The organism is Hydrogenophaga aromaticivorans, assembly GCF_013387465.1.
Classification (GTDB): Bacteria; Pseudomonadota; Gammaproteobacteria; order Burkholderiales; family Burkholderiaceae_C; genus Hydrogenophaga; species Hydrogenophaga aromaticivorans.
Window position 1 is genome coordinate 110,741 of record NZ_VYGV01000027.1, and the last position, 55,124, is coordinate 165,864.

A 55,124-nucleotide genomic window follows, 5' to 3' on the forward strand; every position below is an offset into this window, starting at 1 on the left:
TGCTCACGCACGACGACCCGGCCACCGACCTCAGCGCCTGGGAAAACGACTGGCGCCAGCGCGCCCGCGGCTGTGCACTGGCCGTGGTGCGCCCTGGCAACACCGGCGAAGTGTCTGAGGTGGTGAAAGCCTGTGCGGCGGCCGGCGCATCGATCGTGCCGCAGGGCGGCAACACCGGTCTGGTGGTGGGCTCGGTGCCCGATGACAGCGGCACGCAGGTCGTGCTGTCGCTCACGCGCATGAACCGCGTGCGCGCCATCGACGGCGCCAACCTCACCATGACGGTCGATGCCGGCTGCGTGCTGCAGGCGCTGCAGGAAGCCGCCGAACAGGCCGGCTTCCTGTTCCCGCTCTCGCTCGCGGCCGAAGGCAGCTGCACCATCGGCGGCAACCTGGCCACCAACGCCGGCGGCACGCAGGTGGTGCGCTACGGCAATGCGCGCGATCTCTGCCTGGGCCTGGAAGTGGTCACCGCGCAGGGCGAGGTGTGGCACGGCCTGACCGGCCTGCGCAAGGACAACACCGGCTACGACCTGCGCGACCTCTTCGTCGGCAGCGAAGGCACGCTCGGCGTCATCACCGCGGCCACGATGAAGCTCTACCCGCTGCCCGCCGCGCAGCTCACCGCCTGGGCCGCTGTGCCCAGCCTGGAATCGGCCGTGGCCTTGCTGGGCCTGGCGCACCAGCACCTGGGCGCGGGCCTGACCGGCTTCGAAGTCATGGGCCAGTTCGCGCTGAGCCTGGTGGCCAAACACTTCCCGCAGCAGCGCGTGCCGCTGTGGGAAGACACGCCCTACTGTGTCTTGCTGGAAAACAGCGACAGCGAGTCCGAAGAACACGCGCGCGCGCAGTTCGAGCGCTTGCTCGAAACCGCTTTCGAGAACGGCGTGGTGAGCGACGCCGTGGTGGCCGAGAGCCTGCAGCAGGCCCACGCGCTCTGGCACATCCGCGAAAGCATCCCGCTGGCGCAGGCCGAAGAAGGCCTGAACATCAAACACGACATCAGCATCCCGGTTTCGCGCATTCCGGCCTTCTGCGCCGAGACCGACGCCCTGCTGGAGCGCGAGATCCCCGGCGTGCGCCTGGTCAACTTCGGCCACCTGGGCGACGGCAACCTGCACTACAACGTGCAGGCGCCCGCCGACGGCGATCCCAAGGCCTTCCTGCGCGAGCAGGAAGCGCGCGTGAACACCCTGGTGTTCGACGCGGTCGCCCGCTTTGACGGCTCCATCAGCGCCGAACACGGCGTGGGCAGCCTCAAGGCCGACAAGCTGCCGCACTACAAGGACCCGGTCGCGCTGGCGCTGATGCGCTCCATCAAGCAGGCGCTGGACCCGCAGAACCTGCTGAATCCCGGGCGCGTGCTGCCGCGCTGACCCTGGCACCGGGTCACGCCGGCCTCTTTGCACACCGGGATCCGCCGCTTGGCCCACCTGCTCCTGCTCGCCATCGTCTACGTGTCGTTCGTCAGCCTGGGGCTGCCCGACGCCGTCATGGGCGTGATCTGGCCCGCGATGCGGGCGGACATGGGCCAGCCCCTGGCGGCCCTGGGCGTGCTGACCCTCACCATGACGGTCTGCGCCGCGCTCAGCGCGGGCTTTGCCGGGCGCATCGTCGCGCGGGTGGGCACCGGCGTGGTGGTCGCGGCCAGTTGCCTGATGACCGCGCTGGCCCTGGTGGGGTTTTCGGTGGCGCCTTCGTTTGCCTGGCTGGTGCTGCTGGGCATCCCGCTGGGCGCGGGCGGCGGCGCGGTCGATGCCAGCCTGAACCACTTCGTTGCCGCGCACTACTCGTCGCGCCACATGAACTGGTTGCACGGCTTCTGGGGCGTGGGCGCCACCACCGGTCCGGCCGTGATGGGTCTGGCGCTGGCCAGTCCGGGCGGCTGGACGCGCGGCATCCTCGCCCTCGGGCTGGCCCAGCTCACACTGGCCGCGCTGCTCTGGGCCACGCTGTCACTCTGGCGGCGTGAACGTTCCCAGCCGGCGGACGCCGCTGCGACACGCGAACCACCGGTGGTCTTCAAACCGGTCGCACGCCGCGCCCTGTGGCTGGCGCCGCTGTGTTTCCTGTTCTACGTCGCCGCCGAAATGGGCACCGGCCTGTGGGCCGCCAGCATCCTGGTGAACGACCGGGGCATCAGCCTTGCGCAGGCGGGCTTCTGGGTCTCCCTGTATTTCGGCGCCATCACCGCGGGGCGTTTCGGCGTGGGCCTGGTTTCGGAACGCCTGGGCAACCGGCGGCTGGTGCGCCTGGGGGCCACACTGGCATTGGCGGGCGCTGCCTTGTTCGCCCTGCCCGGCCTGCCGGCGTTGGTGTCACTGGCCGGTCTGGTGTTGATGGGGCTGGGCTGCGCGCCGGTGTTTCCCTCGCTGATGCACGAGGCCGCGCGGCGCTTTCCGGCCGACGTGGCGCGCACCGTGATCGGTCGGCAGATGATGGCCGCCTACGCGGGCGGCTCGGTCATCCCGGCCGCGTTTGGCCTGCTGGCCACCTGGGTCGGGCTCGGCGCGGTGATGCCGGTGGTGATGCTGCTGCTGATCGCCCTGCTGTGGGCGACCCGCGCCCTCGACCGGCTGACCTGAAACGGCGCGGTATCAGGCGGCTTTCAGGCGCGCCTCGTTGATCTGGGCCGAGCGCTGCCAGGCCGGCCGCGCCTGCATCCGCGCGGCATAGGCCTCGAACACCGGCCGCTTCTCGATGGTGCCGAACATCAGGCCCCACACCACGCTGGCCCCGACGTAAACATCGGCCGCGGTGAACTGTTCACCGCACACATACGGCCCCTTCGACAGCCCGAGCTCCAGCGCGTTCATCGTGTCGGTGTAACAACCGAAGCCGACCATGGCGCTGCGGCCCTCGGGCACTTCCCAGCCGAGCGAGCGCGCCACCACGGCCTGCTCCAGCGGCCCGGCAGCGAAGAACAGCCAGCGAAAGTAGTCGGCCCGGGCTGGCGAACCGGGCGGCGGGATCAGGCCTTTTTCCGGGAACCGGTCACCCAGGTAAGCGCAGATGGCCGCAGCCTCGGTCACCACAGCGTCACCATGGCGCAGCGCCGGCACCTTGCCCATGGGATTGACCGCCAGGTAGTCCGGCGCCTTCATGGTGGTGCCGTAATCGAGCCAGACGGTTTCGTAAGGCTCAGCCAGTTCTTCCATCATCCAGTGCGCGATGCGGCCGCGGGACTGGGGGTTGGTGTAAAGGGTCAGTGAAGGCATGGCGGAGTCTCCGGTTGGCGGATGCGACGAGGCCGCATCGTAGCCCGCAGACGCGTGGCGGTCCACCGTGGCGCAGGGGTGATCCAGAGCGGGCACAATCGTGGTTTCGCCTGCCCGTTGGCCTCTGAAACTGTCCCATGACCGACCATAGCCCCCAGCGCCCTGTGCGCTCGCAATACGAAGATTTCATGCGCCACGTGTTCACCCAGGGCGTGAACAAAGGCGACCGCACCGGCACGGGCACCCAAAGCGTGTTTGGCCACCAGATGCGCTTCGACCTCAACGAAGGCTTCCCGCTGGTGACCACCAAGAAGGTGTTCCTCAAGGCCATCATCGTCGAGCTGCTGTGGTTCCTGCGCGGTGACAGCAACGTGAAATGGCTGCAGGAACGCGGCTGCACCATCTGGGACGAATGGGCGCGCGCCGACGGCGACCTCGGCCCGGTCTACGGCGTGCAGTGGCGCAGCTGGCCGACGCCCGACGGCGGTCACATCGACCAGATCGCCGACGTGATCCAGACCCTGAAAACCAACCCCGATTCGCGCCGCATCATCGTCAGCGCCTGGAACGTGGCCGAACTGAACAAGATGGCGCTCATGCCGTGTCACGCGTTCTTCCAGTTCTACGTGGCCCCCGCCACCGAACCCGGTGGGCGCGGCAAACTCAGCTGCCAGCTCTACCAGCGCAGCGCCGACATCTTCCTCGGCGTGCCCTTCAACATCGCCAGCTACGCCCTGCTCACGCACATGGTGGCACAGCAGTGCGACCTGGACGTGGGCGACTTCATCTGGACCGGCGGCGACTGCCACATCTACGACAACCACCGCGAACAGGTGGAACTGCAGCTGAGCCGCCAGCCCTTCGCCTACCCGACGCTCAACATCAAGCGCCGACCCGATTCCATCTTCGACTACCAGTACGAAGATTTCGAGGTGCAGGGCTACGAGTGCCATCCGGCCATCAAAGCCCCAGTCGCGGTGTGAGGATGGCCCCCACGCTTGCCCACCTCGTGTGGACGCTGCCCCCCGAAGGGTCGCCCGCCGGCTTGGGGCGACCCGGCGCTGGCGAATGATCTCCCGCCGCCAGCTCTGGGCGTTGCTGGCCCTCACGCTCATGTGGGGCGTCAACTGGCCCATGATGAAGCTCTCGCTGCAGCAGCTCTCGCCGCTGTATTTCCGCGCCAGCACCATGCTGCTCGGCGCGGCCTGGCTGTTCGTCTACGTGGCGGCCCAGGGCGAGCGCATGCGCCCGGCCGGACGCGAATGGTGGGCCATCGTCTGGCTCGGCCTGCCCAACGTGCTGGGCTGGCACACGCTGTCGATCTTCGGCGTGCAGGAGCTGGCCTCAGGGCGTGCAGCCATCCTGGGCTTCACCATGCCGATCTTCACCGTGCTGATCGGCGCGGCCTTCTTCGGTGAACGCATCACGCCGCGCGTGCGGCTCGCGGTGCTGTGTGTCAGCATCGCCATCGCCCTGCTGCTGTGGAACGAACTGCAACGCCTTTCAGGTCGCCCGGTGGGCGTGGCCTGGATGCTGGGCGCCGCCGCCTCGTGGGCGCTGGGCACGCTGCTGTTCCGCCGCGCGCACCTCACGCTCTCTCCGCTGGTGGTCACGGTCTGGATGCTGCTGCTGGGGAGCTTTGTCGTCTGGGTACTGGCGCTGTCGCTGGAGCCGCTGCCGCAACCGGCCACCTTCACGCCCCTGATGTGGATCAGCCTGGCCTACGGCGCGCTGATCAACTACGGCATCGCGCAGCTGATCTGGTTCGGCATGGCGCGCGACCTGCCGCCCGCCACCAGCGCCATGAGCGTGATGGCGATCCCGCTGGTGGGCACGCTGAGCGCCACCTTCATCATCGGCGAGGTGCCGCACTGGCAGGACTGGCTGGCCATGGGCTTCGTGATGCTGGCGATCGCCAGCGTGCTGTTGCCGCCGGGCGCCTTGCGACGGCGGCCCGTCGCGGCACAATCGACGGATGCCTGACACCACCGCCCCAACGCCCGCCCGCTTGCACCTGATCTACGCCCGCGCCGCCAACGGCGTGATCGGCAAGGACAACGCCCTGCCCTGGCACCTACCCGAAGACATGGCGCACTTCAAACGCACCACGCTGGGCTGCCCGGTGATCATGGGCCGCAAGACCTGGGATTCGCTGCCGCCGAAGTTCCGGCCGCTGCCCGGGCGCCTCAACATCGTGGTCACGCGCGACACGGGCTGGACGGCCGAAGGCGCGGCCGTCGCCCACTCGCTGGAAGCCGCACGCGACCACTGTCCACCCGGCAGCGACGCTTGGGTGATCGGTGGCGCACAGGTCTACGCGCAGGCGCTGCCCCTGGCCACCAGCGTGGTCGTGACCGAGATCGCGCAGGACTTCGAAGGCGACGCGTGGGCCCCCGAACTCGGCCCCGGGTGGACCGCCGTCGGGCGCGAAGACCAGGTGGCCGCGAACGGTCTGCCCTTCAGCTTCGTGACTTACCAGCGCGCCGCAGTCCTCTGACCTGCGATCACAGGTCCTGGAACCTCACTGGCCCTTGACCTTGGCCAGCAGTGCGCTGACCTCGGCACGGCGGCCTTCGTCGGCGATCTGGCGGCCGGCGCGGCCCGGCGCCTGCAACGCCTTTTCAAGGTAAGGCACGGCCTTCTGCGGCTCGTCGGTCTGCACCAGGAAATCGGCGTAGAAGTAATTGGGGTCGATGCCCTTGGGGTTGATCGTCAGCGCCTTCTGCAGCAGCTCGCGCGCCTTGGCCTTGTCACCAAAGCCCAGCGGCCAGCCCGGCACCTTGTAATACAGCACGCCCAGGCTGTTGTAGGCCGAACCCTCGAGCGCGGCACCGTCGATCTGGATCGCCGATTCGTACAGGCCCTTGGCCTGCTTCACGAGCGGCAGCGCACCGAGGCCGCCTTTTTCACCCGCCCAGGAACTCAGGATGATGCCTTCCCAGACCAGGGGTTCGGCGCGACCGGCGAAGCTCTCGCTCACCTGGTGCGCCCGGGTCGCCAGGGCTTCAAAGCGCTTCTCGCGCTCCTTGGCCGGCGTCTTGTAGTTGACCTGTTCCCAGGCTTGCTGGAGCTCGCGCACCGACTCCTCCACGGTGGCGGCGCTGGCCGCCAGGGGCACCGCCAGCAAGGCCAGGGCCGACAGCGTGGCGCCCAGGAAACGGCGGCGCAGCGCGCCGACCTGGATGGACAGGGTTGGGGAGGTGGTATCAAACATTTTCAGATCCTTCACATCAAATGGGGGAGCTCAGCGAAGTGATCGCCGGAGGGCGATCGGTGGTGGCGGCTGCGGGCAATGCGCGGCTGTTGCGCTTGAAGCCCGCATCGAGCCAGGTGGGTGCGAGCCCGTTGAGGCGCACGGCCAGCGACTCGGGAAAGCCCACGAACCGCTCGGCCGCTTCGCTCTCCAGCAGCGCCAGCAACTCGACCGCCACGGTCTGCGGGCTGTCCATCGCGGTGCCGGTGGCCTGGTTGTAGGCCTCCACCGCCTCGTTGTTGAAATCGGTGCGCGTGCTACGCGGGCCGAGGTACTGCACCTTCACCGGCGTCTCCTGCAGCTCGCGGCGCAAGGCTTCGGCGAAACCGCGCAGGCCGAACTTGCTCGCGCTGTAGGCACTGAAACCGGGCAGACCCAGGCGTCCGAGCACCGAACCGACGCAGATCACCTGGGCCGTTGGCTGGGCCAGCAGGTGCGGCAGCAGCGCCTGCGTCAGCAGCATCGGCGCGATCAGGTTGGTCTGCACGACGGCCTGGATGTCGCGAGCGTCCAGCGACTGCAGGCGACCGAACGACGCAAGACCCGCGTTGTGCACCAGCACGTTGCAGCCCCAGGCGGATGCCAGAACCGACAGGCTCGCCAGGTCCTCCGGGCGCGACAGATCGGCCACCCGGAAGTCGATGCGGGGCGACTTCACCCCGGTCAGCTGGGACAGCTCGCTGGCCTGGGCCGCCAGGCCCGCCGCCGATCGGCCGACCAGCATCACGGCAGCTCCCGCCTTCAGCAGCGCCTGTGCCACGGGCTGACCGATGCCACCGCTGGCGCCCGTGAGCACCACGCGCGCACTGGATGCCTTCATGCCAGGGCCTCTTGCTTGTTGTTGGCCTGCGCCTGGACCACGGGCAGCGGCAGGCCGCGGAAGACGTCACCGTAGAGGCGGAAGAAAGCGCGGGCACCGTGCACGATGTCGCGCTGGTCCTGCGGGTCCTCGATCTGGTCCATCAGCAGCGCGAAATGGGCGGTGTGTTCCTGGTCCAGCGTGCCGTGCGAACGCAGGTAGCTGAAGGCCGCATCCGGCAGACCGAGCGGCTGCTGGATGCTGTCGGCCGCCAGCAGGGCCAGCGACACGCTGGTGCCTTCAAGCACATGCACCATGCCGAAGAAGCCCAGCGGATTGCGCCGGGCGATGGTGTCGTAGGCATAGGCCACCATCACTTCGGTGGCGTGGCTTGGCTGACCGTTGCGCACCGCCTCGGCGTCGGCACCGCAGGCGCGGATGTCGTCGAGGATCCATTCCTCGTGGCCGCGTTCTTCTTCGACGTATTCGTCCATCGCGTCGTTGAGCCAGGCGTGGTGCGCCGGCAGCGCGGCCTTGCAGGCCCGCAGCAGGGGCACGGTGTGCTTGACATGGTGGTAGGCCTCGGTCAGGAAGGCCACATAGCTCGGCAGGGACACCACACCCTGCAGGCAGCCCTGGATGATGGGTGCGGACAGCAGCCCCATGCGGGCCTGCTCGGTCTCTTTCAGCAACTCGGCGTGAAATGGCATGTTGGTCTTTCGGAGAGGGGAAATCGGTTCAGAGGGCGGCGTCGGCCAGCAGGCCGAGCGCTTCGGCATGGCGGGCCAGAATGGCGTCGCGCTGGGGCCGGCCGTTGGCCGTGGCCATGCCGGTGTCGGCCGAAAAAGCAGCGGCGGCGCGGACCCAGTGGCGGATCCGGGCGTAGTCGGGCAGACCGGCGTTGGCCACATGCACGGCAGCGTGCAGCACAGCGTCGCTCAGGTCGGGATGTGACGGCCAGAGCACCGCGCTGAGCGCGGCCTGACCATCACCCAGTACCACGGCCTGGCCGATAGCGTTTTCGCCGCGCAATGCGGTCTCCACCCACTCGGGCGACACGTTGCGGCCAAAGGCTGTGATCAGCACGTTCTTGCGGCGACCGCGGACCTGGACAAAGCCGTCGGCGTCGATGTGCCCGAGATCGCCGGTGGGCCACCAGTCCGGTGGCGCCTTCGGGTCACCCAGGTAGCCCGCAAACAGGCTGCCGCTCACTTCCAGTTCGCCATCGCGGGTGACCCGCACGCTGGCGTGCGGCAGCGGCTTGCCGGCGCTGCCGGGGCGGTCGGCACCGGGCAGGTTCAGCGTCTGCACCGAAGCCCCTTCCGACAGTCCATAGCCCTCATAGGCCGGAATGCCCAGCCGGTGCGCGGCCTCGATCAGGGGCGCTCCGACGGCCGCACCGCCCACGGCGACCATGCGCAGCGAGGCCGGCGCGCGTTGTCCCTGGCGGGCGAGCCAGCCGACCCAGGCCCGCAGCATCTGCGGCAAGAGGATCAGGCTGTTCGGCTGGTGCTGTTGCACGGCCGCGTGGAAGCGGGCCGGGTCGAAGCTGGACGAACCGGTGAGACCCAGATCGCCCAGGGGCAACACGATGATTTCGGCACCGCGCGCCAGGGGCGCCATCACACCCGCAATGTTTTCCAGCAGCACGGCAAACGGCAACGCACACAGGTGGCGGCGGATGCCCAGCGGCTCCAGCGCCTGCACCAGACCATCGGCCACCTGTCGCATGCCCTGCGCGGTCAGGCAGACCCCTTTGGGCTGGCCGGTCGTGCCGGAAGTGAAGGTGATCTTGGCCGTACCGGCCGGAAAGGTCTGTGGCAGCGCGGGCAGGCGCAGGCATTGCAGGGCCTGACCGGCCACGGTGCAGTCCTGGCGCGGCGCATGCGCCCACTGAGCGGCCACGGCTTCGGTGGTCAGCAGGCTGTCCACCCCCGCGGCCATCAGCGCATGACCGATCTGCGCTGGCGTGAAAAACACCGGCAGCGGCACGTGCACCACGCCCGCCAGGCCGGCCGCCAGATCGGCGATCACCCAGGCGGGCGAGTTGTCCATCAGCGTGGCCAGCACGCGTGTGCCCTGGGCCCGCAACACATCGGCCAAGGTTTGCGCGGCCTCGTGCATCGCTGCGTACGTGATGCCGCGCTGGCCGTCGTTCAGCGCGATGGTGGTTGCGTCGGTGTTCAAGAAGCGGCTCCCGCGCTGCGCTGGCGGCGCTCCAGCAGGCGCAAGGCCTGCTGCACCTGGCCGGCCAGGACCACCGGGTGGTGCTCGTAGTAGCTGCCCCACTCGGAAGCCGCATCGCCCAGGGCCTGCGCGTCGGCGCGCCCCAGCGCCAGCGGTGTGACACCCAGGCGCACGAACAGGTGGCGCAGTTCTTCGGTCAGCGTGCTGACCACCCACGAAGCCCCTTCCACCGCGAGGTGGTGCGCCATCAGGAAGATCAGGCGACGGCCTTCACCCGGCCGCTCAGCGGCCAGGTGGCCCACTTCAAAAATGCCTTCCGGCGCCACGGCTGCGCCATTCTGGTGCGCAGCCAGCAACTGCCCGATCGGCGCGTCGAGGTAACGCTGCAGGAACAGCGTGCCCTGGTGCGCCCGCCGGTAGCCGGCAGCGGCAACGATCTGCTGGCTCAGCGGATCGCGCAGGCACACCAGCGTGGGCGCAAAACCCGTCACCCGGGCGCCAAACCGGCGTGCGTACACGCGGCCAATGAAGGCTTCGACTTCGCCACGCCGCGGGTCGTCCACGGTGTGCACGGTCAGGCGGGGTACGGGCGCTGGCGCGATCAGGGTCGGCAGGCGATCATCCGGAAAAGAGGACAGGGCCATCAACATCCAAGCTCCTTGTGTCAGCCCCGGTTTCCAGATGAACCGGGTGACTTCAGGGGCATGGTCGACGGGCAACATTAAATGGCCCTTAACCGTGGCAAGGACCCGCCGCCAGAAGCGGCAAAACCTAGAATGGCGACTCCTTCTTCTCCACCCGCCCGCCCCCATGCAACTAGCCACCTGGAACGTCAACTCCCTCAACGTGCGCCTGCCCCAGGTGCTGGACTGGCTGACGGCCCACCCGGTGGACGTGCTGGCCTTGCAGGAACTCAAACTCAGCGACGACAAGTTCCCGCTGCAGGCGTTCACCGACATCGGCTACCAGGCCCAGTGGTTCGGTCAGAAGACCTACAACGGCGTGGCGCTGCTGAGCAAGTCACCCGCCGAGGACGTGGTCCGCAACATCCCCGGGTTTGCCGACGAACAATCGCGCGTGTTGTGTGGCACGTTTGACGGCGTGCGGGTGATCGGCGCGTATTTCCCCAACGGCCAGGAACCCGGCAGCGACAAGTTCGCCTACAAGATGCGCTGGCTCGACGCCCTGCGCGAGTGGCTGCGCGCCGAGCTGGTGGCGCATCCGCAACTGGTGTTGATGGGCGACTACAACATCACCTTCGACGATGCCGATGTGTGGGACCCGGTGGGCCTGCGCGAGACCATCCACTGCACGACCGAAGAACGCAACCACCTGCAGGCGCTGATCGGTCTCGGTCTGACGGACTCGGTTCGCCTGTTTCCACAGCCCGAAAAAAACTACAGCTGGTGGGACTACCGCGATTTTGCGTTCCGGCGCAACCGCGGCATGCGGATTGACCACATCCTGATCAGCGAAGCGCTGAAGGCCCGCGCCACCGCCTGTGAGGTGGACAAGCTGCCGCGCAAGAACGAGCGCCCCAGCGACCACGCGCCGGTGGTGCTCACTCTAGATTGAGTTCCTGAATCTTTCGGGTGATCGTGTTGCGCCCGATGCCCAGCTTCTGGGCCGCTTCGATGCGGCGCCCGCGGGTGTTCGCCAGCGCCGTCTGGATCAGGCAGGTTTCAAAGCGGTGCGTGAGCACATCCCACACATCGGTGCGCCCCGCTTCCAGCAAGGTCTGCGCCTCGGCCTGCAGACCCGCTTCCCACGCAGTCGTGCCCCCCTCAACGGGCGCCGCCACCACGGGCGCCGCCACCACGGGCGAGGCTACCGCCATCGCTGGCGCAGGGGCGACCATGGCAACGGCTGGCAACGGTACCGGCTGCGGCGGTGGCGTCCACGCCGACCCGACCAGTTCGGGCGCTGCAGCGATCGCAGCCTGAGGGCTGTCCATCGTGGCCGCGCCAGCCATGGCCAGCACTTCGGGGGGCAGATCCTTGAGGTCGACCACCTGCGAGGGCGCCATGACCGTCAGCCAATGGCACACGTTCTCCAGCTGACGCACGTTGCCCGGGAAGTCAAAAGTGCCCAGCAGTTTGAGTGCCGCCTCGGAGATGCGCTTGGGTTCCACGCCCAGCTGCTTGGCACTTTGCTGCAGGAAGAAGCGCGTGAGCATGGGCACGTCTTCACGCCGCTCGCGCAACGCGGGCAGGCGCAGGCGGATCACATTGAGGCGGTGGAACAAGTCCTCGCGGAACACGCCTTCCTTGACCCGCTGCTCCAGGTTCTGGTGCGTGGCGGCGATCACACGCACGTTGGCACGCACCGCGCTGTGGCCACCCACGCGGTAGAAATGGCCGTCGGAGAGCACGCGCAGCAAACGCGTCTGCAGGTCAAACGGCATGTCACCGATTTCGTCGAGAAACAGCGTGCCGCCATCGGCCTGCTCAAAGCGGCCGCGGCGCATGGTCTGTGCACCGGTGAACGCACCACGTTCATGGCCGAAGAGTTCGGACTCCAGCAGGTCTTTGGGGATTGCAGCGGTGTTGATCGCGACAAAGGGCCCCCCCGAACGCGGCGAATGTTTGTGCAATGCGCGCGCGACCAGCTCCTTGCCCGAGCCCGACTCGCCGGTGATCAGCACCGTCACCTGGCTCTGGCTCAGGCGCCCGATGGCGCGGAACACGTCCTGCATGGCGGGCGCCTGACCCAGCATTTCGGGCGCAGCGGTCATTCGCTCTTCGGACACCTCTTCGCGCTGGCTCTCTTCCACCGCGCGACGGATCAGCTCCACCGCTTTGGGCAGGTCGAAGGGCTTGGGCAGGTATTCGAAGGCGCCGCCCTGGAAGGCGGAAACCGCGCTGTCCAGATCGGAGAACGCGGTCATGATGATGACCGGCAGACCGGGCAGTTTTTCCTTGACCTTCTCCAGCAGATCCAGACCCGAGCCACCCGGCATGCGGATGTCGCTCACCAGGATCTGCGGGCCTTCGCTCTCGGGCGTTTCGGCCAGCGCCTTGAGCACTTCCTGCGGGTTGGTGAAACTGCGCGTCGGCAGGTTTTCGCGCAGCAGGGCTTTCTCCAACACAAAGCGGATCGATTGATCGTCATCCACTATCCAGATCGGCTTCATGTATTCGTGTTCCCTTCAGGCGAGGCGTTGTTGTTTCGGTTTCATGGCAACGGAATCAGCAATTTGAAATCCGTGTGACCCGGCACGCTCTCACACTCGATCAGGCCATGGTGCTGCTGGACAAAAGTTTGAGCCAGCGTGAGTCCGAGACCCGAACCACCATCGCGTCCCGACACCAGCGGGAAAAAAATGCGGTCCTTGATCGAGTCTGGAACGCCAGGCCCGTTGTCGATGACATGCAATTCCAGTGCCAGCCGATAGCGCTGCTTGCCGAAGGTCACTTGCCGGCCCACACGCGTCCTCAGAATGATCTGTCCATCACCCGCCGCAATGCGCTCGCCCAGCGCCTGCGCCGCGTTGTGCGCAATGTTGAGCACCGCCTGGATGAGCTGCTCGCGGTCACCGCGAAACTCGGGGATGGAGGTGTCGTAGTCACGCACCACCTTCAGCCCTCTGGGAAACTCTGCCACGATGAGTGAACGCACGCGCTCGCAGACTTCGTGGATGTTCACGTCACCGACCACATGTGGCCGGCGGTGCGGCGCAAGCAGGCGGTCCACCAGCGACTGCAGACGGTCGGCCTCGTGGATGATGACCTGGGTGTATTCGATCAGCTCTTTGGATTCGAGCTCCATCTGCAGCAGCTGCGCAGCGCCCCGGATACCCCCCAGCGGATTCTTGATCTCGTGCGCCAGGTTGCGGATCAGTTCCTTGTTGGCCTGGGCCTGATCGATCAGACGCTCCTCGCGCTCCTGGCGGGTTTGCAGCTCCAGCGGCAACAGCTCCACGATGACTTCGCCCGGCACCTCGGTCTGCGCCACCACCACGTGCACGGGCAACGGCTCGTGGGTGGCTCGCTTGAGCCAGGTGTCGTAGCGCAATGCCGCAAACTCGTTGCCCCGGGCGCCACTCAGGGCGCTCTGCAGCAGCGTGGGCTCGGTGAAACAGTCCTGCAAGCGCGAACCGTTGATGCTGCGCCGGGACATGCCCAGCGCATCTTCGAGAGCGGTGTTCGCGTACAACACGGCGCCATCAGCCGCGACCACGGCCACGAGCGTGGCCAGCAGGTCAAGCGAATGAAACCGGCTCGTGGGTGGGGCTGCACGAACCGCATCGTGCTCTGCAGGTGGGGCCGCTTCGAAGCGGGTCGAGAGGGGGAGTGTGGTGGGCTTTTTCAAGCCACCTATTTTGCGGCATTACCGGCCGGTGTCCCGGCACCACTGTGCCGGTTGAGCTCATTGCGGATGCTGGTCACGTCGCTCTCGGCACGCGCCAGTGCGGCTTTGAGCTCGGCAACGCGGTCCAGATAGCGCTGGTAGTTGCGCGATTCGATACCTTGTTTCTCCGGCTCGCCATCGGCATAGGCTTTTTTGGCTTCGGCCAGACGCTCTTCGGCCCGGCGGAGTTCGGTTTCCAGAATGGCGCGCGCGTCACTGTCGCGGGCGCGTTGCTCGGCCGAGTCGGTGCGGGTGTTGCCGTTGCGCGCCGGTGCGCTGCTGGACCGCGGCGCACTGGGTGCGACCGTGCGCTGTGGCGCGGGACCCTGGATGACGGTGATGTTGCCCCCTTCCATGGGCTTGCAGCCCCGGCTCTTGGCGACTTCGGCGTTGTTGGTGTACTCGTTGCCACAGCGGTAGATGCGCTCCTGCGCCTGCGCTGGAACCAGGCACAGCCCGGCCAGACAGGCAACGAGCCCGCGAATCATGTGGGTGGGATTCAAGGTCGACAAATCGGCTTCTCCGTCTCGGGGACTCTGGTCAGTGCACTTTTTAGTATGACCCAGATTGCCCGCGAAAGTGCCCATACGCGGTGACGGGGTGGCGAAATTGCCGCACTCCATGCAAAAAGGGACGGCTTTGGCCGTCCCTTTTTTTTGGCATCCACATGATCCGTGGACCGCTGAAAACCCGTCCGGTCAAGCCGGGACAAGGATCACAGGCTGTAGTACATGTCGTATTCGACCGGTGCCACTTCGATGCGGCCGCGGTTGACTTCGGCCGTCTTCAGCTCGATGTAGGCGTCGAGCATGGAGTCGGTGAACACACCACCCTTGGTCAGGAAGGCGCGGTCCTTGTCCAGGTACTCCAGCGCCATGTCGAGGCTGTGGCAGACGGTCGGCACCAACTTGTCTTCTTCCGGCGGCAGGTGGTAGAGATCCTTGGTGGCGGCTTCGCCCGGATGGATCTTGTTTTCCACGCCGTCCAGACCGGCCATCAGCAGGGCCGAGAAGCCCAGGTAGGGGTTCATCAGTGGATCGGGGAAGCGTGCTTCCACGCGACGACCCTTGGGGTTCGCAACGTAAGGGATGCGGATCGAGGCCGAGCGGTTCTTGGCCGAGTAGGCCAGCTTCACCGGCGCTTCGAAGTGCGGCACCAGACGGCGGTAGCTGTTGGTACCGGGGTTGGTGATGGCGTTCAGGGCACGGGCGTGCTTGATGATGCCGCCGATGTAATACAGCGCGAATTCGGAGAGACCGGCATAGCCGTCGCCAGCGAACAGGTTCTTGCCGTCTTTCCACACCGACTGGTGCACGTGCATGCCGGAACCGTTATCCCCGGCGTAGGGCTTGGGCATGAAGGTCGCGGTCTTGCCGTAGGCGTTGGCGACGTTGTGCACCACGTACTTCTGCAGGATCGTCCAGTCGGCGCGCTGCACCAGGGTGCTGAAGCGGGTTCCGATTTCGTTCTGGCCAGCGCCCGCCACTTCGTGGTGGAACACCTCGACCGGAATGCCCAGCGATTCGAGGATCAGGGCCATCTCGGCACGCATGTCCTGCGTGCTGTCGACCGGGGGCACGGGGAAGTAGCCGCCCTTGACGGTGGGACGGTGGCCGCGGTTGCCGCCTTCGAGCTTGGCACCCTTGTTCCAGGGGGCTTCGTACTCTTCGATTTCGTAGAAGGTGTGGCCCGGGGCGGTGCTCCAGCGCACGCCGTCGAACAGGAAGAACTCGGGTTCCGGTCCGAAGAAGGCGGTGTCACCCAGACCGGTGGACTTGAGGTAAGCCTCGGCGCGCTTGGCGATGGAACGGGGATCGCGGTCGTAGGCCTTGCCGTCGGCAGGCTCAAGCACGTCGCAGGTCAGGATCAGCGTGGTCTCTTCGTAGAAGGGATCGATGTTGGCCGTGTTCGGATCAGGGATCAGCTGCATGTCCGAAGCTTCGATGCCCTTCCAGCCAGCGATGGACGAACCATCAAACGCGTGGCCCGAAATGAATTTGTCCTCGTCGAAATGCGAGACGGGCACGGTGGTGTGCTGCTGCGCACCGCGGGTGTCGGTGAAACGGAAGTCAACAAATTTGACCTCGTTGTCTTTCACCATTTGCATCACGTCTGCGACGGTCTTGGCCATCAAATACTCCTGTTACTTGGTAGGTGGAAATAGATACGACGCTGGTGTGAAGCAGTTTTTGTGCCATTTATCGCCCCTGGCTGGCGGGCCCACAAACCTGGTTCGCACGCGGCCGGTCATTATGGCGCAGGCGACCCGAACCGCCATGGCCCGCACGGCCTGTCAGCGCCCACCGGCACCCTGATCTAGAGCGGGCGCCAAGAACCCCGACGAAAAGCACCAAACAAGTGCGCTGCAAACAAAGCACCAAAATGGTGTGAATTTTCAACGCACCATCTCGGGGCCCAATTGGGCATCGTGGGCGCGCAGACCGGTCAGCAAGTCGTCGAATGCCGTGGACACCGCCACCGGCTCCCCTTTCACCCCGAGTTCGATGTGGCGGCCAAAGACCGGGTGGTCCACGCTGGGCAGGCTGAACACCTTGACGGGGTGCTGCCGCTCGATCTGCTCCATCAGCGGCGTGAGCGTGGCTTCCATGGCACCCATGACCACCACCGAACGCTCCAGCCAACGACCCGCGCGGTGCAGATGGGCGTAGTTCTGGTCGAGCACCGCTTCGATCATGGGCCAGGCCATCACCGGAAAGCCGGGCACAAAGTGCACGGTGCCCCCGCCCGGACCATCACAGGAAAAACCCGGAATCCGGTTGTACGGGTTGCCGATAATGCGGGCACCCACCGGGAAGACGCCCATGTTGAATCGGTGCACGTTATCGGGGCGTTCCGGGTCGTACACCTCGCCGCGCTCCTGCGCAAGATCGCGCATGCGCTGCTCAATCAGCGCCCGGGCCTGCGGATGCAGGGCCAGATCGCACCCCAGCGCCGCGGCCGCGCACTGGCGCGTGTGGTCGTCGGGCGTTGCGCCGATACCGCCACAGGAAAAAACCACATCGGATGAGGCATAAGCTTCGCGCAAGGCCGCGGTGATGCGGGATCGCTCATCCCCCAGACAGCGCGCCCAGGTCAGAGAAAGGCCCCGCGCCTGCAACAGCTCGATCACCTTGGGCAGGTGTTTGTCGGCCCGCTTGCCCGAGAGGATTTCGTCGCCAATGATGATCAGGCCAAAGGATGGCGCAGCGGGTTCGCTCGAGGACATGGCGGTGTTCAGCTTCCAGATGAGGTGGGGGGCGGCAGGAAAGGCGGTGAGTCAGGCGCATCCGGCAGCGGTTCGATCCGTTCCAGGCCGTCCCGAGGCAGGGCATCAAGCACCTCGACCGCCGACGCAGCGCGCAAGCGCTCCAGCGCCGCCAGGGCGAAATGGGCAAACCAGAGCGAGGCAAAGGCGAAAACCAGCGTGTAGATCCAGATCGCGACCGGAATCAGCAGCGGGGCCAGGGCGATCAGCATGGCACCCGAGGCCCAGATCAGACTGGGGGCGGCGCCCAGATAGCCGCTGAGGATACCCATCAGCAGCAAGGTCCCCCGGTGCTCCCGGATCAGCGCCTTGCGTTCGGGGGCGCTGGCATGCACCGCCAGCGCATCAAAGGCAAACACCCGGTAGGTGAGCCAGCCCCAGATCAGCGGCGGCAAGATCAACACCAGTGGCGGCAACAGCCACAGCGGCATCGACACCACCAGCGCGAAAAGCGCCAGCAGTGTGGAGCCCAGCGACCAGAACACGCTCACGATCAGCGAGCCGCCCTGTTTGCGTTCCATGGCGGGAAAGCGGCGCTTACCCACCAGGTCGACCATGGCGGGCGTCATCAACAAGGCCACCAGCAGCAGGCACAGCACCACGATCGCGGGTATGGCCAACACGAGCACCAGCAAGGGTCCAAAGGCCGCCCGCAACGCGCCCATACCCACGCGCTCCAGCCAGCCCAAGGCGCTCTGAACAAATTCAGAGGCCTCCAGCCAGGCCGTCACGGAGGCAACCGCGGATTCCCAGAAAAAAAACCCCAGGCCAAACGACAGTGCCACCATCAGGATCAGCGGCAGAAACGACAAGGCGATCACCCGCGGATGCATGCAGTACACCGCGGCGCGCCAGAACGCATCGAGCATGGGTTTCATCACGGCAAGAATACAGGCTTTCAACCCGCCAGGCCCTTGCTGGACCTGGCCATCCATGGATCCACGCCGCCATCCCATGAACAGCGCCGCCGTGCGCTTTCTTGCTCCCTGGCCCTGAATCACCCTTCCGGGGGATGTACGTGGACCCCCGCCACGGGCACAATTTCTGGCAGGCACTGCGACGGTTCAATGGCGCCTCGTTCGGGACTGCCCTGGCCATCTGGCAAGGCAACACCCAGTCACCTGTCACCGGCGAGCCCAGCGCGGTGGTCGTGAGCGAAGCCCCGGAGCGCCAGATGGACGCCCAAATGGCGCCCCACCAAAGTTCCGAACCACGATTCAACCTGCAGCCCCCCACAAGGCCCAAGCAAACCGCAAGGAATTCACGGTAAACCCGTGTGATATCACCACAAAAGTGGCTCTCTCTGTATCAAAAATATACATTTGACACACCATTCCAACGTTTCTGATTCGAGCCCTTCTTCACCATGACCTCCTGGAACAACCCATGGCTGCTGGCCGTGCTGGTGCCCGCTCTGCTGGTACTGGGCGCCGTGCTGCACCGCTATTGGGAAGCCAGGCAGGCCAAGGCGCGTCGGCGCATCCCCAAGCACTGGCCCCTGAGCGCCCGAGCCATCGCCAACAGCGAAGAGGCACGCGTCTGGCATTGGTTGGCTCGTGCGTTCTACGACCACCACATCATGATCAAGTTGCCGGTCACGCGCTTTACCTTGCCGCGGGACAAGGAGAAAGGCATGGACTGGTACAAGCTGCTCGGCGGCGTGTACTGCACGTTCACCGTCTGCAAGTCCGATGGGCGTGTGGTGGGCTGCCTGGATGTGCCAGGCCGCAACGCCTTGCCACGCAGCACGCGCCTGCTCAAACACTCGCTGCTCACCCAGTGTGGCCTGCCTTACTGGGTGGTTCGCTCCAGCGCCTTGCCCACGGTTTCAGAGATCCGGGCCGAATTCTTGGGCGAAACGCCCACCGCCCAGTCCATGCGCGAACGCGAGCAGGAAGAGCGCGCCATGATCGCCGCGCAAAACAACCTCCGTTCGGCGCTGACCCGCCAGCGCAGCAACCGCCAGAGCGATTTCAGCCCGCTGTCCACCTGGCCCAGCAGCACCACAGACGACTCCCGGGTCAGCGACCTAGGATCACAGTGGCAGGACAACTCGTTCCTCGTCCCGCTCGACAGCCGCAAGGGCGAACTGCTCTGAGCGCCGCGCTCAGGCCGGCTTCGAAGCGGGCACCTTCAGCGTCAGGGCCGCAACCTCTTCGCCGCTGAGCCAGCGCCATTGGCCCGGAGCCAGTGCGTCGGTGAGCTGCAATCCGCCGATCGCCGACCGGTGCAAACCCTCCACCCGATTGCCCACAGCGGCCACCATGCGCTTGACCTGGTGGTATTTGCCCTCGGTCAGCGTGAGCTGCAAATGGTGTTCGCCCACGGCGCGGCACGCCGCCGCCTTCACCGGCCGGGGATCGTCATCCAGCACCACGCCCGCCAGCAAGCGCGCCACCTGATCCGGTGTGATCGGATGTTTGAGCTGTGCCTCGTACACCTTGGGCACATGGTGCCGCGGTGAAGTCAGACGGTGAATGAACTTGCCGTCGTCCGACAGCAGCAGCAAGCCGGTGGTGTCGTGATCCAGGCGCCCCACCGCTTGCACGCCCGCGGCGGCACCTCCACCGCGCGTGCGCAAGGGGCCAGGCAACAGGGTGTAGATGCTGGGGTAGGTGCTGGGCTTCTGCGAGCACTCCGTTCCCGCCGGCTTGTGAAGCAGCAGATAGGCCAGCGCGTGGTATTCCCAGCGTTCGCCCTGCACCCAAAAAACCAATCCCTGCTCATCCAGCACTTCGGCCGGGTCGTCGCAGACCTGCCGTTGCTCGCCCAGCTGGACCAGACCCTGTTGCACCAGGCCGCAACAAACGCGGCGCGTGCCAAAACCCTGGGAAAAAAGAATGTCCTGCAACTGCATCATGGTGGATCATTCGGCACAGCCAATCCGTACCGCCGGAAAAAGAAAAAGCCACCGGACCGCTAGGCCAGGTGGCTGATTCTGATGAGGTGGTGGAGCTGGGGGGAATTGAACCCCCGTCCGCAAGCCTTCTTCGCGCAGTTCTACATGTGTAGCCATCTGATTTGAGTCTCGCTTCCTGTATCGCGCAGCGGCACGCTATACAGAACGCCAGCAACCTTGAATCTCGCTGTGCGCCAAGTTACCCGACGCCCAGCCAGCCTATTGAATTATCTTTGCAGCCTGGACTCTCGCGGCTTGCGCCGTCTGAACCCTTGCCCAGCCCATAGGCCTGCTGTTGCAAAGCTCACCGGCAATTAAGCGGCGAGTGCGAAACGTTCGTCGTTTGCAGTTAGTTTTTTTCTGCGGTTTTACGAGGTGACAGAACCTCGACATGCCCTGCTGCGTGTCCGAACCCACGTCGAAACCAGTGCAGCCCCTGAGTCACCAAGTTTAAGGCAGTTGGAGCAATTTCAAGACCTGCAGTGGAGAAAGAACTTCCGCATCGGCCCCCCAATGCCCCGTTTCACCGCCAACGCCCAGGTAACCATAGCGCGCGGCCACGGTGAACATGCCCGCCTCGCGCCCGGCCACGATGTCACGTTCGTCATCCCCCACGTAGATGCAGGCGCCCGGGCTCACGCCGAGGCGACGCGCGGCCTCACGCAGGGGCTCGGGGTGGGGCTTGGGCCAGGGCGTGGTGTCTCCGCACACCACCGCACCCGCTCCCAACAAAGTCGGCAGGCCCGCCAGCACCGGATCGGTGAGGCGCTGGGCCTTGTTGGTGACGATGCCCCAGGGCATCTGCCCTTGTGCCAGCGTGTCAACCAACTCGTCAACCCCGTCGAAACACCGGGTGTGCTGCAGCAGGCACTGCTCGTAACGCGACAAAAACTCGCGCTTGAGGGCTTCATAGGCGGGATCGGTAGGAGGAACCCCGAAAGCCACCTGGATCATGCCGCGCGCGCCAGAGCTGGCATGGGGCCGGTAGCCCTCCAGAGACAAGGCAGGCAGCTGCCGGGCCGCACGCATGCGCTCGACAGCCAGCGCCAGGTCGGGTGCACTGTCCACCAGCGTGCCGTCCAGATCGAACAACACCGCCTTCACGGCAAAGGACGGAAGCTTCATGCTTTGCGCGTGGCCAGCAGGTAGTTCACGCTGGTGTCCTGACTCAACCAGTAGCGCTTGGTGAGTGGGTTGTATTCCATGCCGCGGGTCTGGGCCAGATCGAGGTTTGCAGCGCGGCAATAGCCCGCCAGTTCGCTGGGACGGATCATCTTGGCGTATTCGTGCGTGCCTTTGGGCAGCATCTGCAGCAGGTACTCCGCGCCCACGATGGCAAACAGAAACGACTTGGGGTTGCGGTTGATGGTGGAGAAAAACACCCAGCCACCGGGCTTGACCAGTGTGGCGCAAGCACGCACCACCGAAGCCGGATCGGGCACGTGTTCCAGCATTTCCATGCAGGTCACCACATCAAAAGAAGCCGGCTGTTCCTCGGCCAGCGCTTCGGCGCTGACTTCCCGGTAGCTGACGCCGGCCGTGCTGGCCTCCAGCGCATGCAACTGGGCCACCCGGAGCGCTTTGGTGGAAAGATCGATGCCCGTGACCTGAGCGCCTTTGCGGGCCATGGAGTCGGACAGGATGCCGCCGCCGCAACCCACGTCGAGCACGTGTTTGCCCGACAGGCTGGCGAGTTCGTCGATCCACGCCAGTCTTAACGGGTTGATCTGGTGCAGCGGTCGGAACTCGCTCTCGGGGTCCCACCAGCGGTGGGCAAGATCGGAAAATTTGGCCAGCTCGGCCGGATCGGCATTGACGGGATTCATGGTTTGGATTTTCACACGCCTTCAGGGTGCAAGTCCGTGCTGTGTGGCGAAGTGCTGTCGCTCGCGCAGGACATCGGCGGGCGATATGCAGGTTTTTGCCGCTTGCAGACCGAGGCCCTTCAACTGCTGGCGGTAGTCGGGATTCTGGTAGGGATCGGCAACCACGTAGCCGGCCTGCTCGGTGCACACGCCATCGGGTAGGCAATCTTTCCAGGTGGCGCCAAACACAATCCGCCCATCGCGGGTCAAGCCGGGGAAGGCACTGGCCAGCACCTGGGTGCGCCAATCCTCGATGCGAAACACCTGTCCTTTGAGCGCGGGTCGTGGGTCGACGAAATAGACCGACGCGTTGTCGGTGTAGGTGAGCAAGGCGGGCTGGTCGGTGGTGAAGCCAAAAACGGCCTTGCCCGGCGTGGCCTGCAGGTCCCACCGCAAGTCGCAGGGATGCTCCGGATCCAGCGCGCCCTGAGCCAAGCCATAGACGCGCATGCTGGGCATCCCCTGGCGGGGGTTGATCGGGATGGCAGAAAACGCCAGACCATCGACCGACAGCATGGGCAAGGTGTAGACATTGCCGTCGGTGACTTCGCGAGAACGGCAGATGAATTGGGCGCCGGAATCGTGAACGATCTCGACCCCTCGGGCGCTTTCGCGCAAGCCCAACGTTCGCACCTGCAGCGGACCGGTGCCCTGCCCTGCCCGGCTTCCCTGGGGCCAGCTCATGGAGCGAATCCAGACCAGTGAAGGGTCAGGGCCCCGGGCGCCGTTCAGCTCGGAGGCCGCGGCATAAAAGCCCTTCATGCCCCCTTTGAACAGGGGCCGAGCCATCTGCGGCTGGTGCACGATGTCCGAGAAACGGTAGTGGCTGCCATCCACATCGACCAGATAGCGCCAACTGCCCTGCACGGGGAAGGCCTCATTGCTGAGCGGGGTCCTGCGTACCGTCATGCCGCCGCCGGGTTTTGCGGGCAGTTCGATCAGGGCCACCTGGCCCAGTTGCGCCCCCGAAAACGAGCGCAAGACAAAGCGCCCGTCAGGGCTGACGCGCTCGTAGGTCCCCAGCGCCGCCACACCCTGGCTGTCGCGCCCCACCTGAGCTGGATCAAGCGGAAGGTAGCTGACAGCGTCGATGCAGGACGCGTCTCGCGCAGTTTGCGCGGGCTGCGACAGGACGTCAAACCCCGGCAGCGAGCAGGCTGCGCCAGCAAAAACCAGATAGGCGGGTTTGAACATCATCGGTATGCTTTTATGCGCTCATTGGAAAGAGGACCGAACCAGCGCACGCCTCAGCGCGAGCAACCGGAACCGGAGCGCTTCAGACCAAGCCTCTTCGGGCATCACACCCCAGACGGGCCAGGGATGGAGATGCGATCCCAACAACACCAAGCTCATGGGCGAGTGGTTCATACCGCGCCAGAGCGAATCGCATTGGGCCGGCATGGCGAGCAACGCGTCCGGATCGGTCGTCCTGGCGGCTGGAGACGCCAGCGCCGCTCGCCATTCGGCTTCGGGGACCCGGGGGTCCTTCCAGCTCTGCACGCGATAGCCTAGAGCTTCGGCGGTCTGTCTCATGCGCGCCCATTCCAGCAGGCTGTTGACCATGCGTGGAGACAACAGGATAACGACCACAGGCTTGCTCGCATCGGTCGGGGTGCCCACAAAACAGGCATGCTCCTCTGCGGTCATCGCGCGCACAGCACGCCAGGACACCTCAGGCAGCCCATCTTGAGCATTTGCGGGCCAGGCGCAAATGCTCAGGAAGAAGACACACAGCAGTCTGAGTGAACGGAGCATAGGACCTGTAGGCATGAAAAAGCCCCATGCGCTTTCACGCATGGGGCTTGGCGTCAGGAGCGCCGTAAGCGGTGCTTAGCTGCCCGAACGGGTACCAACCACTTCAACTTCCACGCGACGGTTCTTGGCGCGGCCTTCGCGGGTGGCGTTGTCGGCCACTGGCTGGGTCAGGCCCTTGCCTTCGGTGTAGATGCGGTTGCTTTCAATGCCCTTGCTCACCAGATAGGCCTTGACGGCTTCAGCACGGCGAACCGACAGGGCCTGGTTGTAGCCGGCGGGGCCGGTCGAGTCGGTGTGACCCACGGCAATCACCACTTCCAGGTTGATGCCGCCGACCTTGCTGGCCAGATCGTCCAGCTTGGCCTTGCCTTCAGGCTTGACCACAGCCTTGTCGAAGTCGAAGAAGGCATCGGCTGCGTAGGTCACCTTGGTGGCGGCGGGAGCGGGAGCGGGAGCGGGAGCCGGGGCAGGTGCAGGAGCCGGTGCAGCGGCGACAGGTGCCGGGGCCGGTGCGGGTGCGGGAACGATGGCGCCGTCGCAACCCTTGGCGGCGGTAGCCGGGGTCCAGAAGGCATCGCGCCAGCACAGGGTGCCGTCGCCGTTCTTCCACTGCAGGTCGCCATGGTTGTTGCGCCAGTTGTCATTGGTTGCAGTACCGCTGGAGGGCGCGGCAAATACAGCCGAAGCCATGGCGGCGGTTGCGAACAGCATTGCCACTTTGTTCAGTTTTTTCATGGTTTTTCCTCTTGGTGTGAGCCGCGGACGGGCCAAATATCAACAATAACGTTTGAAGTGACCACCACTCAATACGCTGATTTTATTGTGCCACAAGCGTTTGACGCGGACGTCAGGGCCTTGAAAGCTGGATGTAACCACTTTCTGCGCACCGCCCATCCGTTGCCGACACACAACATAAGCCCTACAGAAGCCTCCCCGGCCATAGCCCTAAAATGACGGGTTGCCTTCCGGCCCTTCACGCACCCTACGCTTTCGCTCATGACACAGTTCGCCAAAGAGACCCTGCCCATCAGCCTAGAAGAGGAAATGCGGCGCAGCTACCTGGATTACGCGATGAGCGTGATCGTGGGTCGTGCACTGCCCGATGCGCGCGATGGTCTCAAACCCGTACACCGGCGTGTGCTGTTTGCCATGCACGAGCTGAACAACGACTGGAACCGGCCCTACAAGAAGTCGGCCCGTATCGTCGGTGACGTGATCGGTAAGTACCACCCGCACGGCGACTCCGCGGTGTACGACACCATCGTTCGCATGGCGCAGGACTTCTCGTTGCGCCACATGCTGGTGGACGGTCAGGGCAACTTCGGCTCGGTCGACGGCGACAACGCGGCTGCCATGCGTTACACGGAAATCCGCCTGTCGAAGATCGCCCACGAGATGCTGGCCGACATCGACAAGGAAACCGTCAACTTCGGACCCAACTACGACGGCTCGGAAAAAGAGCCGCTGGTGTTGCCCTCGCGCCTGCCCAACCTGCTGGTCAACGGCTCTTCGGGCATTGCGGTGGGCATGGCGACCAACATCCCGCCCCACAACCTCAACGAGGTGGTCGACGCCTGTCTGCACCTGCTGAAGCAGCCCGAAGCCACCATCGACGAACTGATGGAAATCATCCCGGCGCCCGACTTCCCCACCGCCGGCATCATCTACGGCATGACGGGCGTGAAAGACGGATACCGCACCGGTCGCGGCCGCGTGGTGATGCGCGCCAAGTGCCATTTCGAGGACATCGACAAGGGTCAGCGCCAGTCCATCATCGTGGACGAGCTGCCCTACCAGGTGAACAAGAAAACGCTGCAGGAGCGCATTGCCGAGCTGGTGCATGAGAAGAAGATCGAAGGCATCAGCCACATCCAGGACGAGTCGGACAAATCGGGCATGCGCCTGGTGATCGAACTCAAGCGCGGCGAAGTGCCCGAGGTGGTGCTCAACAACCTGTACAAGCAGACGCAGCTGCAGGACACCTTCGGCATCAACATGGTGGCCCTGATCGATGGTCAGCCGCGCCTGTGCAACCTCAAGGACCTGATCCAGGTGTTCCTGGAACACCGCCGCGAAGTGGTGACACGCCGCACCGTGTTCAACCTGCGCAAGGCGCGCGAGCGCGGTCACGTGCTCGAAGGCCTGGCTGTGGCGCTGGCCAACATCGACGAATTCATCAAGATCATCCGCGAGAGCCCCACCCCGCCCGTGGCCAAGGCCGAGCTGATGACCCGCAGCTGGGACAGCCAACTGGTGCGCGAAATGCTGACCCGCTCGCGCCTGGACGGCGGCGTGATCAACGCCGACGATTACCGCCCGGAAGGCCTGGAGCGCGAGTTCGGCATGGGCGGTGATGGCTTGTACCGCCTGTCTGAGACGCAGGCACAAGAGATCCTGCAGATGCGCCTGCAGCGCCTGACCGGTCTGGAGCAGGACAAGATCGTGGCCGAGTACAAGGAAGTCATGGGCGTCATTGACGACCTGCTCGACATCCTGGCCAAGCCCGAACGCGTGTCCACCATCATTGGCGAAGAACTCACCGAAGTGAAAACCGAGTTTGGTCAGACCAAGCTCGGTGCGCGCCGCAGCGAGATCGAACACAGTGCCCAGGATCTGAGCACCGAAGACCTGATCACGCCGACCGACATGGTGGTCACGCTCTCGCACAGCGGCTACATCAAGAGCCAGCCTTTGAGCGAGTACCGTGCGCAGAAGCGCGGTGGTCGCGGCAAGCAGGCCACCGCCACCAAGGAAGACGACTGGATCGACCAGCTGTTCATCGCCAACACGCACGACTACATCCTGTGCTTCTCCAACCGGGGCCGCCTCTACTGGCTCAAGGTCTGGGAAGTGCCAGCCGGTTCGCGCGGTTCGCGTGGCCGCCCGATCGTCAACATGTTCCCGCTGCAAGAAGGCGAGAAGATCAACGTCGTGCTGCCGCTGACCGGCGAGATGCGCAGCTTCCCGCAGGACCGCTATGTGTTCATGGCCACGTCGATGGGCACGGTCAAGAAAACCGCGCTGGACGAGTTCAGCAACCCGCGCAAGGCCGGCATCATCGCCGTGGACCTGGACGAGGGCGACTTCCTGATCGGCGCCGCGCTGACCGATGGACAGCACGACGTGATGCTGTTCTCCGACGGCGGCAAGGCGGTCCGTTTTGACGAGAACGACGTGCGCCCCATGGGCCGCAATGCGCGCGGTGTTCGCGGCATGATGATCGAAGAAAGCCAGAGCGTGATCGCCATGCTGGTGGCCGAAGACGAACTGCAGAGCGTGCTCACCGCCACCATCAACGGCTATGGCAAACGCACGCCGATTGGCGAGTACACCCGCCATGGCCGTGGCACCAAGGGCATGATCGCGATCCAGCAGAGCGAGCGCAACGGCAAGGTCGTGGCCGCCACCCTGGTCCACACCGACGACGAGATCATGCTGATCACCGACAAGGGCGTTCTGGTGCGCACCCGTGTTTCGGAGATCCGCGAGATGGGCCGGGCCACGCAGGGCGTGACCCTGATCGCGCTGGACGAAGGCGCCGAGCTTTCCGGCTTGCAACGCATCGTGGAGAACGACGCCAATGTGCCCGAGCTGGCGGACGACAGCGAGGCTGACAGCACGGACGAGCAGCCGTGATGCAGCGCCCGTACAACTTTTCCGCGGGTCCGGCCGCGATGCCGGTGGAAGTGCTGCAGCAGGCAGCGGCCGAGATGCTGGACTGGCACGGCAGTGGCATGAGCGTGATGGAGATGAGCCATCGCGGCAAGGAGTTCATGTCCATCATCGAGACGGCCGAAGCCGACTTGCGTGAGCTGTTGGCGGTGCCACCGAACTTTCGCATCCTGTTCATGCAGGGTGGCGGTCTGGGCGAAAACGCCATCGTGCCGCTGAACCTGTCGCGCGGCGGCGTGGTGGACTTCGTGGTCACGGGCAGCTGGAGCCAGAAGTCGTTTAAAGAAGCCCGAAAATTCTGCGATCCCCACCTGGCGGCCAGCAACGAGGCCGACTGTCACACCCGCCTGCCCGCACCGGGCAGCTGGCAGCTCAGCCCCGATGCGCAATACGTGCACCTGTGCAGCAACGAAACCATCCATGGCGTTGAACTGCACGAACTGCCCGACCTGAAGGCACTTGGCAGCAACGCACCGCTGGTGATCGACTTCTCGTCCCATGTGGCCTCGCGCACCGTGGACTGGCGCCGCGTCGGGCTGGCTTTTGGCGGCGCCCAGAAGAACCTTGGCCCGGCGGGCGTCACCCTGGTGGTCGTGCGGGAAGACCTGCTCGGACACGCGCTGTCGATCTGCCCGAGCGCCTTCGACTACAAGACCGTGGCCGACAACGGTTCGATGTACAACACGCCGCCCACCTATGGCATCTACATGGCGGGACTCACTTTCCAGTGGCTTAAGCGCCAGAGCGAGGGCAACCTGCGGGGGATAGCGGCCATGGAGCACCGCAACATGGCCAAGGCCGAGCTGCTCTACGGCTTCATCGATCAGTCTTCGTTCTATGTGAACAAGGTTGCAACGGACTGCCGCTCGCGCATGAACGTGCCTTTCTTCCTGCGCGATGAGTCGCGCAACGAGGCCTTCCTCGCCGGCGCCAAGGCCGCGGGCCTGTTGCAGCTCAAGGGCCACAAGTCGGTCGGTGGCATGCGCGCCAGTCTCTACAACGCCATGCCGCTGGAAGGCGTGCAGGCCTTGGTCGCCTACATGCGCGACTTCGAACAAAAACTGGCTTGAAACCGGCCGACCCCACAATGAAACAACCCACACAGTCCGAAGCACTGGGCGCCCTGCGGATCCAGATCGACTCGCTGGACCAGCAACTGCTGTCGCTGCTGAACCAGCGCGCCAAAGTTGCCGAGCAGGTGGGTGAAATCAAGCGCGCCGAGGGCTCACCTTTCTTCCGCCCGGATCGCGTTGCCCAGGTGATCGAAAAGATCCAGGCGGCCAACCAGGGACCCTTGCTGAACCAGCACGTAGCGTCGATCTGGCGCGAGATCATGTCGGCCTGCCTGGCGCTGGAAGCACCGCAGCGCGTGGCCGTACTGGGTCCTCAGGGCACTTTCTGTGAACAGGCCGCCATCGAGTTCTTCGGCAGCGCCGCCAACCTGATCTATTGCGCCAACTTCGACGAGGTGTTCCACGCCACGGCGGCCGGCACAGCGCAGTACGGCGTGGTCGGCATGGAAAACTCCACCGAGGGCGTGGTCGCCCGCTCGCTCGATCTGTTCTTGCGCTCGCCGGTGCACGTGGTCGGCGAGGTGAGTCTGCTGGTGCGCCACAACCTGTTGCGCCAGCTGAACGAACTGGACGGCATCGAGGTGGTGATGGCCCACCCCCAGGCCCTGGCCCAGTGCCAGAACTGGCTCAGCCAGCACCTGCCCAACGCCGAGCGCCGCGCAGTGTCCAGCAACGCCGAAGGCGCCCGCCTGGCCGCCACCAACCCGGCCTGGGCCGGCCTGGCGAGCGAGCGCGCCGCGGCCCAGTTCGGCCTGCACATCGTGGCCCACGCGATCCAGGACGAGGCCTACAACCGCACACGCTTTGCAATCATCAGCCTGCCCCAGACCCTGGCCATGCCGCCCGCATCGGGCAAGGATTGCACCAGCCTCGTGGTGTCGGTGCCGAACCGGCCCGGTGCGGTGCACGACCTGCTGGTACCGCTGAAGAACAACGGCGTGTCCATGACGCGCTTTGAATCCCGTCCGGCCAAATCTGGCCAGTGGGAGTACTACTTCTACATCGACATCGCAGGCCATCCCTCGCAGCCCCATGTGGCGGCGGCGCTGGAGGAGCTCAAAGGCCTCTGCGCGTTTTACAAGGTGCTGGGTGCCTACCCGGTCAGTGAATAAGATGCATCACCTCGTTCCAATGGGTTCAATGGGGTTCTCCAGGGGTCTGCATGTTTGAACAACTCGGGCTGATCGGTTGCGGCCTGATGGGTGGGTCTTTTGCCCTCGCCCTCAAGAAGGCCGGTCTCGTCAAACGCGTCGTGGGCTACAGCAAGTCACCATCCACCACCGAGCGCGCGCGCCAGATGGGCGTGATCGACGTGGAAGCGCCGTCCGCCCTGCTGGCCGTGTCTGGTGCGGACCTCGTGCTGCTGGCCGTGCCCGTATCGGCCACGGAAGCGACCTTCAAGGCCATTCGGCACCTGTTGAACAACAACACCCTCGTCATGGACGTCGGCTCCACCAAGCGCGAGGTGATCGACGCCGCGCGCCGCGTGCTGAAAGACCAGGTCGGCGTGTTCGTGCCCGCGCACCCGATCGCGGGCAAGGAGCTCTCGGGCGTGGAGCATGCAGACGCCGATCTCTACACCGGGCGCCAGGTCATCCTGACGCCGATCGAACGCACCTTGACGGCACAGATCACCAAGGCCCAGCAGGTCTGGACGGCGCTGGGCTGCCACGTTCAACAGATGTCACCCGAAGCCCACGACGCAGCGTACGCGGCGGTCAGCCACCTGCCACACCTGATCGCGTTTGCGCTCATGAACGCGATCAACGGCCAGGCCCAGGCGAAACAGTTCCTGTCGCTGGCCGGACCGGGTTTCCGTGATTTCACCCGCATTGCCGCGAGTGATCCGAGCGTCTGGCGCGACATCCTCAGCTCCAATCGCGAGGAGTTGATCGCCCAGTCCCGGCATTTCCAGCGCGCCTTGCACGCCTTTGAAAACGCCATCAGTGCCGGCAACCCGGATGCCCTTGAATCGCTGATTGAACAGGCCAGCAGCTCGCGCGCACACTGGCGCATGAACGCCATCAAACCGCAAAACTGAGCGCGTTTCGCCGATCACGATCGGCGGTGCCCGCCGTTCGCCCACTTCGATCATGTACGCCATCGACCACCTTGACGTCCCCCCCTTGCACAGCGCAGGCGGGACCGTGCGCCTGCCCGGCTCCAAGAGCATCTCCAACCGAGTGCTGCTGCTCGCGGCCCTGAGTGTCGGGTACACCGACATCGCCGATCTGCTGGATTCGGACGACACCCGGGTGATGCTGGCCGCACTGGCCCAGCTCGGCTGCCGCATCGAACCCCAGGCCGATGGCGCCCTGCGGGTGCATGGGCTCGGTGGTGCGCTGCCCGTGAAGCAGGCGCAACTTTTTCTGGGCAACGCAGGCACGGCCATGCGCCCGCTGACCGCCGCGCTGGCGCTGCTGGCCAGCGTGCACGGCGGTGCGTTTGAACTCAGCGGCATCGCCCGCATGCACGAGCGCCCCATTGGCGACCTCGTGGATGCGCTGCGCCAGCTTGGCTGCCCCGTGGACTGTCTGGGCCAGGATGGCTACCCACCGCTTCGGCTGGGCAACGGAACCCCTCAGACGCTGGCGCTCGACCAGCCGATCCGCGTGCGCGGCGACGTGTCCAGCCAGTTTCTCACCGCCCTGCTGCTGGCGCTGCCCCTGGTCGCCACGAACCGTGCCCCCACGCTCGGCACTGGCGTATCTTCGCAGCCCCCCGAGGGGACTGTCCCGTCTTGGGGCGGCCCGGCGACGGGACGGGACATCGTGATCGAGGTGGTGGGCGAGCTGATCTCGCGCCCCTACATCGAGATCACGCTCAACCTGCTCGAACGCTTCAGTGTGTCGGTACGGCGCGATGGCTGGCAACGCTTCACCATCCCTGCCGGCTGCCGCTACACCTCACCCGGGCGCATTCCGGTTGAAGGCGATGCATCGTCGGCCAGTTATTTCATCGCCCTGGGTGCACTGGCATCGCCAACACCCGGCAGCGATGGCATCACCATCGAAGGCGTGGGTCTGTCCTCCATCCAGGGAGACATCCGCTTCGTCGAAGCCGCCCGCCTCATGGGTGCAGACATCTCCGGCGAAGCCAACCGCCTGCACATCCGCCGCGGCGCCTGGCCCCTCAAGGCCATCGATCTCGACTGCAACCACATCCCCGATGCGGCCATGACCCTGGCCGTGATGGCGCTTTTCGCCGATGGCCCCTCCACGCTGCGCAACATCGCGAGCTGGCGCGTGAAGGAGACCGACCGCATCGCTGCCATGGCAACCGAATGCCGCAAGTTCGGCGCGCTGGTGGAGGAAGGGGCCGACTTCATCCGCATCACGCCGCCCAGCAGCTGGACAACCGGTTCCATACATACCTACGACGACCACCGCGTCGCCATGTGCTTCTCGCTGGCGGCGTTCAACCCGGCCGGCCTGCCGGTGCGCATCGAAGACCCGAAGTGCGTGGCCAAGACCTTCCCGGACTACTTCGAGACCCTGTTCGAGGTTTGTCAAACCCCGGCCCAGGCCATCCCCGTGATCTGCATCGACGGACCCACCGCTTCGGGCAAGGGCACGCTGGCGTCGGAAGTGGCTCAGCGGCTGGGCTACCAGTTGCTCGACTCCGGCGCGTTGTACCGCGCCACCGCATTGGCGGCGCAGGACGCGGGTGTTGATCTGGACGACGAACCCGGCCTGGCCCGCCTGGCCGCACAATTGCCGCTGGCCTTCCGCGATCACAAGGTGTTTCTGGGTGGCCGCGACATCACCGACCCCCTGCGCCTGGAATCCACCGGCGGCATGGCCTCTCGGGTGTCGCAGCACCTGGCCGTGCGGTCTGCTCTGCATGCGCTGCAGTTGAGCTTCAGGCGCCTGCCCGGTCTGGTGGCCGACGGGCGCGACATGGGCACGGTGATCTTTCCGGATGCACCGCTGAAGGTGTATCTCACCGCCAGCGCCGAGCAGCGCGCACAACGGCGGCATAAGCAGTTGATTTCAAAGGGAATTGCTGCTAATATCGACAGTCTCTTGGCAGACCTGAAAATGCGCGATCACCGGGACTCGTCCCGTGCCCACGCGCCGCTCAAGCCCGCTGAAGATGCTTTGTTGCTGGACAACTCCGAACTGGGTATCGAGCAATCGGTACAGCAAGTCCTGAACTGGTGGCAAGGCAAAACGGTGTTTTCGGAAACCTGAAAACACCGCCTTGATGGCCCAGACGGCACAGCCGGGCGTTCTCAGCCCGCAGGCCCGACGGTTCTTTCACTTAACCCCGCGGTGCCACGCACCGCAATGTCAACGCCGCCCAACCGTCGTTACCCGTTCCAGCCACCTCATCGTGGTTGCTGCGCCGACGCTGAGTGGCTCTAGGAAATTCAATGTCTGAATCTTTTGCCGCCCTGTTCGAAGAGTCCCTGAAACGCGCTGAAATGCGCTCGGGCGAAGTCATCACCGCTGAAGTCGTTCGCATCGAACACAGCCACGTGGTGGTCAACGCTGGCCTCAAGTCCGAAGCCTACGTTCCGCTCGCCGAATTCAAGAACGATCTGGGCGAACTCGAAGTCCAGGTGGGCGACTTCGTGTCGGTGGCCATCGACTCCGTGGAAAACGGCTTCGGCGACACCCTGCTGTCGCGCGACAAGGCCAAGCGCCTGGCTTCGTGGATGTCGCTGGAAAAAGCGCTCGAGTCGGGCGAATTCGTCACCGGCACGACCTCCAGCAAGGTCAAGGGCGGCCTCAAGGTCATGGTCAACGGTATCAGCGCCTTCCTGCCCGGTTCGCTGGTCGACAGCCGTCCGACCAAGGACCTGACGCCTTACGAAAACAAGACGCTGGAATTCAAGGTCATCAAGCTCGACCGCAAGCGCAACAACGTGGTGCTGAGCCGCCGCGCCGTGGTGGAAGCCTCCATGGGCGAAGAGCGCGCCAAGCTGATGGACACGCTGAAGGAAGGCGCCATCGTCAACGGCGTGGTCAAGAACATCACCGAATACGGTGCATTCGTGGACCTGGGCGGTATCGACGGCCTGCTGCACATCACCGACATGGCCTGGCGCCGCGTCCGTCACCCGAGCGAAGTGGTGACGGCTGGTCAGGAAATCACCGCCAAGATCCTGAAATTCGACACCGAGAAGCACCGCGTTTCCCTGGGTCTGAAGCAGATGGGCGACGATCCCTGGATGGGCGTTGGCCGCCGCTACCCGCAAGGCACGCGCATGTTCGGCAAGATCACCAACATCGCCGACTACGGCGCGTTCGTTGAGCTGGAGCCGGGCATCGAAGGTCTGGTGCACGTCTCCGAAATGGACTGGACCAACAAGAACGTGGCCCCGTCCAAGCTGGTGTCGCTGGGCGACGAAGTCGAAGTCATGGTGCTCGACATCGACGAAGACAAGCGCCGCATCTCCCTGGGCATGAAGCAGTGCCGCGCCAACCCCTGGCACGAGTTTGCCGAACAGACCAAGCGCGGCGACCGCGTCAAGGGCCCGATCAAGTCGATCACCGACTTCGGCGTGTTCGTCGGCCTGGCTGCCGGCATCGACGGCCTGGTGCACCTGTCCGACCTGTCCTGGAACGAAACGGGCGAAGCCGCCGTGCGCAACTTCAAGAAGGGCCAGGAAGTCGAAGCCATCGTGCTGGCCATCGACGTGGAGCGCGAGCGCATCTCCCTGGGCATCAAGCAGCTCGACGGCGACCCGTTCACCACCTTCGTGTCGGTGAACGACAAGGGTTCCGTGGTGACCGGCAAGGTCAAGACGGTTGACGCCAAGGGCGCCGAGATCGATCTGGGCGAAGACGTGCTGGGTTACCTGCGCGCCTCCGAAATCAGCCGTGACCGCGTGGAAGACGCGCGCAACGTGCTGAAAGAAGGCGACGAAGTGACCACCGTGGTGATGAACGTGGATCGCAAGACCCGCAACATCCAGCTGTCGATCAAGGCCAAGGACATGGCGGACCAGAACGAAGCCATGCAGTCCCTGAGCCAGCAATCGGCCCGCGAAAACGCCGGTACCACCAGCCTTGGCGCCCTGCTTCGCGCCAAGCTCGACAACAACAACTGAGCCGACTGAATCCGGGCGGGTGCGTCACAGCACCTGCCCGGGCCAGCCCGTCAGCCTGACCAAGCCCTTTCCCAGACATGACCCGTAGCGACCTCGTTGAAGCACTGGCCGGCCGTTTTGGCCAGCTCACCCAACGCGACGCCGAGTTCGCCGTCAAAGCGATCCTCGATGCGATGGGTGACGCCTTGGTCAAAGGGCACCGGATTGAAATCCGGGGCTTCGGCAGTTTCTCCGTCAACCGCCGCTCACCCCGCATCGGACGCAACCCGCGTTCGGGCGAGAGCGTCATGATTCCGGAGAAGCGCGTTCCGCACTTCAAGCCAGGCAAAGCCCTGCGCGAACAGGTGGACGCGAAGACCGCCGAGATCCTGGGTCGAGAACAGAAAAAGGCGGACTGATCGAAAGACTGGATCGCTACAATCGTCCCACCACAGAGGGGATGATTTGAAATACCTGATGTGGCTGCTCAATGCAGCCATTTTTTTTGTGCTTTTCGCTTTCGCGCTGAACAACCAGGACGCGGTCACGCTGCACCTGTTCTTTGGCGCCCAGTGGCAGGCTCCGCTGGTGCTGGTGCTGTTCATCGCCCTGCTCCTGGGTGTCAGCCTGGGCGTGCTCGTGATGTTGCCGCTGTGGCTGCGCGCGAGGCGCGCGCGCCAACCTGCCACATCCCGGTTGAGCGCGTCAGACGCTGGCGGTGACACCCTCACGCCACCCGCTCCGTAACGCGACATGGATCTTGATCTCACCTGGCTCCTCTGGGGCCTGCCCATCGCGTTTGCACTCGGCTGGGTTGCCTCAAGACTCGATCTTCGGCAGTGGCGCATCGAAAGCCGCCAGACACCCAAAGCCTACTTCCGGGGCCTGAACCACCTGCTCAACGAGCAGCAGGACCAGGCCATCGACGCCTTCATCGAAGCCGTGCAGGGCGACCCCGACACCGCCGAACTGCACTTTGCCTTGGGCAATCTCTTTCGCCGCCGCGGCGACTACGACCGCGCCGTGCGCGTGCACGAACACCTGCTGGGTCGCGCGGACATCAACCGCAAGGACCGGGACCGCGCCCAGCACGCCCTGGCGCTGGACTTCCTCAAGGCCGGCCTGCTCGACCGCGCCGAAGCCGCCTTGCACAAGCTTGAAGGCTCGGCCTTCGAAGGCGAAGCCTTGCTGGCGCTGCTGGCCATTTACGAGCGCTCGCGCGACTGGCGGCAGGCCCAGGCCGTCGCGCAGCGCCTCGAAGCGGCCGAACAGGGCAGCTTCACCACCCGGCTGGCGCACTACCAGTGCGAAGAGGCTGAACTGGCCCAGAAAAATGGAGACACCGCGCTGGCACAGCGCCTGCTGGGCGACGCGGTGCAACACGCGCCCCAGTTGCCACGGGGCTGGATGGCGCTCTCTGCGCTCAAGGCCCAGCAAGGCGATGCAGCCGGCGCACTGGCTGCCTTGAAACAGCTGGCGCAACAGGCGCCGCAAGGTCTGCCACTGGCTGCCCATGCGCTCGCGGAACTGGCGCAGCAAACCGGGCGGCAGGGCGAGGTTCTGGTGCTGCTGCAGGCCGCCCACGAACGGGGTCCGTCGCTCGATGTGACCGAAGCTCTGGCCCGCCTGAGCCCCGATGCCGAAAGCGCCCGCGCACGCTACCTCAACCACCTGGAGCGCGAGCCCTCGCTGGTGGTGGCCACCCAGTGGCTGGCCGGCGAAACCCTGTCGGACCCGCGCGCACAGAAGCCGGTGCAGAGTGCTCTGGAGCAGGCCAGCAACCCGCTCAAACGTTACCGCTGCGCCGCATGTGGCTTCGAGGCCCGCCAGCACTTCTGGCACTGCCCGGGCTGCCAGAGCTGGGACAGCTACCCGGCACGGCGCGTCGAGGAGCTTTGACGCCCCCCGCGCCGCACCTGCGGTGCGTCACCCCCCACTGGGGGGCAACGCTGGCGGCCCGGCGGAGCCGGTTCCGCGGCGTTCTGGCTTGGGCATCCCCTCCACTTCAAACGTGTTGCCCACTCCAAATTTCCTGCAGCCAGGATTCCAGATCGTGCACCGGTCTTCCGGTGGCTTGGGCCACGGCTGCCCGGTACGGCGGCATGTTGGTGCACTCCAGCACCAGGTGTTGCACCTTGGGATGCTTCGCCACCAGGCGCATCGCGGCTTCCACCACGTCATTTGATGCCTGCCGCAGGTCCAGCTGGGTATCGTCGGCCAGGATGCGCGACTGCAATTCACAACCGGGACTCAGGCCCTCCACGGGTGTGCCCGCCGGTACGCCCGCACGCTGCAGCAATCCCGCGTGCAACGAAGCGGCGTCGAATGTGACGATGCCTGGTGACGGCAGGCCGGCGCATTGCAGCAGGCTGGAGGTGATCACGGGCACGTCCACCGCCGCCTGCAACTCGACCTGCCAACTGGCCAGAAAGCCGCAACTGGTGGTGATGAGACGGGCGCCCTGACCAGCCAGCGAACGGGCGGCCTCCACAAAGGGGCCGAGCAGCGCCGGGTCTTGCGCCTGCACCACGCGTCGGGCCGAAGCCCCCGGCACGGTGATGAAGCGCACCGGGATGCCGGCGCGTTCCCAGGTGGCCGGGCTGCCGATGTCGCCCGGCGGGCGCGGGAAGCGGGTGTCCAGCATGATGACGCCCAGGCATCCCTCGGCGACGGTCTTCGTGTCCTTCATGGCGATAAGCTGCGGGTTGACAACAACAACGATGGGAACATGGAAGCATGACGCAGGCAAGGCTGGGACAACAGGTGGTGGTGCTGGGCGCCGGCATGGTGGGCATCGCTTGCGCGCTCTCGTTGCGCCAGCGCGGCATGCAGGTGACCGTGATCGACCCGCTGGGACCGGGCGCCGCGACTTCGCACGGCAACGCTGGCGTGCTGGCGCGCAGCTCGCTCATGCCGTTCAACCACCCCCGGCTGTGGTCGCAGTTGCCCGGGCTGCTGCGCGGGCGCAGTCCGGGCTTCCGCTACGACCCGTTGGCGATGCTGAACCAATGGCGCTGGGGTCTGTCGTTCCTGTCCCATGCGCGCGAACAGGACTTCCGCGAGACCACCACCGCGCTGGACGCGCTGATCCGGCACTCGGGGGAGGTGCACCACCGGTGGATGGACGCGGCGGGTGTCGCGCAGCGCCGCCGTGACGCGGGCTGGCTGTTTCTCTACCGCAGCGCGGCGGGGTTCGAGGCGGGCGCTTTCGGGCGCGAGACGCTGGCCCGCTTCGGCGTCGCCACCGCCGAGCTGGACGCACACGAACTGCACGATCTGGAACCGCATCTGCAGCCCATCTTCCGCAAGGCCCTGTGGGTGAAAGACGCCAGCTCGGTGGACAGCCCGGGTGAGCTGGTGCGCGCCTACGCGCGGTGGCTGGTGGAACTCGGCGGGCAGCTGCACACCACCGAGGCCACACACCTGCAACGAGACAACGGTGGCTGGTCCGTCGCCACAGCCGATGGACATTCCCTGCACGCCGATCACGTCGTGGTCGCGCTGGGACCTTGGTCGCGCGATTTCCTTCGGCAGCAGCTCGGACTGAAGCTGCCCATGGGCTTCGAGCGCGGCTACCACCGGCACTTCACGCCAGCGAGTGGCGCGGCACTCAACCGGCCGGTGTACGACACCGCCGCCGGCTACGTGCTCGCGCCCATGGCACAAGGCCTGCGGCTGACCACCGGGGTGGAGCTGAACGCACAACACGCTCCGTCGCGGCCTGCGCAGCTGGACGCTGCCGAGCGGGCCGCGCGCGAGGCGCTGGCGCTGGGTGAACGAACGGCAGACCCCGACTGGCTGGGCAGCCGCCCCACCCTGCCCGACAGCCGCCCGATGGTTGGGGAATGCCCGGGCCAGCCCGGGGTCTGGCTGGCGCTGGGCCACCAGCACATCGGCTTTTCGACCGGGCCGGGCACCGGCGAGTTGCTGGCGCAACTCATGCTGGGTGAGCCCACCAACCTCGACCCGAATCCGTTCAGGCCACAGCGGTTTCTGCGGTCATGAGGTTCACATCCGCCCCGGCAGCCACATCACGATTTGCGGGAACCACCAGAGCAGGCACACCGCCAGCACCATGAGGAAGAAGTAAGGCATGCAGACCCCGGCGATCCAGTTGATCTCGCGCTTGGTCATGCCCTGCAGCACAAACAGGTTGAAGCCCACCGGCGGCGTGATCTGCGCCATCTCCACCACGATGACGACGAAGATGCCGAACCAGATCAGGTCGATGCCCGCGGCCTGCACTGTCGGGATCAGCACGCCCATGGTCAGCACGATCATGGAAATGCCGTCGAGGAAACAGCCCAGCAGGATGAAGAACAGCGCCAGCGCGATCAGCAGCAGCCCCGGCGACAGGCCCAGCGAACCCACCCACTCGGCCAGGTGGCGCGGCAGGCCGATGTAGCCCATGGACAGCGTGAGGAAAGCCGCCCCGGCGAGGATCAGCGCCATCATGCAATACAGGCGGGTGGCGCCCAGCAGCGCGTCCTTGAAGTTCTGCCAGTTCAGCGACTTCTGGTACGCCGACAGCATCAGCGAGCCGACCACGCCGATGGCGGCCGCCTCGGTGGCGGTGGCCACGCCGACGTAGATCGAGCCGATCACGCCGCCGATGAGCAACACCACCGGGATCAGTTCGCTGGAAGCGCGCAACTTGTCGGTGAAGCTCATGCCCGGATCGGCCTGCGGAATCTTGTCGGGGTTGAGCAGCGACCAGACCATCAGGTAACCGCTGAACAAGCCCGCGAGCATCAGGCCGGGAATCATGCCCGCCACGAACAGCTTGGCGATCGACACCTCGGCGGCCACGCCGTAAACGATCATCACGATGGAGGGCGGTATCAGCAGGCCCAGCGTGCTGGCGCCACCCAGCGAGCCGATGACGCGCTCCGGCGGGTAGCCGCGTTCGGTCAGTTCGGGGATCGTCATCTTGCCGATGGTGGCGCAGGTGGCCGCCGACGAACCCGACACCGCCGCAAAGATCGTGCTGCCCAGGATGTTGGTGTGCAGCAGCCGACCGGGCAGCGCATTGACCCAGGGCGCCAGGCCCTTGAACATGTTTTCCGACAGCTTGGTGCGGAACAGGATCTCGCCCATCCAGATGAACAGCGGCAATGCGGTCAGCGTCCAGCTGCTGGCGGAGCCCCAGATGGTGACGGCCATGGCATCGCCCGCGCTGCGCGAAGAGAACAGCTCCATGCCGATCCAGGCCACGCCGGCCAGCGTGAGGCCGATCCAGACGCCGCTGCCCAGCAGGGCGAACAGGGTGACGATCAGAAACCCGGTGACGACCATCTCATTCATGGTGGGTCTCCGATCCGTCGATGCGTTGGCGCTGGCCACGGGCCTCCAGCACCCATTCATCCACGAAAGCGATGAACAGCACGAGGGTGCCGAACGCCATCGCCAGCTGGGGAATCCACAGCGGCGTGGCGTCGTTGCCGGTGGAGATGTCGTGGAACTCGATCGACTGCCACACCAGGCGCGCCGCGAACCAGGCGAACAGCCCGGACAGCAGCACCGCGACGCTCAGCGACCACAGCTCCAGGCCCCGGCGGGCGCGGCCGGTGAGTTTGCCCAGCACCAGCGTGACGCGGATGTGCTCGTTGCGTTTGAGCGTGTGCGCCAGCGCCAGGAAACCGGCGGCGGCCATGGCGTAGCCGGCGTAGGCGTCCGTGCCCGGCACGTGGAACTGGAACTGCCGGCCCAGTACCGACAGCAGCACCATGACCAGCACGCCGATCATGAACACCGCCGCGAGCCAGGCGCAGCCGTCGTACAAGGCATTCAGCGTGCGTCGCATGTTGCTGCCGTGGCTCACTTGCGGAACGCGTCGACCATGGCCTGGCCTTCAGGGCCGGCTTTGGCGAGCCACTCCTTGAGCATGGTGTCGCCGACCTGCTTCATGTCGGTCTTGAGCTGCGCGGGCGCCGGCAGGATCTGCATGCCACCGGCCTTGAGTTTGTCCAGGCTTTCGCCGTTGGCCTTCTTGCTCTCGGCCCAGCCGCGGGTCTCGGCGTCGGCGGCGGCCTTCAGCACGGCATCCTGCGTCGGTTTGTCCAGTGCATCAAAGGCCTTCTTGTTCACCAGCAGCGCATTCTTGGGCAACCAGGCCTGGGTGTCGTACCAGTACTTCACGTGTTCGTACAGCTTGGCGTCGGCACCGGTGGAGCCGCTGGACATCATGCTTTCGGTCACGCCGGTGGCGAAGGCCTGGCTGACCTCGGCCGCCTGCACGGTGACCGGCTGGGCGCCCACCAGTTCGGCGATGCGCGCGGTGGCCGGGCTGTAGGCGCGCCACTTGATGCCCTTCAGATCGGCTGCGCTGTTCAGCGGCTTCTTGCTGTACACGCCCTGCGGCGGCCACGGCACCGCGAACAGGACCATCATGCCCTGCTCGGCCAGCTTCTTCTCCAGCACCGGGCGCTGCACCTTCCAGAGCTTGGCCGCTTCGTCGTAGCTGTCGGCCAGGAACGGCAGGCCGTCGGCACCGAAGACCTGCCATTCGTTCTGGTAGTTCACCAGCAGGATCTCGCCGGCCTGGGCCTGACCTCCCTGCACCGCGCGCTTGATCTCGGGCGCCTTGAACAGCGCGGCGTTGGCGTGCACCGTCATCTTGAGCTTGCCGCCGCTGGCCTTGTCCACGTCGGCCGCGAACTGGCTGATGTTGACCGTGTGGAAGTTGGTGGCCGGGTAGGCGGTGGCCAGATCCCACTTGGCCTGGGCATACGCCGAGGTCGAAAGTGCGAGCGCTGCAGCGGCCATCGAGAGTTGGAATGCGCGACGTTTCATGGGAGCTCCGGTGGGTGGGGTGGAACAGATTGCAGGCAGACCCTGCGGGAAAGGGTGCACGGACTGTAGGCGCCGGGCTGGCAGATTGTGATGGGTGTTTTCCCTTATCGTCAACAAATTGTTGGCAAATCATCAGCAAAAAATCTAAACTGCGGACCATCGAAGGAACGCACATGGCCAAGACACCCAAAGCAACAACCACGCCCGCCGCCAAGGCGCCCGGCTCGCACATCGTGTCATCGGCGCACCTGGTCTCACCCCAGAGCGCGGAGATGAGCGAGTTCGAGTTCGGCCTGATCGTGGCCAGCAACGCCTTCCACCGCTGGGTGGTGCACTGCATGTCGGCCGCGGGGTTGAAGGACCTGATGCCGCTGGACGTGCTGGTCCTGCACCACGTCTCGCACCGGGCGCGGGACAAGCGCCTGTCGGACATCTGCTTCATCATGAACATCGAGGACACGCACCTGGTCAACTACTCGCTCAAGAAGCTGGTGAGCCTGGGCGTGGTGGTGTCCAGCAAGTCGGGCAAGGAAGTGACCTACGCCGCCACCGAAGCCGGCAGCGTCAGCGTGCAGCGCTACCGCGAGATCCGCGAGCAATGCCTGATCCAGGCGCTGCACGCCGACGACGCGCTCAACAAGGACATCGGCGAGCTCGCGCGCCTGCTGCGCGTGCTCTCGGGCATGTACGACCAGGCGGCGCGGTCCGCGGCTTCACTGTGAAACACTGTGAAGCCCCCCTGCGCCGCTTCGCGGCTTCCCCCCGGAGGGGGACGCAGCTGGTGGCCCGGCGAAGCCGGTTCCACGGCTGCCCTGGGTCAGGCACGCGCTCCGGCCATGCCATTGGACTCCCCCTTCGCAGCTTCCCTGCCCGGGCCTTGCTCCCTCGCACCTCTGGGGAGAGGGCTGGGGTAAGGGGCCGCCGCCGAGCCCGGGTCTCCCTTTCGCACATCACCTCCCATGAGTCCTGACATGGCCCCCCGCCTGCTCGCCCTCGGCGACAGCGCCTGGACGCTGGAGTTCGGCAGCGCCATCGACCCTGCCATCAACGCCCGCGTGATGGGCCTGGCCGAGCGCGTGGCGCAGGCGCGTGGCGCAGAACCGCTGATGGCATCGATCACCGATGTGGTGCCCACGTTCCGCTCGCTCACGGTGCATTACGACCCCCTGGAAGCCGATGCCACCGCGCTGGGCGAACGCCTGCAGGTGCTGGCGCAAGACGGTCATCAGGCCATGCAGCCGGGCCGCCTCTGGCACCTGCCGGTGTGTTTCGACGCCGACTTCGCGCCCGACCTGCCCCGCCTGGCCGAAGCCAAAGGCCTGAGCCCCGACGAAGTGATCCAGCGCCTGCTCACCGCCACCTTCCGGGTCTACATGCTCGGCTTCCAGCCGGGCTTCCCGTACATGGGCGGCGTGCCACCCGAACTGCACATGCCGCGCCTGCCGGCGCCGCGCCAGAAAGTGCCCGCGCAATCACTGGCAGTGGCCGGCGAGATGTGTGCGGTCTACCCCTGGGAAAGCCCGGGCGGCTGGAACCTGCTCGGTCGCACGCCGGTGGTTCTGTTCGACCTGCGCCACGCCGAGCAGCCGGCCCTGCTCGCGGCCGGCGACGAGGTGCGTTGCCACGCGGTCGACCTTGCCACGCACGACCGGCTGGCCGCCGAGATCGCGCGGGGCCTGCCGCGTGAAACCTTCCTGAAGGCACCTGAGCAATGAGCGGCCTGCTGGAGATCGCACAACCCGGCATCGGCACCACCGTGCAGGACCGCGGCCGCGCGGGCCACCGGCACCACGGCATGCCGCTCTCCGGCTGGCTCGACGGACCGCTGGCCCGCGCGGCCAACGCCCTGCTCGGCAACCCGCCCGACGAGGCCGTGCTGGAGCTGCGCGGCACGGGCACGGTGTTGCGTGTGAAGGCCGGGCCGGTGCGCGTGGCGCTGGCGGGCCGCATCGCCGCCACCTGCCTGCGCAGCGACAGCAGCCGCGGCCCCCTGCCCGCCTGGCAAAGCGTCACGCTGCGCGAAGGCGACCAACTGCAGCTCGGCCCGGCCGAGAGCGGTTGCGCCTACCTGGCCGTGGCCGGCGGGCTGCTCATGGAGCCCCAGCTCGGCAGCCGCGCCAGCTACTGGCGCGCCGGGCTGGCCGGCGTGCTGGGCCGCGCCTTCCGCCCGGGTGACACGCTGCCCTGCGGCGCCTGGAGCCACGCCGATCCGAGGGAGTGGCGCTGCCGGTCTCCCTGGACCGCCAACGAAGGCCCGGTGCGCGTGCTGCTCGGCCCGCAGCAGGATCATTTCACCGCCGACGCCATCGCGCAGTTCCTGAGCCAGGACTGGGAAGCCACCGCCGCGCAGGACCGCATGGGCCTTCGGTTTCAGGGCCAGGCGCTGGCGCACATCAACGCTGCCGCGGCGGACATCGTGTCCGACGGCGTGACGCCCGGCGCGATCCAGGTGCCGGCCAACGGCCAGCCCATCGTGCTGCTCGCCGACGGCCAGACCGTGGGCGGCTACCCCAAGATCGCCACCGTGATCAGCGCCGACCTGCCCCGGCTCGCGCACCTGAAGCCCGGCACGCGCGTGCGCTTTGAAGCCGTGACCCACGAAGCGGCACACCGCGCCTTGCTGGACGAACATCAACGCTGGCAGCGCTGGCTCGCCTCGCGCGAAACCTTCCTGCCGCCCGGCACGGTGGACGAGGCCGCACTCTACGCATCCAATCTGATCGACGGCATGCAACGCGCCGACCCCTGAACAGGAGTACCCGATGACCCAAACGACCATCAACCTCAACGCCGACCTCGGCGAAAGCTTCGGCGCCTGGCGCATGGGCGACGACGCAGCGCTGCTGCAGGTCATTGGCAGCGCCAACATCGCCTGCGGTTTTCACGCGGGCGACCCGGTCGTGATGCGCGAGACCGTGCGCCTGGCGCAGGCCAACGGCGTGAGCCTGGGTGCCCACCCGGCCTTCCCCGACCTGCAGGGTTTCGGCCGACGCGCCATGCAGCTGTCGACCCAGGAGCTGGAAGCCACCATCCTCTACCAGGTGGGCGCGCTGCAGGCCATGGCCGCGGCCGAAGGCGGCCGTGTCACGCACGTCAAGCCGCACGGCGCGCTCAACAACATCGCCTGCGCCGACGCCGAAGTGGCCGCCACCGTGGCACGCGCCGTGCGGGCGCTGGACCGCGAGCTCATCCTGCTCGCGCCAGCCCTCTCGGCGCTGGAAGCGGCCGGCGATGCGGCCGGCCTGCGCGTGGGCCACGAGGTGTTTGCCGACCGCACCTACCAACAAGACGGCCAGCTCACGCCCCGCTCGCAGCCCGGCGCTGTGCTGCACGACGCCCTGGCCTGCGTGCAACACGTGCTGCGCATGCTTGACGCGGGGGGCATCGTCACCGCCGACGGCCAGCGCCTGCCCACCCCCATACACAGCATCTGCGTGCACGGCGATGGGCCCGACGCCGTGGCCTCGGCGCAGCAGATCCGCCTCGCGCTGGAGAAGGCGGGTTACCAGCTCGCACCGCTGACCGCGCTGGTCTGAGAGGCTGAGAGTCTTTCGTCCGTGCCCGCCTTGCACGCCAAAACGGCCCAGCTCGTCGTTGCAAATGCTCGCCGTAGCCCGAGCTACGGCTGTGCCTTGCGCCTAGATCCGGGCCGTTTTGGCGCGCCTTTCAGGCCCGGCCAAAAAACTCTCTGCCTCTGAACCCCTGGGTTGGGCTGGGTATCATCAAAGCCCCTCACCCCAACCCCCTCCCGCTGCCGGGAGGGGGCGCCGGTCCACAACGCACCGGCACAACCCAAGGAATTCCGTGTTCAAGAATGTAACGATCTACCGCATCGCGCCCGGCTGGACGGCGACGCTGGAGTCGATGGAAACCGCGCTCGACGCGGCCCGTTTTGTGCCCTGCGGTGCCACGCAGGACAAGGCCGTGGGCTGGGTCGAGCCGCGCGGCGAGGCGCATGGCCCGCTGGTCGAATCCGTGGCCGGGCAGCGCATCCTCAAATTGATGATCGAGACCAAGGCCGTGCCCGGCTCGGTCGTGCGCGAGAAGGCGGACGAAGAAGCCGAACACATCGAGGCCACCACCGGACGCAAGCCCGGCAAGAAGCAGATGAAAGAACTGCGCGAAGACGCGCTGCTGTCCCTGCTCCCGCAGGCCTTTCCACGCCGCATGGGCGTGTGGGTCTGGATCGACCTGGCCAACGGCCTGCTGGTCACCGACGCCAGCAGCCAGGGCAAGCTCGACGAGCTGGTGACCGCCCTGGTCAACGCCTTCAACGACCTGTCGCTCACCCTGCTGCAGACCGCCGTGACGCCGCAGACCGCGATGACTTCGTGGCTCTCGGCCCCGGTGTCCGACGAAGACGAAGGCGGCGCACCGGGTGGCTTCGCGGTCGAGCGCGAGTGCGAACTGAAATCGGGCGACGAAGAGAAGTCGGTCGTCAAGTTCACGCGCCACAACCTCGCCACCGACGAGGTGCGCAAACACATCGTTGAGGGCAAGCTGCCCACGCGCCTGGCCCTGAGCTGGGAAGGCCGCATCGGCTTCGTGCTCACCGAGTCCATGCAGCTCAAGAAACTCGCGTTCCTCGAAGGCGTGTTCGACGACCGCGCCGCCGACGGCGAAAGCGGCTTCGACACCGACGTGGCACTGAGCACCGGCGAGCTGAACAAGCTGATCCCCGAACTGATCGAAGCCCTGGGCGGCGAGATCGTGCCCGGCATGGCGATGCCCGATGCACCAACGGCCGCACCGGCCAAACCCAAACAGGAAGCCGTCACCGCCGTGGGCGACGACGAAGACCCACCGTTTTGATTCCCCACTGAGCCATGCTGCAAGTGATCGCCATCAGCCTCGGTGCCAGCATCGGCGCGCTCTCGCGCTGGCAGCTCAGCCTGTGGCTCAACCAGGGCCACGCGGTGTTGCCCTGGGGCACGCTCACGGCGAACTGGACCGGGGCCTGGCTGGTGGGCGTGGCGGTGGTGTTTTTCCAGAGCCAGACGCAACTGGACCCGGCCTGGCGTCTCGCCATCGTGACCGGCTTTCTGGGCGCGCTCACCACGTTTTCCACCTTCTCGGTGGAGGTGGTGAGCATGCTGCAGCACGGCCGCTGGCTGCTCGCCACGGGCACCGCGGTCCTGCATCTGCTCGGCTCGCTGCTGCTCACGGTGCTCGGCATGAAGATGGCGGGCTGGTGGTGGACCCCGGCCTGACGCTGACGCGCTGACGGCCAGAGAGCCGAACCTCCGGCACTGGGTGCGGTATCGCACAGACGCTCTCGGGACATGGGCCCAGATTGGGCGTCTCAGAACTTGCCGCTGGAGGCCGATCATGATCCAGATTCGCAAAGGGCAGGCGCCCGCCCCCTTGGCACGGGCGCCATTCGCCGAGCGCTTCCGCGCCTCGTTCATGGACCCGGCCTTCCGCGCGGAAGACCCGTCCATCGACCGGCTCGAAGCCATCGCCTGGGCCGCCTTCAGCGAAGGCCGCAAGGCACCGTTCACCCACAAGGCAGGCGAAGGCTACGCGGACCCGGACTACGAGCTGTCCGACGAATGGGTCGCCACCAAGGACCGCTTGCAGGCGGCCCAATCGCGCTGGGCCGACCCGGCAACGCCGTCGCGCGTGCTGCTGGTCTGCGGCTCGGCGCGCAACGACGGCACCTGCCCGGGTGAAATCTCCAAGAGCTTTCGGCTGATGGAGACGGCCCGCGAGGTGCTGGAACCGCTGGGCCTGCAGACCGATGTGCTGGACCTGAGCCTGCTCACCTCCGACTACGGGCTGAAGATCCACCCCTGCAAGGGCTGCCTGTCCACCGCCATGCCACTGTGCCACTGGCCCTGCAGCTGTTACCCCAACCACGCGCTGAACCAGACCAACGACTGGATGGCACAGATCTACGAGCGCTGGACCGCGGCCCACGCCGTGCTGATCGTCACCCCGGTCTACTGGTACCAGAGCCCGAGTCCGCTCAAGCTGATGATGGACCGCATGGTGTGTGCCGATGGCGGCAACCCCGACCCCACCGCGACGGGAGGCAAAGACCCCGCCAAAGCCAAAGCCTTGGAGATGGCCGGCTGGAGCTACCCGCAGCACCTGGCCGGCCGGGCCTACGGCGTGCTGGTGCACGGCGACGTGGCCGGCATCGAAGGGGCGCGGCGCTCGCTGTGCGACTGGCTGGACTGGATGGGTTTGCTCGACGCGGGCGCCCAGGCCCGGCTGGACCGCTACATCGGCTACTACGAACCCTACGCCAACAGCCACGAAGCCCTGGACCGGGATGAAGACCTGCAGGAAGAGACCCGCAACGTGGCACGGGCCGTGGCCCAGGCCGTGGTCGAGCTGCGCGTCGGCCGGCTGCAGGCGGCGCGGCCTGCACTGAAACGCCCGCGACCCAAGTAGCGCAACGGGCGCCAGTGGACGCTGCGCCGAGCTCGATGAAAAGGGCTTGCCGCGCGGCACTGCGCGCGCTGACCACGCTCTCCAACTTCTCGGTTGCGGTGGCATCCCATGCTGCAGGCATGGCTTCGCGCTGGCGCCTCACCGAAACCACGCATGGGCACGGCTGGAACAGCTGAAATTGATCCATATCAATTTTCTTTAAATATTCACTGAAAATGAATGATATCGAGCTTATAGTCCGCGCATGCCCAGTTTTCAGCACCCCCAACGAGCCCGCCAGCGCTGGGTCTTGTTGTGCCTTCTGCTCTGCTGGGGAATCGTTTTTGCATCACCGCTGTTGACCCACCGCGGCATGACGGAGGTCTGCAGCGGCAGTGGCGTCAAGTGGGTCGATGCCGACGACAGCCCGGACTCGGTGCCTGTCCCGACGCTGGATTGCGCCTTGTGCCTGCCGCCGTTCCTGCCCGCGCCAACGGCCCACCCACCGTTCACCGGACGGCACAACCACCACACGCTGACGGCTTGTGCCGAGCGCCGTGCGCACACCTCTCCCGCGGCCATGCCACCTCCTGCGCGTGGCCCACCCCATTTCCAAACCCAAACCCAAAAGGTTCACACATGAAAAGCGACAGCAGCTTGCCTTCCAAAGACACCACCGCATGGGGTCGTCGACGTTTCCTGAACACCGCCGCACTGGCGGGACTGACGATGGGCGCCGCGGCCTGCACCGAAAAAGAATCCGGTGCCGCCAACGCCCCCGCCGCAGCGCCGGCCGCGGCCCCCGATGCCGCACACAGCGGCGCCAACGCCACGCACCTCAAGCCCGGCGAACTCGACACCTACTACGGCCTGTGGAGTGGCGGCCACACCGGTGACATGCGCGTGCTCGGCCTGCCCTCGGGCCGCGAACTCATGCGCATCCCCTGCTTCGTGCCCGACGCGCTGGTGGGCTGGGGCATCACCAACGAGTCCAAGAAGATCATGGGCACCAAGCCCGATGGCTCGCTGCGCTACACGGTGGGCGACTCGCACCACACGCACGCCTCCTACAAGGACGGCAACTACGACGGCCGCTACGCCTGGATCAACGACAAGATCAACGCACGCATCGCGCGCATCCGCCTGGACTACTTCATCTGCGACAAGATCACGCAGCTGCCCAACGTGCAGGGCTTCCACGGCATCTTCCCCGACAAGGCCGACCCGGTGGATCCCGCGATCAACTACACCACGCGGGTGTTCTGTGGCGCCGAGTTCTCCATCCCGCTGCCCAACGCCGGTCTGGACGATGGTTCCAAGTACCGCTCGATGTTCACCTGCGTGGACGCCGAGAGCATGGAAGTGCGCTGGCAAGTGCTGATCGACGGCAACTGCGACCTGACCGCCACGTCCTACGACGGCAAGCTCGCGGCCACCAACCAGTACAACATCGAGATGGGCGTCACCTATGAAGACATGATGTCGTCCGAGCGCGATGCCTGCCTGTTCTTCAACATCGCCCGCATCGAAGCGGCGGTGAAGGCCGGCAAGTTCAAGACCGTGGGCACCTCCAAGGTGCCGGTGGTCGACGGCACGCACGAGGCCAACCAGGACCCCACCACCGCGCTGACCGCCTACGTCTCCGTGCCCAAGAACCCGCACGGCGTCAACGCCAGCCCGGACGGCAAGTACTTCATCTGCGCCGGCAAGCTCTCGCCCACCGCCACCGTGATCGACCTGAGCAAGGTGCTCGAGTGGTTCGACGGCAAGCTGGAAAAGCTGGACGCGTCCATCGTGGCCGAGGTCGAGATCGGCCTGGGTCCTCTGCACACCGCCTTTGACGGTCGTGGCAACGCCTACACCACGCTGTTCCTGGACAGCCAGGTCGTGAAATGGAACGTGGACGCCGCGATCAAGTTCCACGCCGGTGACAAGGCCGCCAAATACGTGGTCGATCGCATCGACGTGCAGTACCAGCCGGGTCACCTGAACGCCAGCCAGTCCGAAACCAAGGCCGCCGACGGCAAGTACCTGGCCGTGGGCTGCAAGTTCTCCAAGGACCGCTTCCTGCCGGTCGGTCCGCTGCACGCCGAAAACGAGCAGCTGATCGACATCTCGGGTGACAAGATGGTGCTGCTGGCCGACCACCCGGTGCGTGGCGAGCCGCACGACTTCATCATCTTCAAGCGCGAGCTGCTCCAGCCCAAGCAGGTCTATTCGCTCGACGACTTCCCGCTGGCCATCAAGGACCCGAAAGAGTCCGGCGTGTTCCGCGACGGCAAGAAGGTCACGGTGAAGATGACGTCGCAGGCGCCGGCGTTCAGCCTGCGCGAGTTCAAGCTCAAGAAGGGCGATGAGGTCACGCTGATCCTCACCAACCTCGACAAGATCGAAGACCTGACGCACGGGTTCGCGATCCCCAACTACAACGTGAACTTCATCGTCAACCCGCAGGAGACGGCATCGGTCACATTCATCGCCGACCAGCCGGGCGTGTTCTGGTGCTATTGCACGCACTTCTGCCATGCACTGCACCTGGAGATGCGCACCCGCATGATCGTGGAGGCATGAGCGCAGCGCCGGGCCGCCCCAAGCAAGCTCGCACCGGAGTGCGAAGCACGAAGGTAGGCCCGTAGGCTTTCAAAACCTCCCCCCGGGGAGGTCCTGCTTTGCCGGGTCCGATGCCCGCGCCGTGTGGCGCTGGCATCGGGCTCTGCCCCCTGGACCCCAACGATGTCGATTGCACGCCTTTTCGCGGCCGCACTGACCGCCGCTGCTCTGTTGCTGACCACGCTCGGCAACGATGCCCAGGCACAAGCCTACGACGCTCATCTGCCCGCCGACCTGGCCACCAACCCGGACCTGTGTGCCCTCGTGCCTTGCACGGAGGTGTTCCCGGGCGCCCAGAGTTTTTCCCAGCGCATGGGCCAGCCCCCGTATGTGGAGGCCTATGGCGACGCCGACCCGCAGCAGCCGGGCAAGAAGACGCTGCTGGGCTACGTGATGCTCTCGACCGACATCACCGACATCCCGGCCTACTCCGGCAAACCGGTGGTCACGCTCATCGGCATGGACGCGCAGGGCCGCTATGTGGGCGTCAAGGTGCTCAAGCACTCCGAGCCCATCCTGCTGCTGGGCATCCCAGAGAAAGCCCTGGTCGATTTCAACCACCAGTACCTCGGCAAGTCGGTGGCCGACCAGATCGAAGTGGGGCCCTCGCGCCCCGATCAAAACGTGCTGGGCCTGGACGCCATCTCCGGCGCCACCGTGACCGTGATCGCGCAGAACCAGGTGATGCAGCTCTCGGGCTCGGCCGTGGCCCGCCAGGTCGGCATCATCGAGCCGACGCGGCGCGACCCCGCCCGCTTCGTGGCGCGCCAGCAGCGCTACAGCTGGGCCGAGCTGGTCCAGATGGGTGCCGTGCAGACGCTGCGCGTCACGCCCGAGCAGGTGGGCCTGCCGCGCGGCGACATGCCCTTCATCGAGCTCTGGTTCGGTGACCTCAACCACCCCGACATCGGCAGCAGCCTGCTGGGCGAACGCAGCTTCGCCAACCTGCGCGAGCGCCTGCAGCCGGGTGAGAACGCGGTCTTCGTGGTGCGCACCGCGGGCGTGGAGTCGTTCAAGGGCTCCGGCTTCGTGCGCGGTGGCCTGTACGACCGCATCCAGGTGAAACAGGGGGCCGACTCGTTCACCTTCCGTGACCTCGACTACGTCAACCTCTATGGCCTGCAGGCCGCGGGCGCGCCGGCCTTCAGCGAGTCGGCCATCTTCGTCATCCGGACCGGCTCGTTCTCGGCGGCCTACCCCTGGAAGCTGGCCTTCCTGGGCAACCGCGTGGACCGCGCCACCGGGCACCGCAGTTTCGCGAATTTCGAATCGAAGTACTGGCTGGCGGCGGACCTGCTCGAAGGCGGGCGCCCGGTGGTCACCGAGCCCGACGCCCCCTGGGTGCGCATCTGGAAATCGCGCGCCATCGAGATTGCCCTCTTCAGCGCCCTGCTGCTGGCGGTGGCGGTGGTCTATGCCCTGCGCGACAAGCTCACGCGGCGCTCGACCCACAAGAACAAATGGCCGGTCAACGCCTTCAAATACTCGGCCTGGGCCATAAGCATCGGCTTCGTCGGCTTCGGCCTCATGGCGCAGCCCTCCATCACTCAGGTGCTGACCTGGTTCCACGCCCTGCTGTTCCAGTGGACCTGGTCGCTGTTCCTGTCGGACCCGTTCATCTTCGTCTTCTGGGTCTTCATCATCATCACCGTGTTCGTGTTCGGGCGCGGGCTGTTCTGCGGCTGGATGTGCCCCTTCGGCTCGCTCTCCGAGGCGCTCTACAAGGTGGGTCGCGTGATCGGCCTCAAACGCTTCCAGACCAAGGTACCGCAGGTCTGGCACGACCGGCTCAAGTGGCTGAAGTACGCCATCTTCTTCGGCCTGCTGGTGGTGTCCATGTTCTCCATGGGCCTGGCCGAGGTGCTGGCCGAGGTGGAGCCGTTCAAGACCACCTTCCTGGTCGGCCTCACGAACCGCAGCTGGCCTTACGGTCTGTTCGTGGTGGTGATCCTGGGCCTGTCGCTGTTCATCGAACGCCCCTACTGCAAGTACATCTGCCCGCTGGGTGCCTCGCTGGCCATGCCCAGCACCTTCCGCTGGTTCGGCCTGCAGCGCAAGCAGGACTGCAACAGCTGCAAGGCCTGCGCCGTGGGCTGCGGCGCACAGGCGATCGACGCCGACGGCCGCATCGACCACCGCGAGTGCCTGCACTGCCTGGACTGCATGGTGCTCTACACCGACCAGAAAGGCTGCCCGCCGCTGGCCAAGGAGCGCAAGCGCCGCGAACGCGACGGCCTGCTCATCACGCCGATCGGGCGCAACGGTTACTTCATCCCCATCCAACCGGTCTCGCCCGTCAGCGCCCGGGCCGCGCAGGGCCCCGATCCGCGCATGCCCACCGCACCGGCCCAGCCCTGGCCCGGCGGCCGCGCCCCTGGCCTCAAAGGCCTGTGGCAGGAGGTGCAGCACCATCTGTGGCCCTGGAGCCGCGACGGCTGGAAGAACCAGCGCGCCCTGCAGTTCGCCGGGCTCTCGCTGGCCCTGGCCGCGAGCGTGGCCTGGCTGCTGGCGGCCGACGGGCGGCTGTCGGCCAGCGCCATCATCGGCTGGTGGTTCGGCTGGAGCGTCTACGAGGTGCTGATCCGCATGGCGGGCAAGCGCTACGTGAAGGATGGCCCGTGGTGGCAGGCGCGCTACCGCGTGGCGAACTGGATGGACATGCTCAGCTACGTCGGCTTCAAGAACCTGCTGATCGGCGCGACGCTGTTCCTCGCGCTCAAGACCCTGGGGCACCTGGCGTGAACACCCCAGCATCCTGGCGCCAACGGCTGGCCTGCGTGTGGCTGCTGGGCTTGGCCCTGCCCGCGTGGTCCGCCGTGTGGCGGGTCGAGCCCGGCGGCGACATCCAGGCCGTCGTGACGCAGGCCGCCGCCGGCGACGTGGTGGAAGTGGCGCGCGGCTTCTACAGCGTGAACCTGCGCATCGACAAGCCCCTGACCCTGCGCGGCATCAACCGCCCCACGCTCAGCGGCGGCCAGCGCGGCGACACCATCCGCGTCGCCTCGCCCGACGTGCTGATCGAGAACCTGATCGTGCGCGACTCGGGCACCAGCCTGAAGAGCCAGCACGCGGGCATCTACGTGCAGCCCGGTTCGCACCGCGCCGTGGTGCGGCGCTGCGACCTGACCTACAACCTCTTCGGCCTGTGGATCGAAAAGGCCAACGGGGTGCGCATCGAACACAACCGCATCACCGGCCTGCGCGACCTCAACTCCTCGCAACGCGGCAACGGCATCCAGCTCTACAACACGCAGGGCGCGCGTATCACCGGCAACGACATCAGCTTCGTGCGCGACGCGCTGTATGTCGACGTGTCGCACAACGCCGAGTTCCGCGGCAACCGGCTGCACCACAGCCGCTACGGCTCGCACTACATGAACTCTTACCACAACCTGTGGGAAGACAACGACAGCTACTACAACCGCGGCGGCCTGGCCCTGATGGAGGTGCGCGACCAGGTGGTGCGCGGCAACCGCACCTGGGGCAACTCCGACCACGGCATCATGCTGCGCACCCTGCAGGACTCGGTGATCGAAGACAACGTGGTGGCCGGCAACGACCGCGGCTTCTTCATCTACGACGTCGAGTACGTGACCCTGCGCAACAACCTCGTGGTGGACAACCACGTGGGTGTGCACTTGTCCGCCGGGTCCACGCGCAACCAGGTGGTCGGCAACGACTTCATCGCCAACCGGGAGCAGGTGCGCTACGTCGGCGCGCGCGACGAACCCTGGGGCCACCCCACGCCCGGCCAGGGCAACTACTGGAGCAACTACCTGGGCTGGGACCGCGACGGCAACGGCGTCGGCGACCTGTCCTACGAAGCCAACGACCTGGTGGACCGCCTGCAGTGGCGCCACCCTTCCATTCAACTCTTGCTGGGCAGCCCCGCCGTGCAGGCCCTGCGCGTGCTGGGACACCAGTTCCCGGTGCTGCGCGTGCCCAGCGTGATCGACCCCCATCCGGCCATGGCGCCGAAACATCCCCACTGGAGCACATGGCGTGACAAGTATTTCCGCTGAGGCCCTGCACATCGAGGGCGTCACCAAACCCTACGGCAGCCGGCGCACACCGCTGCTGGCGCTGGACAACGTGAGCCTGCGGGTGCCGCGCGGCCAGCTCTTTGGCCTGATTGGCCACAACGGCGCCGGCAAGAGCACACTGTTCAAACTGGTGCTCGGTCTCATCACCCCCAGCCTGGGCCGCATCCAGGTCAACGGCTGCGCGGTGAACGGCCCCGACTTCCGCACCACGCGGCGCGCCCTGGGCTACCTGCCCGAGAACCTGGTGCTGTACGACAACCTCACCGGGCTAGAGACGCTGCGCTTCTTCGCGCGCCTCAAGGGCGCACCGCAGACGCAGTGCGCCGCCCTGCTGGATCGCGTCGGCCTGACCCGGGCCGGCGGGCGCGCGGTGCGCGAATACTCCAAGGGCATGCGGCAACGGCTGGGTTTTGCCCAGGCCCTGCTGGGCGACCCCCAGCTGCTGCTGCTCGACGAACCCACCACCGGCCTGGACCCGTCGGCGATCCGCGATTTCTACGACCAGCTCGACCTGCTGCGCTCGCAGGGCGTGACCCTGGTCATCAGCTCGCACATCCTGGCCGAACTGCAACAGCGCGTCGATGCCCTGGCCATGCTCAGCAACGGCCGCGTGTGCGCGCAGGGCACGGTGCAGGCGCTGCGCGAGCGCTCGCGCATGCCCCTGGTCTTCCAGCTGCGCGCCGCGCCGACCTGGCTGCAGACCCTGACCACCGAACTGCCCGGGCAACTGGCCGGCGCCGAGATCGCCCTGCAGCAGCGCGAACCCGGCCTCTTGGAACTGCGCTGCCCCCGCGAACACAAGATGCGGGTGTTGGCCTGGCTGGCCAACGCGGAGCTGAGCGACCTGCAGATCCACGAACCCTCGCTGGAGGACGTGTACTTCGGCCTGAGGGAGGCACCATGAACGTTTCATTGCAATGGCGCCAGG

At 66.1% G+C, this 55,124-nt stretch carries 50 protein-coding genes and 1 other RNA gene (1 of these 51 cut by a window edge); 28 read left to right on the forward strand and 23 right to left on the reverse strand.

Annotation, left to right across the window (positions count from 1 at the left end; all coding sequences use genetic code 11):
* Together F3K02_RS25055 and F3K02_RS25060 are read left to right on the forward strand one after the other, a co-directional pair.
* Positions 1–1,376: the 3' portion of an FAD-binding oxidoreductase gene (locus tag F3K02_RS25055; protein ID WP_177139136.1), read on the forward strand. The gene continues 49 nt to the left of window position 1, outside the view; only the last 1,376 of its 1,425 coding nucleotides appear in the window; the start codon falls outside the window, past its left edge; the stop codon is at positions 1,374–1,376.
* Between the two features lie 48 nt (positions 1,377–1,424).
* Positions 1,425–2,585, forward strand: a complete 1,161-nt coding sequence (locus F3K02_RS25060) for an MFS transporter (protein WP_177139138.1) — start codon at positions 1,425–1,427, stop codon at positions 2,583–2,585.
* Between the two features lie 12 nt (positions 2,586–2,597).
* On the opposite strand, the gene F3K02_RS25065 is transcribed toward F3K02_RS25060, so the two are convergent.
* A complete protein-coding gene (locus tag F3K02_RS25065; protein WP_177139140.1) occupies positions 2,598–3,218 on the reverse strand; it encodes a glutathione S-transferase family protein in 621 nt (206 codons plus the stop codon).
* Positions 3,219–3,355: 137 nt separating this feature from the next.
* Between F3K02_RS25065 and F3K02_RS25070 the strand changes: the two genes are divergently transcribed.
* The 3 genes from F3K02_RS25070 to F3K02_RS25080 all read left to right on the forward strand — a co-directional run bounded on the left by F3K02_RS25070 (position 3,356) and on the right by F3K02_RS25080 (position 5,715).
* The gene (locus F3K02_RS25070; RefSeq protein ID WP_177139142.1) at positions 3,356–4,201 is read left to right on the forward strand and encodes a thymidylate synthase; all 846 of its coding nucleotides are present in this window, start codon (positions 3,356–3,358) and stop codon (positions 4,199–4,201) included.
* A gap of 85 nt (positions 4,202–4,286) precedes the next feature.
* Entirely contained in the window at positions 4,287–5,201 is a 915-nt protein-coding gene (locus F3K02_RS25075; RefSeq protein ID WP_177139144.1) for a DMT family transporter, read from the forward strand.
* Positions 5,194–5,715, forward strand: coding sequence for a dihydrofolate reductase (locus F3K02_RS25080; RefSeq protein WP_177139145.1), 522 nt, complete (start codon positions 5,194–5,196; stop codon positions 5,713–5,715). Before F3K02_RS25075 ends, F3K02_RS25080 begins: the two co-directional genes overlap by 8 nt.
* Before the next feature lie 24 nt (positions 5,716–5,739).
* Here the strand turns inward: F3K02_RS25080 and F3K02_RS25085 are convergent, their stop codons facing one another.
* Genes F3K02_RS25085 through F3K02_RS25105 form a run of 5 tightly spaced genes read right to left on the reverse strand, consistent with a single transcriptional unit; the run spans position 5,740 to position 10,101 of the window.
* The gene (locus F3K02_RS25085) at positions 5,740–6,432 is read right to left on the reverse strand and encodes a tetratricopeptide repeat protein (RefSeq protein ID WP_218179580.1); all 693 of its coding nucleotides are present in this window, start codon (positions 6,430–6,432) and stop codon (positions 5,740–5,742) included.
* Between the two features lie 16 nt (positions 6,433–6,448).
* Entirely contained in the window at positions 6,449–7,291 is an 843-nt protein-coding gene (locus F3K02_RS25090; RefSeq protein WP_177139146.1) for an SDR family oxidoreductase, read from the reverse strand.
* Complete coding sequence (locus F3K02_RS25095) at positions 7,288–7,980, reverse strand: iron-containing redox enzyme family protein (protein WP_177139147.1); 693 nt, start codon at positions 7,978–7,980, stop codon at positions 7,288–7,290. Before F3K02_RS25095 ends, F3K02_RS25090 begins: the two co-directional genes overlap by 4 nt.
* 28 nt (positions 7,981–8,008) lie before the next feature.
* Positions 8,009–9,457 (reverse strand): AMP-binding protein, encoded by a 1,449-nt coding sequence (locus tag F3K02_RS25100; RefSeq protein WP_246309797.1) that lies wholly within the window; start codon positions 9,455–9,457, stop codon positions 8,009–8,011.
* Positions 9,454–10,101 carry a thermostable hemolysin gene (locus F3K02_RS25105; RefSeq protein ID WP_177139148.1) on the reverse strand — a complete coding sequence of 216 codons (648 nt, stop codon included), beginning with the start codon at positions 10,099–10,101 and terminating at the stop codon, positions 9,454–9,456. Before F3K02_RS25105 ends, F3K02_RS25100 begins: the two co-directional genes overlap by 4 nt.
* Positions 10,102–10,267: 166 nt before the next feature.
* On the opposite strand from F3K02_RS25105, the gene xth reads away from it, so the two are divergent.
* Positions 10,268–11,032, forward strand: coding sequence for an exodeoxyribonuclease III (gene xth / locus F3K02_RS25110; protein ID WP_177139149.1), 765 nt, complete (start codon positions 10,268–10,270; stop codon positions 11,030–11,032).
* Here the strand turns inward: xth and ntrC are convergent.
* From ntrC to F3K02_RS25140, 6 genes are all read right to left on the reverse strand, one after another.
* Entirely contained in the window at positions 11,019–12,590 is a 1,572-nt protein-coding gene (gene ntrC / locus F3K02_RS25115; protein ID WP_177139150.1) for a nitrogen regulation protein NR(I), read from the reverse strand. The two genes, xth and ntrC, sit on opposite strands and share 14 nt — an antisense overlap.
* Positions 12,591–12,631: 41 nt before the next feature.
* On the reverse strand, positions 12,632–13,657 hold the full coding sequence (glnL, locus tag F3K02_RS25120) for a nitrogen regulation protein NR(II) (RefSeq protein ID WP_246309810.1): 1,026 nt from the start codon (positions 13,655–13,657) through the stop codon (positions 12,632–12,634).
* 116 nt (positions 13,658–13,773) lie between these two features.
* Entirely contained in the window at positions 13,774–14,295 is a 522-nt protein-coding gene (locus F3K02_RS25125) for a hypothetical protein (protein ID WP_177139227.1), read from the reverse strand.
* 227 nt (positions 14,296–14,522) lie between these two features.
* A complete protein-coding gene (gene glnA / locus F3K02_RS25130) occupies positions 14,523–15,938 on the reverse strand; it encodes a type I glutamate--ammonia ligase (protein ID WP_177139152.1) in 1,416 nt (471 codons plus the stop codon).
* A 264-nt stretch (positions 15,939–16,202) separates the two neighbouring features.
* Positions 16,203–17,033, reverse strand: a complete 831-nt coding sequence (locus F3K02_RS25135; protein ID WP_177139155.1) for a competence/damage-inducible protein A — start codon at positions 17,031–17,033, stop codon at positions 16,203–16,205.
* Between the two features lie 8 nt (positions 17,034–17,041).
* The gene (locus F3K02_RS25140) at positions 17,042–17,950 is read right to left on the reverse strand and encodes an EI24 domain-containing protein (RefSeq protein ID WP_177139157.1); all 909 of its coding nucleotides are present in this window, start codon (positions 17,948–17,950) and stop codon (positions 17,042–17,044) included.
* A gap of 488 nt (positions 17,951–18,438) precedes the next feature.
* Between F3K02_RS25140 and F3K02_RS25145 the strand changes: the two genes are divergently transcribed.
* On the forward strand, positions 18,439–19,170 hold the full coding sequence (locus tag F3K02_RS25145) for a DUF2726 domain-containing protein (RefSeq protein ID WP_177139160.1): 732 nt from the start codon (positions 18,439–18,441) through the stop codon (positions 19,168–19,170).
* Between the two features lie 9 nt (positions 19,171–19,179).
* On the opposite strand, the gene F3K02_RS25150 is transcribed toward F3K02_RS25145, so the two are convergent.
* The 7 genes from F3K02_RS25150 to ompA form a co-directional block, all read right to left on the reverse strand.
* Positions 19,180–19,929, reverse strand: coding sequence for a 16S rRNA pseudouridine(516) synthase (locus F3K02_RS25150; RefSeq protein ID WP_177139229.1), 750 nt, complete (start codon positions 19,927–19,929; stop codon positions 19,180–19,182).
* A gap of 90 nt (positions 19,930–20,019) precedes the next feature.
* Positions 20,020–20,408: a transfer-messenger RNA gene (ssrA, locus tag F3K02_RS25155) on the reverse strand.
* 13 nt (positions 20,409–20,421) lie between these two features.
* Entirely contained in the window at positions 20,422–21,096 is a 675-nt protein-coding gene (locus F3K02_RS25160; RefSeq protein WP_177139162.1) for an HAD-IA family hydrolase, read from the reverse strand.
* Positions 21,093–21,797: a bifunctional 2-polyprenyl-6-hydroxyphenol methylase/3-demethylubiquinol 3-O-methyltransferase UbiG gene (ubiG, locus tag F3K02_RS25165; RefSeq protein WP_177139164.1), complete on the reverse strand. Its 705-nt coding sequence runs from the start codon at positions 21,795–21,797 to the stop codon at positions 21,093–21,095. Before ubiG ends, F3K02_RS25160 begins: the two co-directional genes overlap by 4 nt.
* Positions 21,798–21,818: 21 nt before the next feature.
* Entirely contained in the window at positions 21,819–23,033 is a 1,215-nt protein-coding gene (locus F3K02_RS25170; protein ID WP_177139166.1) for a hypothetical protein, read from the reverse strand.
* Positions 23,034–23,051: 18 nt separating this feature from the next.
* Complete coding sequence (locus tag F3K02_RS25175) at positions 23,052–23,633, reverse strand: hypothetical protein (RefSeq protein WP_218179581.1); 582 nt, start codon at positions 23,631–23,633, stop codon at positions 23,052–23,054.
* A gap of 33 nt (positions 23,634–23,666) precedes the next feature.
* On the reverse strand, positions 23,667–24,326 hold the full coding sequence (ompA, locus tag F3K02_RS25180; protein WP_177139170.1) for an outer membrane protein OmpA: 660 nt from the start codon (positions 24,324–24,326) through the stop codon (positions 23,667–23,669).
* Between the two features lie 261 nt (positions 24,327–24,587).
* Here ompA and gyrA point away from each other — a divergent pair, with 261 nt between their 5' ends.
* The 9 genes from gyrA to lapB all read left to right on the forward strand — a co-directional run bounded on the left by gyrA (position 24,588) and on the right by lapB (position 36,272).
* Positions 24,588–27,227: a DNA gyrase subunit A gene (gene gyrA, locus F3K02_RS25185; RefSeq protein WP_177139171.1), complete on the forward strand. Its 2,640-nt coding sequence runs from the start codon at positions 24,588–24,590 to the stop codon at positions 27,225–27,227.
* Positions 27,227–28,333 carry a 3-phosphoserine/phosphohydroxythreonine transaminase gene (serC, locus tag F3K02_RS25190; protein ID WP_177139172.1) on the forward strand — a complete coding sequence of 369 codons (1,107 nt, stop codon included), beginning with the start codon at positions 27,227–27,229 and terminating at the stop codon, positions 28,331–28,333. The genes gyrA and serC overlap by 1 nt, the downstream gene beginning before the upstream one ends.
* A 17-nt stretch (positions 28,334–28,350) precedes the next feature.
* A complete protein-coding gene (gene pheA / locus F3K02_RS25195; RefSeq protein ID WP_177139173.1) occupies positions 28,351–29,448 on the forward strand; it encodes a prephenate dehydratase in 1,098 nt (365 codons plus the stop codon).
* Between the two features lie 50 nt (positions 29,449–29,498).
* The gene (locus F3K02_RS25200; protein WP_177139174.1) at positions 29,499–30,377 is read left to right on the forward strand and encodes a prephenate dehydrogenase; all 879 of its coding nucleotides are present in this window, start codon (positions 29,499–29,501) and stop codon (positions 30,375–30,377) included.
* 52 nt (positions 30,378–30,429) lie between these two features.
* Positions 30,430–32,529: a bifunctional 3-phosphoshikimate 1-carboxyvinyltransferase/cytidylate kinase gene (locus tag F3K02_RS25205; protein WP_177139175.1), complete on the forward strand. Its 2,100-nt coding sequence runs from the start codon at positions 30,430–30,432 to the stop codon at positions 32,527–32,529.
* Positions 32,530–32,711: 182 nt separating this feature from the next.
* A complete protein-coding gene (gene rpsA / locus F3K02_RS25210; RefSeq protein WP_177139176.1) occupies positions 32,712–34,394 on the forward strand; it encodes a 30S ribosomal protein S1 in 1,683 nt (560 codons plus the stop codon).
* A gap of 77 nt (positions 34,395–34,471) precedes the next feature.
* Positions 34,472–34,792 carry an integration host factor subunit beta gene (locus tag F3K02_RS25215; RefSeq protein WP_177139177.1) on the forward strand — a complete coding sequence of 107 codons (321 nt, stop codon included), beginning with the start codon at positions 34,472–34,474 and terminating at the stop codon, positions 34,790–34,792.
* A 46-nt stretch (positions 34,793–34,838) separates the two neighbouring features.
* Positions 34,839–35,120 carry a LapA family protein gene (locus F3K02_RS25220; protein ID WP_177139178.1) on the forward strand — a complete coding sequence of 94 codons (282 nt, stop codon included), beginning with the start codon at positions 34,839–34,841 and terminating at the stop codon, positions 35,118–35,120.
* 6 nt (positions 35,121–35,126) lie between these two features.
* Positions 35,127–36,272, forward strand: coding sequence for a lipopolysaccharide assembly protein LapB (gene lapB / locus F3K02_RS25225; RefSeq protein ID WP_177139180.1), 1,146 nt, complete (start codon positions 35,127–35,129; stop codon positions 36,270–36,272).
* 106 nt (positions 36,273–36,378) lie between these two features.
* On the opposite strand, the gene F3K02_RS25230 is transcribed toward lapB, so the two are convergent.
* Positions 36,379–37,062 (reverse strand): aspartate/glutamate racemase family protein, encoded by a 684-nt coding sequence (locus F3K02_RS25230; RefSeq protein WP_177139182.1) that lies wholly within the window; start codon positions 37,060–37,062, stop codon positions 36,379–36,381.
* Between the two features lie 47 nt (positions 37,063–37,109).
* On the opposite strand from F3K02_RS25230, the gene F3K02_RS25235 reads away from it, so the two are divergent.
* On the forward strand, positions 37,110–38,378 hold the full coding sequence (locus F3K02_RS25235) for an NAD(P)/FAD-dependent oxidoreductase (RefSeq protein WP_246309799.1): 1,269 nt from the start codon (positions 37,110–37,112) through the stop codon (positions 38,376–38,378).
* A gap of 3 nt (positions 38,379–38,381) precedes the next feature.
* On the opposite strand, the gene F3K02_RS25240 is transcribed toward F3K02_RS25235, so the two are convergent.
* Genes F3K02_RS25240 through F3K02_RS25250 form a run of 3 tightly spaced genes read right to left on the reverse strand, consistent with a single transcriptional unit; the run spans position 38,382 to position 41,165 of the window.
* A complete protein-coding gene (locus F3K02_RS25240; protein WP_177139184.1) occupies positions 38,382–39,677 on the reverse strand; it encodes a TRAP transporter large permease in 1,296 nt (431 codons plus the stop codon).
* Positions 39,670–40,176, reverse strand: coding sequence for a TRAP transporter small permease (locus F3K02_RS25245; protein WP_177139186.1), 507 nt, complete (start codon positions 40,174–40,176; stop codon positions 39,670–39,672). The genes F3K02_RS25240 and F3K02_RS25245 overlap by 8 nt, the downstream gene beginning before the upstream one ends.
* Before the next feature lie 14 nt (positions 40,177–40,190).
* The gene (locus F3K02_RS25250) at positions 40,191–41,165 is read right to left on the reverse strand and encodes a TRAP transporter substrate-binding protein (protein ID WP_177139188.1); all 975 of its coding nucleotides are present in this window, start codon (positions 41,163–41,165) and stop codon (positions 40,191–40,193) included.
* 173 nt (positions 41,166–41,338) lie between these two features.
* On the opposite strand from F3K02_RS25250, the gene F3K02_RS25255 reads away from it, so the two are divergent.
* From F3K02_RS25255 to F3K02_RS25305, 11 genes are all read left to right on the forward strand, one after another.
* Positions 41,339–41,887, forward strand: a complete 549-nt coding sequence (locus tag F3K02_RS25255) for a winged helix DNA-binding protein (protein WP_177139190.1) — start codon at positions 41,339–41,341, stop codon at positions 41,885–41,887.
* A gap of 249 nt (positions 41,888–42,136) precedes the next feature.
* Positions 42,137–42,880, forward strand: a complete 744-nt coding sequence (pxpB, locus tag F3K02_RS25260; RefSeq protein ID WP_177139192.1) for a 5-oxoprolinase subunit PxpB — start codon at positions 42,137–42,139, stop codon at positions 42,878–42,880.
* Positions 42,877–43,914, forward strand: coding sequence for a 5-oxoprolinase subunit C family protein (locus F3K02_RS25265; RefSeq protein WP_177139195.1), 1,038 nt, complete (start codon positions 42,877–42,879; stop codon positions 43,912–43,914). Before pxpB ends, F3K02_RS25265 begins: the two co-directional genes overlap by 4 nt.
* A 13-nt stretch (positions 43,915–43,927) precedes the next feature.
* Positions 43,928–44,701, forward strand: a complete 774-nt coding sequence (locus F3K02_RS25270; protein WP_177139197.1) for a LamB/YcsF family protein — start codon at positions 43,928–43,930, stop codon at positions 44,699–44,701.
* Between the two features lie 268 nt (positions 44,702–44,969).
* Positions 44,970–45,977, forward strand: coding sequence for a recombination-associated protein RdgC (locus F3K02_RS25275; RefSeq protein ID WP_177139198.1), 1,008 nt, complete (start codon positions 44,970–44,972; stop codon positions 45,975–45,977).
* A gap of 14 nt (positions 45,978–45,991) precedes the next feature.
* Positions 45,992–46,375: a fluoride efflux transporter CrcB gene (gene crcB, locus F3K02_RS25280; RefSeq protein ID WP_177139200.1), complete on the forward strand. Its 384-nt coding sequence runs from the start codon at positions 45,992–45,994 to the stop codon at positions 46,373–46,375.
* A 118-nt stretch (positions 46,376–46,493) separates the two neighbouring features.
* Entirely contained in the window at positions 46,494–47,564 is a 1,071-nt protein-coding gene (locus tag F3K02_RS25285) for a flavodoxin family protein (RefSeq protein ID WP_177139203.1), read from the forward strand.
* A gap of 618 nt (positions 47,565–48,182) precedes the next feature.
* Positions 48,183–50,114 (forward strand): TAT-dependent nitrous-oxide reductase, encoded by a 1,932-nt coding sequence (gene nosZ / locus F3K02_RS25290; RefSeq protein WP_177139205.1) that lies wholly within the window; start codon positions 48,183–48,185, stop codon positions 50,112–50,114.
* Between the two features lie 162 nt (positions 50,115–50,276).
* Positions 50,277–52,895, forward strand: coding sequence for a NosR/NirI family protein (locus F3K02_RS25295; protein WP_177139207.1), 2,619 nt, complete (start codon positions 50,277–50,279; stop codon positions 52,893–52,895).
* A gap of 74 nt (positions 52,896–52,969) precedes the next feature.
* Complete coding sequence (locus tag F3K02_RS25300; RefSeq protein ID WP_343067163.1) at positions 52,970–54,175, forward strand: nitrous oxide reductase family maturation protein NosD; 1,206 nt, start codon at positions 52,970–52,972, stop codon at positions 54,173–54,175.
* Positions 54,156–55,100 carry an ATP-binding cassette domain-containing protein gene (locus F3K02_RS25305; RefSeq protein WP_177139209.1) on the forward strand — a complete coding sequence of 315 codons (945 nt, stop codon included), beginning with the start codon at positions 54,156–54,158 and terminating at the stop codon, positions 55,098–55,100. Before F3K02_RS25300 ends, F3K02_RS25305 begins: the two co-directional genes overlap by 20 nt.
* Positions 55,101–55,124 lie beyond the last annotated feature (24 nt).

Bases quoted from the DNA above. Each gene is read 5' to 3' on its own strand.
- ntrC (WP_177139150.1), bottom strand. From the start codon at position 12,590: ATGAAGCCGATCTGGATAGTGGATGACGATCAATCGATCCGCTTTGTG.
- rpsA (WP_177139176.1), top strand. From the start codon at position 32,712: ATGTCTGAATCTTTTGCCGCCCTGTTCGAAGAGTCCCTGAAACGCGCT.
- nosZ (WP_177139205.1), top strand. From the start codon at position 48,183: ATGAAAAGCGACAGCAGCTTGCCTTCCAAAGACACCACCGCATGGGGT.
- F3K02_RS25170 (WP_177139166.1), bottom strand. From the start codon at position 23,033: ATGATGTTCAAACCCGCCTATCTGGTTTTTGCTGGCGCAGCCTGCTCG.
- ompA (WP_177139170.1), bottom strand. From the start codon at position 24,326: ATGAAAAAACTGAACAAAGTGGCAATGCTGTTCGCAACCGCCGCCATG.
- F3K02_RS25235 (WP_246309799.1), top strand. From the start codon at position 37,110: ATGACGCAGGCAAGGCTGGGACAACAGGTGGTGGTGCTGGGCGCCGGC.
- serC (WP_177139172.1), top strand. From the start codon at position 27,227: ATGCAGCGCCCGTACAACTTTTCCGCGGGTCCGGCCGCGATGCCGGTG.
- F3K02_RS25075 (WP_177139144.1), top strand. From the start codon at position 4,287: ATGATCTCCCGCCGCCAGCTCTGGGCGTTGCTGGCCCTCACGCTCATG.
- F3K02_RS25205 (WP_177139175.1), top strand. From the start codon at position 30,430: ATGTACGCCATCGACCACCTTGACGTCCCCCCCTTGCACAGCGCAGGC.
- F3K02_RS25085 (WP_218179580.1), bottom strand. From the start codon at position 6,432: ATGTTTGATACCACCTCCCCAACCCTGTCCATCCAGGTCGGCGCGCTG.
- pheA (WP_177139173.1), top strand. From the start codon at position 28,351: ATGAAACAACCCACACAGTCCGAAGCACTGGGCGCCCTGCGGATCCAG.
- F3K02_RS25215 (WP_177139177.1), top strand. From the start codon at position 34,472: ATGACCCGTAGCGACCTCGTTGAAGCACTGGCCGGCCGTTTTGGCCAG.
- F3K02_RS25200 (WP_177139174.1), top strand. From the start codon at position 29,499: ATGTTTGAACAACTCGGGCTGATCGGTTGCGGCCTGATGGGTGGGTCT.
- F3K02_RS25250 (WP_177139188.1), bottom strand. From the start codon at position 41,165: ATGAAACGTCGCGCATTCCAACTCTCGATGGCCGCTGCAGCGCTCGCA.
- lapB (WP_177139180.1), top strand. From the start codon at position 35,127: ATGGATCTTGATCTCACCTGGCTCCTCTGGGGCCTGCCCATCGCGTTT.
- F3K02_RS25145 (WP_177139160.1), top strand. From the start codon at position 18,439: ATGACCTCCTGGAACAACCCATGGCTGCTGGCCGTGCTGGTGCCCGCT.
- F3K02_RS25095 (WP_177139147.1), bottom strand. From the start codon at position 7,980: ATGCCATTTCACGCCGAGTTGCTGAAAGAGACCGAGCAGGCCCGCATG.
- gyrA (WP_177139171.1), top strand. From the start codon at position 24,588: ATGACACAGTTCGCCAAAGAGACCCTGCCCATCAGCCTAGAAGAGGAA.
- F3K02_RS25255 (WP_177139190.1), top strand. From the start codon at position 41,339: ATGGCCAAGACACCCAAAGCAACAACCACGCCCGCCGCCAAGGCGCCC.
- crcB (WP_177139200.1), top strand. From the start codon at position 45,992: ATGCTGCAAGTGATCGCCATCAGCCTCGGTGCCAGCATCGGCGCGCTC.
- xth (WP_177139149.1), top strand. From the start codon at position 10,268: ATGCAACTAGCCACCTGGAACGTCAACTCCCTCAACGTGCGCCTGCCC.
- F3K02_RS25285 (WP_177139203.1), top strand. From the start codon at position 46,494: ATGATCCAGATTCGCAAAGGGCAGGCGCCCGCCCCCTTGGCACGGGCG.
- F3K02_RS25070 (WP_177139142.1), top strand. From the start codon at position 3,356: ATGACCGACCATAGCCCCCAGCGCCCTGTGCGCTCGCAATACGAAGAT.
- F3K02_RS25105 (WP_177139148.1), bottom strand. From the start codon at position 10,101: ATGGCCCTGTCCTCTTTTCCGGATGATCGCCTGCCGACCCTGATCGCG.
- F3K02_RS25265 (WP_177139195.1), top strand. From the start codon at position 42,877: ATGAGCGGCCTGCTGGAGATCGCACAACCCGGCATCGGCACCACCGTG.
- F3K02_RS25080 (WP_177139145.1), top strand. From the start codon at position 5,194: ATGCCTGACACCACCGCCCCAACGCCCGCCCGCTTGCACCTGATCTAC.
- F3K02_RS25090 (WP_177139146.1), bottom strand. From the start codon at position 7,291: ATGAAGGCATCCAGTGCGCGCGTGGTGCTCACGGGCGCCAGCGGTGGC.
- F3K02_RS25240 (WP_177139184.1), bottom strand. From the start codon at position 39,677: ATGAATGAGATGGTCGTCACCGGGTTTCTGATCGTCACCCTGTTCGCC.
- F3K02_RS25135 (WP_177139155.1), bottom strand. From the start codon at position 17,033: ATGTCCTCGAGCGAACCCGCTGCGCCATCCTTTGGCCTGATCATCATT.
- F3K02_RS25140 (WP_177139157.1), bottom strand. From the start codon at position 17,950: ATGAAACCCATGCTCGATGCGTTCTGGCGCGCCGCGGTGTACTGCATG.
- F3K02_RS25065 (WP_177139140.1), bottom strand. From the start codon at position 3,218: ATGCCTTCACTGACCCTTTACACCAACCCCCAGTCCCGCGGCCGCATC.
- F3K02_RS25175 (WP_218179581.1), bottom strand. From the start codon at position 23,633: ATGCGTGAAAGCGCATGGGGCTTTTTCATGCCTACAGGTCCTATGCTC.
- glnA (WP_177139152.1), bottom strand. From the start codon at position 15,938: ATGGCCAAGACCGTCGCAGACGTGATGCAAATGGTGAAAGACAACGAG.
- F3K02_RS25295 (WP_177139207.1), top strand. From the start codon at position 50,277: ATGTCGATTGCACGCCTTTTCGCGGCCGCACTGACCGCCGCTGCTCTG.
- F3K02_RS25160 (WP_177139162.1), bottom strand. From the start codon at position 21,096: ATGAAGCTTCCGTCCTTTGCCGTGAAGGCGGTGTTGTTCGATCTGGAC.
- F3K02_RS25245 (WP_177139186.1), bottom strand. From the start codon at position 40,176: ATGCGACGCACGCTGAATGCCTTGTACGACGGCTGCGCCTGGCTCGCG.
- F3K02_RS25270 (WP_177139197.1), top strand. From the start codon at position 43,928: ATGACCCAAACGACCATCAACCTCAACGCCGACCTCGGCGAAAGCTTC.
- pxpB (WP_177139192.1), top strand. From the start codon at position 42,137: ATGGCCCCCCGCCTGCTCGCCCTCGGCGACAGCGCCTGGACGCTGGAG.
- F3K02_RS25125 (WP_177139227.1), bottom strand. From the start codon at position 14,295: ATGATTCGCGGGCTCGTTGCCTGTCTGGCCGGGCTGTGCCTGGTTCCA.
- F3K02_RS25150 (WP_177139229.1), bottom strand. From the start codon at position 19,929: ATGCAGTTGCAGGACATTCTTTTTTCCCAGGGTTTTGGCACGCGCCGC.
- F3K02_RS25230 (WP_177139182.1), bottom strand. From the start codon at position 37,062: ATGAAGGACACGAAGACCGTCGCCGAGGGATGCCTGGGCGTCATCATG.
- ubiG (WP_177139164.1), bottom strand. From the start codon at position 21,797: ATGAATCCCGTCAATGCCGATCCGGCCGAGCTGGCCAAATTTTCCGAT.